The sequence below is a fragment of the Arenibacter amylolyticus genome (assembly GCF_002150785.1).
GTDB classification, from domain to species: Bacteria; Bacteroidota; Bacteroidia; order Flavobacteriales; family Flavobacteriaceae; genus Arenibacter; species Arenibacter amylolyticus.
The window spans coordinates 1-40836 of the sequence record NZ_MTAZ01000046.1 but is presented as its reverse complement, the minus strand read 5'-3'; the positions used below and the strand labels follow the sequence as shown (position 1 = coordinate 40836).

The following is a 40836-nucleotide window of genomic DNA, read 5'->3' as shown; positions in this document are numbered from 1 at the left end:
TAGTTTTAGAACTTCCTGAAATCGTTTAGGACAGTATTGTTTTTGCAACATAAAAAAATCTCTCGGCTATCCTTTGATTGTCGAGAGATTTTTTTCATTAATATAATAAGTAGAATGGTTTAGTCAATTGCCGTATTGGCCTGAATTTCTGATAGAGGTATAGGAAAATAACTATGTGTGGTAGCATCAAATCCACTTCTTCCAGCAGTATTCATAGCAGCATCCAACATTCCCCAACGACGTAAATCAAAGAAGCGGGTAGATTCCAAGGTCAGTTCCATGGTACGCTCATGGATTATTTGTGCCTTTACATCAGATTTTGAGGACACTGTAATTGGAGGCATATTTCCGTGCACCCTTCTTACCTCATTAATAAGACTGATGGCCAAAGGCGTATTATCGGTTTCGTTAAGCGCTTCCGCATACATCAACAAAACATCTGCATAACGCATCAACACCACATTTACGCCAACATAACTATTGTTCCAAACATAATTTGGCAACCACTTTCTAAAATAGGCTTTGTTATCACGGGTGTCGCCATAGGTTTCGTTCATTAGAACGTCCCAAGTGCTACCTTGCATTTCGTTGGTATTGGGGTCGTTATAAAATGGATCTTTAAAATAAAGGGTGCCATAAAGTCTGTTGTCGTACAGTCCGTTACTGGCTATCTGACCTTCTTTTTTCATGACATCTACCAATTGGGGGTTGGCTTCTATGCCTCCCCATCCGCCTATGGACCAATCGCCCACAAAGGCATGAAGTCTGGTGGCGTTCCATGAAGTAGCATCCCCCGATTTAAATTGAAGTTCGAAAATAGATTCTTGGTTATTTTCATTTTCGCCATTAAAAAGGCTAAGGAAATCTGGCTCCAAAGCATATACTTGACTATCTACGACCGCCTTAAATGCATCTGCGGCATTTTTGTAGTCCGTAGTTTCCGCAGAGCTGGCATCACCGGCCTTATGTAAATAGGCCTTTCCTAGATAGGCTAAGGCCGCTCCTTTGGTAGCTCTGCCCAAATCAGTATCCGCCACTGTGACCGGTAACATCTCGGATGCCGCCTTAAAGTCGGTAATTATAGCTTCCCAAGCCTCGGGACGGCTAGATAATGGCTTGTCTAATGTCTCTGGTGAGATGATTTCGTTTCGGATTATGATTTGTTCATAAAGGCTAAGCAATTTAAAATGATAGTAAGCCCTTAAAAAGGTAGCTTCTCCAATGATTTGTTTCTTTTCATCATCGGAAATCTGATCCGATGTCATTTCCCCTACTTTGGTAATCACCTGATTGGCAAAATTAAGCCCCTTGTAATTAGTGCCCCAGAGGACGTCCAAAAAGATGTGACCATTGGTATAGTTGAAATTAAAGATAGACATCCAATGAGCGTAATTGCTGGCATCGGGCCCCGGTAAGGCGTAATCAGATCTGAAATATTCCACTACTGGTCTACCTTCTTGCCAACCGTCCCAAAAATTACTTCTAGATTCAAGTTCAGAATAGGCTGCGGTTAGCCCAGATAGGGCATCCTCAGCATTTCTCCAAAAGTTTTCGGAAGTTAATTTGTCCGGTGAGGTCTCAACCAGAAACTCGTCGTCGTTACAGGATACCATGGCTACCAATAAAAAGGTTGCTATGAATATTTTATATAGATTTTTCATTGTATGAATATTTTTATTGATAATTAAAATTGAAGTTGTAGACCCAAAATGACTGATTTGTATTTTGGATACAAATTGATGTCGATACCCCTGGAAAGGATACTTCCACCTACCTCAGGATCCAAACCGTCATACTTGGTAAAAGTGAGCAGGTTCTGCCCAGTAGCATATAATCTTAACCTATTGATAAATGTATTATCTATTAGGGATTCTGGGAATGAATATCCCAATTGAATGGTTTTTAGACGCAGGTAATCTCCATCCTGTAAAAACCTGGTGGAGGCGCGGTTATTCTGATTGGGATCACCCAATACCGCCCTGGGCATATCGGTATTGGTATTGCTTGGGGTCCAAGAATTTAAGGTGGCGGTTCTAAAGTTTCTACCGGTATCCATACTTAATAATCTAAAATCGTTTCCGTTATAGATTTTATTTCCGCCAACCCCTTGGAAGAATACGTTAAAATCAAATCCTTTATAATTTGCTGATAAATTTAAACTGTACTCGTACTTGGGAATTGCTGTCCCCTGATAGGTTTCGTCCTCCGAATTGATAATGCCATCACCATTTTGATCGATAAATCTGATATCGCCGGGGGCAGCATCGGGCTGTATTAAATTGCCTGCTACACTATGGGCGTCCACTTCGGCCTGATTTTGAAAAATCCCATCCGCTACCGGTAAAAAGTAAGCCCCAGGTTCATGGTTGATCCTTGTTTGGTTTACAAAATGATCCGATCCAAATAAGAGGCCGGTACCGAATAATACCTGATTTTCATTACTCAATTTAGTTACCTCACTGTTGATTGTAGTGAAGGTAGAAAATAGGGAATATTGAAAGTCGTTGTCCTTATTGGTATAACCCAATTCAATCTCTATCCCTTTATTCTGAAACTCCCCTACGTTTACTACAGGGTTATTGATTCCGGCAGAAGGCGAAACCTCCTTGATAATCAATAAATCTTCTGTTGTACTATTATAGTAGTTGATAGCTCCAGTTAATTTATTGCCTAGGGCGGCAAAATCCAATCCGAAATTAGAGGAGGTATTGGTTTCCCATTGTAAGTTATCATTCTGCAACGATCTTGCAATACTACCTAGACTGGAGTTTTGGGGGTTGCCAAATACGTATCCTCCATCGTTTTGACTCTTACCCTGAGAGATTAAGGCAACATAGTCATAATACCCCAATGCACTGTCGTTACCTGCCTGTCCCCAACTATAGCGTAGCTTTAGAAAATTAAATAGCTCCTGATCTTTCATAAATTCCTCATCGGTGATTTTCCACCCTAGGGCATAGGAAGGGAACACTCCGTACTTATTGTTTTTTCCAAATTTAGAACTACCGTCCCTACGGACACTGGCCTGAAATAAATATTTATTATCGTAGGTGTAGTTCACTCGACCGAATTGGGAAACCAAAGCATATTTGGCGTTGGTGCCGTTCGCCGAATAGGTACCGTCGTTAAAAGCATTCAAGGTATTAAAGTTGGGGTCTAAAATAATAGCGGGAACTTTGTTGTTGTCCTCGTCCAATTTATAGCCTTCCCCTTGGGCATAGGTTTCTTTGAAAGGCTCCGAAATTCTTTGGTAACCCGCCAATAGCTGGAAGGTGTTTTTTCCGATTTCTCCCTCATAATTTAGGGTGTATTCTTGATTAAGCCTTCTAAATTCACTGTTGTACTCCGAAATAAAGGAAAATTCACGCTGCGGATCGTCTTGTACGTCCCTTACCCTAAAGGGTTGGTGAAAGTTATAGGTGTAATTTGCCAGGTTGGATAAGGAGAAATTGGAATTGAAATTTAAACCGTCTATAATTTCATAGCCAATGTTCACATTTCCTAAGAAATACTTCAGCTTTGTATATCCGTCAAAAAATTTTGCTTCTCCGACAGGGTTTCTGTGATCTGGAATATCTCCGGACCTAAAACCGTAGCCAGACTCCTTGCTACTGTCCAATACCGGTATCAATGGAGAAATAAAATAGGTTTCCCTTAGTGAAAATTTAAAGTCTTCCCTATAGGTTTCACTATAGGTTAAATTGGTTTTAATATTAAGACGCCCTTTTTTGGTGCCGATATTGGCACTGATGCCTTTTTTTGTGAATTCGGAACCCAGTAGAATGCCGGTTTCATCCGCAAAATTACCGCTTATGCTATAGTCCACAAATTCGGAGGCTCCGCTAACACGTACGTTTTGTAGGTGTAAAAGGCCATCCCTGTGGGTTTCATTAATCCAATCTGTATTGGTGGCCGGAGGATTGGTCAAGTATTGAGGTAAGGCTGCTCCCGCATTCTGGTACATTTGTGTATGGACATCAATATACCCTTGGGCGTCTAACAGGTTCATTTTTTTTCGCACAGTATTCATGCTTAGGGAAGAACCAATTTCTACTTTGGGCTTTCCGCTTTTTCCTTTTTTTGTGCTGATAATAACCACCCCGTTGGCGGCCCTAGTTCCGTAAATGGCACCGGAAGCCGCATCCTTTAAGATCTCTATTGAGGCGATGTTATTGGAATCTATAAAATAAGGATCGGCCTGAACTCCATCCACGATATATAAAGGTTGGTTATTCCCGAAACTTCCAATACCCCTAATCATGATATCCGAAGCAGATCCAGGACTTCCCGAAGATTGGGTAACGGTAACCCCGGAAACACGTCCTTGAAGGGCATCTACTGGGTTGGTGCTTACAACCTTAGTAAGTTCTTCACTTTTTACGGTACTAATGGCTCCGGTTACGTCGCTTTTCTTCTGGGTTCCGTACCCAACGACCACAATTTCATCCAAGCTCTGAGCATCCTCCTCCATGATGATGTTAATTTGGCTTTGGTTGCCTACAATCACCTCTTGGGTCATAAATCCAAGATATCTAATTACTAAAGTGGTCTGGGGATTGGGAACCTCAATACTAAAATTACCGTCAAAATCCGTCTGTACTCCAATGGTCGAATTTTCCTTAAGGGTAATAGAGGCGCCGGGTAAAGGATACCCATTACTATCCGTCACTGTTCCCGAGACAATTTGCTGTACCTCCACTTTCTTAGGAGTAAAGGGTTTCTTTTCTAAAAGGATTGCTCCATCCGAGGTGAAGTTGACATCGAAGTTTCCGAAGGACAGGCTCTTTTTCAACAAATCATTTGCCTTGATCTTCCCTTTTTTTAGAAAAATTTTAGGTGCTTGGTCAAATAAATCCGAGCGGTAGATAAAGGTGTGCTCGGTTTGGTTCTTGATGAGTTCAAAAACTTGTACAACAGATAGATGGGTGTCCGATTTGATAAGTATCTTTTCATTTTGCGCGAATGCTGTTTTAGGACCAAAACCAAAGGTAGCCATACAGCATAAGAAGATAAAAGTCTTCATAACGGTCATTAGAAGTTTTCCCTTGCCAAAAACAAGAGGTTGATTAAAATTAGTTTTCATAAATTTGATGGTTAGTTAGTTAAACATTTAATTAATTAATCCTAGGCGGATAGCGGAGTAAATTGTCCAGGTTTAAACGCTATCCCCTTTTTTAATCCCTACTGTAATACGATTGTTTTTCCTATTGTTTTAAATTTTGCTTCATTGGTGTTTTCTATAATTGTAAGTATGTTTTCTATCGCTTGCTTCTTGTTGAAGACCCCGTTGAACGGTACACCTGCAGCGTCCTTGTTTTCAATGACGAATTCTACATCGTACCAACGGGAGAGTACTTCTAAAATCTCGCTTAACGGCTTTTCCTTAAAGCTGAAGAAACCATTTTTCCATGAAATTTCGTTGTATATATCTACCTCCTTAAGGGAGATCTGATTCGTTGCACTATCTAAGTTTGCCTGCTGTCCTGGTAGTAGATTGGTAGATGCTGCACCAGTGTTTACCAAAACTTTACCTTCTACCAAGGTAGTCGCTATATTGGAGTCTTCTTTATAGGCTTTAATATTAAATTGGGTTCCTAGTACATCTACCTCTTGGTTTCCAGTGGCCACCATAAAATGCGACCCTCCATGGGCGGTACTCGGGGACACTTCAAAATAGGCTTCTCCATACAATAAGCTTACTTTTCTAGGGGAATTGGCCATGAAGTTTACGGGATACCTCAACTGTGAATCCGAATTAAGCCACACCTTGGTCCCGTCCGAAAGGACAATGAAAAATTGTCCGCCCCTTGGAATGGTCAGAACATTATAGGCTACTTTTGTATTTTCAACTTCAGATTGACCATTATAAATTAGCTGTTCCCCATTGCTATTTATGTGTGGGGCCTCATAGGTGGCTCCCTTTCCCAAGACTATTTGCTCGCCGTTATCCAACGTTAGGGTGGCTTTGTCACTTCCAATAACTATGGGGCTGATTTCGCTAGTTGTAGGGGCATCTGTTATGGGTTTTGACACTTCCTTGGTGAAAAACACGGTGGAAAGGATTAGAAGAACTACGGCCGCGGCGGCTGAATATTTCCAAAAAGCAATAGATACTCGTTTGGATTTGTTGGTAGAAGCGAGTCTATTCCAGCCTTTTTTTAAGTCTATAGTATCCGGGGATCGGACATAGTTTTCCTTGACCTTGGTAAAATAGTCCCTATGTTTTTCAGACTCCCCATACCATTCTTGGAAGCGCAGTTCTTCTTCCTTGGTCAGGGTGTTGTTTAGCTTTTTTACGATGAGCTTAAACTCCATTATTGATAATAATTTAAGAGGCGTTTTAATGATATGACAATTTAAAACGGCAAATGGGTGACAGGAAATAAAAAAAACTTTGCTTTTTTTACGGAGTAGACCTGATTCTTTTTGTCCCCCAGTTGATAGTATGTATGCGGTGCTTGCCCTGTTTTAGCACATTAGATGGTAATTGTAGATAGATTTCAGTGAGAAAAATATCTTTTAAGAACGAAAGATAAAAATCCATGAAATGATACTAAGTAATTCCCAAATCCTAATTTTTGCGCGTTTTAATTGGGTTTTTACAGTGTTGACGGATACGCCCATTTCTTCGGCGATCTCCAAATATTTATAATTGCTGATGAACCGTAATTTTACAATGGTTTGCATATTCGGGGGCAAGGATTCGATGATGCTGATAACCTTGTTGTAAATCTTAACCTTTTCTTCCTCTTCCAGTGCTTCCAAGTGGTATTCATGATCTATAACCGAGTGTAGTTCCAAAAGACCTTCTTGATCTGTAATTTTGATTGCTTTCAAATAATTTAGGCAACGATTGCGGACCATGGCGTACAAATACGAGTTTAAAGAAGATTTTAAAGCGATAGTATCCGCTTTTTCCCAGAGATAAATAAAGGTTTCTTGAACTACATCCTCACTGGCGTTTCGGTCATAAAGATATCCAAAGGCATAATGGACCAGACTTTCATATAGGTCTTCAAAAAGATTTTTATAAACAAATCTGTTCCGTTTCTGTATTTCCCTAAATATGGATATATCGTCCAATTTCTATAATGAATTTTGACAAAACTAATCAAAAGATATATACCATGATGTCCCTAGAATAAAAGGTGAAAAGAAGTTAAAAAAGTTGCAGATTCAATATTTTTTGTAATTTGGCGCTGTCCAAATAAATAGAGCAATTAAGATTACTTGGATTGCTTTCTCCTATTGTTTTAAGATAGAATTTGCATAAATTAAAAGCCTATAATTAAGATTATGGACCCTTAATGTATAATCTTATGGACACCCAGTATTCAGTATTTACTTTTTTTATTTTGACCTGGCTATTTGTTAGCTGTCAACAACATCCTACGTCAAATTGGGATCAGGGGGCAGATAATGGAAATCTTGCCTATTTTTCCAATATTTTGGATTTTAGAGGTACCCCTAAATCAAAGGATGATAGAAGCATGTTAATGTTTTCTGACCAGGGCGCTTGGTTTGCCTATAGTTTTCCGGATACCCTTGGGGCTTATGGCGGATTTTCCGGTCCCTTTCTTATGACCCAGCAAAATGGAAAGTGGATAAGCAGGTCTTTGGCCCAATTAGAAATTAGTAGAAATGATCCCGGTTCGGAATTATTGGAATTGGGAAATCATTTAAAGTCGCAAACTTCTTATGCCAGCCATCTGGAACAAGTATATGAAAATGATTCGCTAAGGATTCAGCAGGAATTGGTCTTTATGAGCGGACATACCGCTTTACAGCGTACCACAATATCCAATATCAGTAAGCATGGGCTCACCATTAATTCCCGATTTAAGGGAGGATTATTCAATTTGGGCATCACGGCAACCAAGAAAGAAAAGGGGGTGAAGCTTAGCAGTGTCCATAGTAAGGCCAATGGCTACTTACAGCTAATCAATCAAGAGGGAAATGTATTTGTACCCGATAGTATAAACTACGCTATTGGAAATGAAACGGTATACTTAAATCCGGGGGGAAGCAAACAGTTTCTTTTAGCGCAGACTTTTATTTTTCCCGAATATTCATGGAAGAAGGAAAAAGCGATTATAAGGAATATTAAGTTCGATTCGGTTTTGGAGGCAAGAAAAGCAGAAAAGGAAAACATGCTTACTGCCTTAATTCAGAAGAGCAGGGATAATTTTAAAGCGGATAAATATGCCGAGGTGTTGGCCAAAGCCCAAATGACACTTCAAAATAATTGGCGCATCCCGGCAGGGGAGTTAAAGCATCAAGGCTTGTTTCCAAGTTATCACTACGAATGGTTTCATGGCTTTTGGTCTTGGGACTCATGGAAACATGCGGTGGGACTTTCAGCTTACGATGGTAATTTGGCAAAGGATCAGATTAGGGCCATGTTCCATTTTCAAAGTGAAGACGGATTTATCGTAGATTGTGTTTATAGGGATACTACCATTGAGCCCCATAACTACAGGGATACCAAGCCCCCATTGGCAGCTTGGGCAGTTACCAAGGTATTGGAAAAAGACAAGGACCTGGCTTTTTTAAAGGAAATGTACCCCAAACTGCTAAAATACCACCAGTGGTGGTACGCCAAACGCGACCATGACCAGGACGGGCTATGTGAATATGGATCTACGGACGGGACCGTATTGGCCGCAAAATGGGAAAGTGGCATGGACAATGCAATCCGTTTTGATCATTCCAAAATCCTAAAAAATTCGGAAGGAGCCTATTCCTTAAACCAAGAAAGCGTAGATTTAAATGCCTATTTGTATGCCGAAAAATTATACTTGGCCAATATGGCAAAGACATTGGGAAAAAACGAAGATGTTGATCGGCTGACTATGGAGGCCGCCCTATTAAAAGAAAAAGTACAAACCCAATTCTTCGATAGAGAAGATGGATGGTTTTATGATACCAATTTAGAAGGTACTAGCTTTGTTAAAGGTGCAGGAAGTGAGGGTTGGACGGCCCTTTGGGCTAATGCGGCAACTCCTGAGCAGGCTGTTGCAATAAAGGATAAGATGATGGATCCCAACAAGTTTTTCACTAGGGTGCCCTTTCAGACCATGGCCAAGGACCATCCTAAGTTTGATCCTATGAACGGCTATTGGAGAGGACCAAATTGGTTGGATCAGGCCTATTTTGGAATTAAAGGGTTACGAAATTATGGGTTTAACAAAGAGGCTGATCTGGCTACGATACAACTTTTGGAGGGGGCGCTGGGTGTACTTGGAAAAGGAACTCCTATTCATGAGAATTACCACCCCCTTACAGGGGAAGGTCTATATGCTAAAAATTTTAGCTGGAGTGCTGCCCACCTTATCATGATGCTAACTAAGGAATAAGTCCATATAATGGATTACCTATAAAAAATGTGTTTAATGGATTACAATAACTTACACATCAGTACGGAAAAGGCAGAAAGAATAGCCCGGGATCTTTTTAAAATTGAAGGCAAGGCAAAACCCTTGCCCGGGGAAATCGATTTTAACTTTAAGATCGATGCCAAGAACGGGAAATCCTATATCCTAAAAGTATCCCGTCCTGGGGAAGATGAGGATTATCTGGATTTTCAACAGCATTTGTTGCAGTATGTGGAAGAAAATGGGAAGGAGTTGGTATCCCCTAAGGTCTTTCCCGATGTGGCTGGGAACCTTATTTCGGAAATAAAAGACGATTTTGGGCAGCTGCGGAAAGTGCGACTCCTGTCTTGGATTTCTGGACGGGTATGGAGCGGGGTAAATCCGCAATTGGACGAGCTACGGTTTGGTCTTGGGGTACATTGTGGGAAACTTACCCAAGCCTTGCAGGGGTTTAATCATTCCAAAGCCCATAGGGAATTTGAGTGGGACGTGGCCCAAGGCCAATGGACTACAGAGCATCAACACCTTTTTAAAGACCAAGAAAAGGAAATCGTCTCCTTTTACCAGCGGTTATTTCTACAGGAACAGCCAACTTACTCCAAGCTCAGAAAAAGCGTAGTGCACAACGATGCCAATGATAACAACGTAATAGTTTCCGAGGATTTGTTGAATCCTAAGGTGATTTCTGCCATCGATTTTGGGGATGCTGTTTACACACAAATCATTAACGATCTTGCCATTGCCTGTGCCTATGCTATTATGGGACATGAGGATCCCTTAGAGGCGGCCCTACCCATTGTAAAAGGCTATCACCAGACCTTTCCCCTGCAGCAAGAGGAACTCAAGCATTTATATATGGCCATTGGGATGCGACTGACGATATCGGTGACCAAAAGCGCCATCAATAAAATAGCGGAGCCAGATAATACCTACCTGCTAATCAGTGAGAAACCGGCTTGGGAAGTCCTTAAAAAATGGCGAGAAATAAATGCCGATTTTGCCCATTTTAGCTTTAGGGAGGTCTGTGGGTTTAGCGCGCATCCCAATGAAGAACCATTTGTAGCATGGTGTGAAAAAAATACTTTTTCTTTAAAAAATATGTTTCCCAACATCGGCAGGGATCAGGTTTTTGACCTAGATCTTAGCGTTTCTAGTAAGTGGTTGGGTCATGAGAAGGATTTTAACGACCTAGACTTCTTTCAGTATAAAATCAATAAATTACAAGGGGAACACCTTACTAAAATTTTAGCAGGGGGCTACCTAGAGCCGCGTCCCATTTACACTACTGCATCCTATGAGAAAAAAGGCAACAAGGGTCGTGAGAGTCGCTCTATACATTTAGGGGTAGATTTCTGGTTGCCTGCAGACACGCCGGTACATGCGTTATTGGATGGTGAGGTAGTGGTGGCGGTGAATGACGCCGGCGATAAGGAATACGGGGGATTGGTAATATTAAAACACCAGGTAGCGGGAATTGAGTTTTACTCCCTGTATGGGCATCTCTCCGTGGAAAGTGCCACTTCCCATAAAAAGGGGGAGTTTATTGCTGGCGGACAATTAATTGGTGTATTGGGTGAGGGGCAAGAAAACGGGAACTGGGTGCCCCACCTTCATTTTCAATTGATGCTTTCCCTCTTAGACTATACGGTAGATTTCCCTGGAGTAACCTATGTGAGTCAGCGTTCCGTATGGGCCAGTATTTGTCCAGATCCCAACCTATTATTCAAGTTGGATGCCTTGGAAGCAAGGAAAGAGCTTGCCAACGCAGATATCGTAGCCTATAGAAAGGAACATCTGGGGAAGAGTTTAAGCTTGCAATATAAAGAGCCAATTAAAATGGTACGTGGTGCGGGTCCTTATTTAATGGATCAGTATGGAAGAAAATATCTGGATACCGTAAACAATGTAGCCCATGTAGGGCACGAGCACCCAGCAGTAGTTACGGCAGGGCAAGAGCAGATGGCACTTATAAATACCAATAGTCGCTATTTACATGAAAATATCAATGCATTGGCCCAAGAGCTATTGAAAACTCTGCCGCCAGAATTAAGTGTCCTTCATTTTGTAAATTCGGGCAGTGAGGCTAATGAATTGGCTATCCGTATGGTGAAAGCCGCTACGGGACAACGGGATATTATAGCTTCCGAAGTGGGCTATCATGGTAACTCTAATATGTGTATCGATATCAGCTCCTATAAATTTGATGGAAAAGGGGGACAGGGAGCCCCAGAACATACCCATATTTTTCCCCTTCCCGATGCATTTAGAGGAAAATACCGAGGGAAGGACGCTGGTCCAAAATATGCCGAGGAAGTATGGAAACAACTTCAGAAAATTACTTCCAAAGGCCGGAAGGTGGGAGCTTTTATCGTAGAGCCGATTATAAGTTGTGGCGGACAGGTAGAATTACCGGCTGGATTTTTAAAAGAGGTTTACCAAATAGTGAGAGAAGCTGGCGGACTCTGTATTTCCGATGAGGTGCAAGTGGGCTGCGGTAGGGTGGGGAAAACTTTTTGGGGTTTTCAATTGCATGATGTTACGCCCGATATTGTGACCATTGGCAAGCCCTTGGGGAATGGTCATCCGCTTGCAGCGGTAGCCTGCACCCCAGAAGTGGCGGAGAAGTTTGCCAATGGGATGGAATACTTCAATACCTTTGGAGGTAATCCCGTATCCTGTGCCATTGGGGCTGAAGTACTAAGGGTAGTAGAACGCGAAAATCTTCAGGAACATGCCTATACTATTGGAGAGTTTTTAAAGGAAGAATTAAGAAAATTAGCGTCCGATTATCCCATCATCGGAGATGTAAGGGGACAAGGGCTCTTCTTGGGAATGGAATTGGTAAATGAACATAAAGAGCCATTAACAGAGCAGACCCAGTACCTGGCAGACAGAATGAAAGATCATGCGATCTTAATGAGTACGGATGGTCCCGATAACAATGTGCTCAAAATAAAACCCCCTTTAGTGTTTGCCAAAGAACATGCCGAGGAGCTGCTGTCCTATCTCCGTAAAATTATGGCTGAGGACTTTATGAAGGTATAAGCGTACGATGACGATGGCGTCAGACAGGAGTCTCGCTCGTCCCAAAAGCTAAGGCGAGAGCTAGTCGGTAGCAGTCGAAACCTAACAACCCCAGCGCGGATCAAGGTTTCAACCCAGTCATCCACCCTACCCATAGGTCGGTCCAACCAGCTAAATGAGGATTCTCTAATCCCAAGGCAAAGCCATGGCCGCCAGTGGGATAAATATGCATTTCTACGGCGACCATGTTTTTACGCAGCGCTTCATAGAAAAGGAGGCTATTTTCTACGGGTACTGCAGTGTCATCCGACGCGTGGACCAAAAATGTAGGAGGAGTGTCGGCCGTTACATGAAATTCGTTGGAAAAGTGATCTTTCAATTTTTGGGATGGATGCTCACCCAATAAATTCTTTCTAGATCCTCCATGGGTATTTAGGTCGCCCATACTTATCACTGGGTAGACAAGGGCCATAAAATTGGGTTGTGCACTTAGTTGGTCAATGGCATCCTGTTTCGCATAAACCACTTCATTATAATGGGTGCCCAGGGTAGAGGCCAAATGCCCACCGGCGGAAAATCCGATAATACCAATGTTTTCCGGATCAATATTCCATGCGGTTGCCTTGGAACGCACCAATCGCATAGCGCGTTGCGCATCTTGTAAGGGTACATTATGTTTATCGGTGGCCCATAGAGTGTTTGGAAGGCGATATTTTACTACTATACCAGCAATGCCTTTGGAATTTAAAAGCTTGGCAAAATCGGTTCCTTCCCAATCATAAGCCAAAATCCCATAACCTCCACCAGGGAATATAAGTACCGCCTGTCCTGTAGCAATTTTTTTTGCGGGGAGGTATACTTCTATGGTTGGCGTCTGTACTTTGGAGATTCTTATGATATCCTCCTTAATAATTTCTTCGGTAATATCAGTTGCTATGGCATTTGGAATAGTTTTCGGCCATAGCGGTAGAACGGTGTTTTGGGCAAAGTTGGTCATGGTACATAAATATGCTATAAAGAAAAATAATGCTTTCATTAGGTAACGTATAGGTTGGTAGTTTTAAAGATAGAAAATTAGGAGAAGGGAATACCTATGAATATAGGTTTAAATGATCATGGGTTTTGTGATTGGATCGTTGGGATAATAGAAATGTTATACAGGAGTTCATTATTTCTATCAATTATAAAAGTAAAATAATTGGATATGAAAATAGAACTTAAGACGCCACTTAATACTGCTATTCCATCTCAATAATTGCTAAGCTTAAGATTAAAAATTTCTGGACTAATCCAACTTGTTTGTGTAGTATCGTTTTGGAAGAAAAGGGTGATGAAAACGAATGATTTAAAAGTGAAAATGGCGAAATAAAAAGGTGAATTCCGCCATTTTCCTATCTAGTTTCTTGTTGTTAAACAAACTACTCAGTCGGAATTGTTGGCTAAGTGCCTCATTTTGAAGGACTGTTTGTTAAATAGTGATTTCGTTTTAGGACCTTATGGTCTAATCGCTATTTTTTGGCCAGGTTTCATTGAGAGGATCATAACATCGCCTTCCCATTGTATTTCCATCTTGGGTTCCGTAGTAATTTGTTGTGTGGAAAAAGGATTTTTTAACCGGAATACCCCTCCTTTTTCAGAAACAACGGACACCCATTTTACATTTCCAGATTTCAGTTTGGAGGATACCAAAAAGGCACCTTCCGCACGTAATTTGGAAAATTCCGCGTCCTTCCAATTTTTGGGAATGGCCGGGAAAATATGGACAGTTCCCGTATGGCTCTGTATCAACATTTCCTGTAATCCGGCAGCAAAAGCAAAGTTGCCTTCTAGGGTGAATGGTCGGTAGATTAAATTGGATTTACCGGTCCCGGATTGATCGCCGTTTACATGAAAACTATTGGGAAGGACAAAAGCAGTGGCAAAATCTCTCAAGGCCTTTGCCGCACCTTCTCCATCCAAGGCCCTAGCTTTTAAGTTGGCCAGCCAACTAAAAGAATATCCCACCCATTGACTTGTTCCTACTTGATCTAAATTTTCAATGGTCTTCCTTATTATTTCTTTATCCTCTTCTCCGTTGGAAACGTCTATAAGACCAAGGGGGTGAATCGCCATTAGATGCGATAAATGACGGTGCGATTCTTGGTAGGGCAAACTGGGCGCCACCATAAGGCCTTGCTCATTTACGGCAAAATCTGGCCACTCCTCTAGTGAGGCCTTCCATCGGTTGGCTTCCTCCGTTAATCCCAACTCTAGGGCCAATTCAGCGGCATGGGTATAGGTCCATCTCACTAGAGAAAGGTCAAAATTGGTGATGTCGTTAAACCAAGCCTCGCGGGTATTGTTTCGGATTTCTGGACTAGAACTCAAAGGAAGTTTTCTTTGGCCGGTTTCATCCAATTCGGATAATTCGTCAAAATGTATTGCAACGTCCCTGATCCAAGGATATGCTTCCTCTTTTAGGAAATCGCGGTCCATGGAATAACGCCAATGCAAATAAAAATGCTGCCCCAACCAGGCCCCTACGGTAGGTCCGAAGGAATACTGAATCCAACCTCCCATAGGTTCTCCCGTTAAGGTGGTTACCCCAGGTACGTTTAAGCCATTGGTGCCATAAAACTCTTTGGTGTATTTTTTGAATGTTGCCTTGTAGGTGGTCATCCAATCCAAAAATCCCTTTTGCAGGTCTAGTTGATTCCCAGTATAAGCAGGCCAATAACTTAATTGGGTATTTAGATCGTGATGGAAATCGCCCTTCCACGGGGGTAGCTTCCCATGGTCTGCCGTCCACACACTTTGTAGTGAAATAGGAGGCGCATCTTGCCTTGCCGCCGATCCAAATTTGTATAGCTCCATATACCATTGGTTCTGTAGGATGGGGTCTGGCACCTTGATAGCGGATTGTTTCCAGAAATTGTGCCACCATTTAGTGTGACTTGCCATAGCGGAGTCAATTCCTGTTGTAAGGCTGTTGGCGACTATTTGGGTTGCGGTTTCCGTAGTGTCCCCCTCATTTTGTTTGGTGCTCATGCTCCAGCTCCCCTTTAGATGGGTAGGACTCGGTTGCCATTGGGTGTGTACCTGAAACCTAAAGTCTTCCCAACCCTGCTGGTCATAAGTGATGGTATACTCTTTTTGTGTAACCCTGCCACCATCGTAATCTAACCTGCGTAAGTCTTGTCCCGTTACCGGATCCTCAGTTCCTGCCTGTTGTAAGGATACATAAGGTGGGGGAATAATGGTGGGGTCTAAATCACTATTGATGTTCTCAAATGAATACCAACCTACGGGTTCTGTAGCATGTACAAAAGTTTTTAGGACCGCTCCATTCTTCCATTTAACCTCACAGATGGCGGTAGCTAAGTTCAATTTTACATATGCTACCTCACCCAAGCCACTAATATCGAACTCTAGGGAACCCCCTGGAATTTTGGAGGGTGCCGGTAGTAGATCGTAAGGCTCGTCATAACGTTCTTGTACCTTGTGATAGGTATTGTTTTCCCACTGTTGTTTTACCCAATCGAAGCCATAATCCTTAAAGTTGAGATTTTCCATGGGACGCAAATCCCATAGGTCCGAACGGTCTAACGAAAAGCGAAGTTTTCCATTTTTTTCCCATATCAAAGCTCCTACGGTAGCATTTCCTAAGGGAATGGCCTCGTCCCAAGAAGTGGCTAATTGGTTAAACTTAAGTTCGTATTGTGGAATATGATCCAGTTTTATATGCTTTTCCTTCTTCTTGCAACTAACAAGTAAGCATAAGATAAGTAGGGAACATAGTATTTTGTGATTCATTGGGATTGGTTTGCAAACTGTGATTGCCCGGGTTATATAAGGTTTATAATTGAATTTTACAGCTTAACACTTTGATTATTAAAGCGCCCAAGATACCTAACCTGAAGGAAAAGAGCAACCCTCGGAAAAACTAAGTTTATTTTTTTTAAGGGGGAAGGAGATTTTTTATGGTAGTGGGGTGTTGCCAAGCTAATGGTGTGGGCAATAGGTAGGGAATTGAGAGGCTTTTGTAGGAGGGAAATAAAGAAATCCGGATGCCCCAATGGGGTTCCGGATTTCTTAAACTAACTCAATAAAATTATGGCACTTATGAGCAGGTGCCATTGTTTGTTCACAAAACTCAATTGTAAATTCTTAATTTAACCTTTATGCAATTTAGAACTAAAGAAAGGATTACACTACCACTATTGGGGCTTATTATGGTATTTTTTTGCATCAAACAATTGTTTTAGGCAAAATTGGTATATGCAAGGATGTTGCTGTGTTAGATCCTATAAATTTGCCTAATAGTTTTAAAGTGTTCAATACCTTTCAAATCCCTTCCATTTTACAATTAATCTCGTTTAATTCATCGGATTTAAATACTGATTCAAAATCACTGCTTTGTTTTTCTTTAACCGAATTTCTGTAGTTTGTCCTTGGTAAGTTACCTTTTTTGTTTGGTCTTGGGCTGACTGGATCCTCACTTGGGATAAGGTGCCATTCTTCCATACTAAATCAACTTGAATTCCGCCTCTTGCCTTTAAGCCAGTAATTTTTCCAGTAGGCCAAGCTTTTGGAAGCGCAGGCAATAGTTGAATTTCTCCGGAATGGGATTGCAAAAGCATCTCTGCCATTCCTGAGCTTGCTCCCATATTGCCGTCTAATTGAAAGGGTGGATGAGTGGATAGGAGATTGGTGTAGACTCCACCACCGTCCATCATATTCACCCCATCCTCATGGACCAATTGCATGCCTCTCCTCATGAGTTTATAGGCGCGGTCTCCGTCCAATAAACGGGCCCAAAAATTAATTTTCCATCCTATGGACCATCCGGTGCCATCATCGCCCCTAGCATTTAGGGAAACTCTGGCGGCATCCAATAATTTAGGGGTTTGTATAGAATTAATCTGGTCTCCAGGGTACAGCGCATATAAATGGGAAACATGACGATGTTTGTTATTAGGGTCGTCTACATCTTCCTTCCATTCCTGTAACTGCCCCCAATTTCCAATTCTTAGCGGTAATAGCTGCGCTTTTGCCTTGATCAATTTTTCACTAAATTCCTTGTCTTCCCCTAAAACCTCGGTGGCGCTAATGCAATTGGAGAAAATATCCCAAGCAATTTGAATATCCATATAGGCCCCTGTGGAAATACCTCCGTGTTCGGGAGAATAGGAAGGAGAGGATACCAAGTACCCCTCTTCGTCCTTGGTAAGGTAATCTAACCAGAATAGGGCAGCCTCTTTCATAATGGGATATCCTTTTTCCCTTAGGTAATCCACATCCCCTGAAAATTTATAATGGTCCCATACGTGCCTTCCGTACCATGCAGCTCCCCCTGGGAAAAAGCCCCAAGGAAAATCCCATCCCGGAGCGGTGAATCCAAAGGGGTTGTTCATAGTATTGACAATCCACCCCCGCGTATTGAAGAAATCCTTGGCCGACTTACGTCCTGGGGCTCTCAGCTTGTCTATATAATCTATTAGTGGCTCATGGGTTTCCGATAAGTTGGTGATTTCTGCTGGCCAGTAAATCATTTGAATGTTGATATTGGCATGGTAATCACTGGCCCAAGGCGGATTCGTCATATTATTCCACTTTCCTTGGAGATTGGCAGGCATGCTGCCAGGCCTGGAACTACTGATAAGCAGATAACGTCCGTATTGAAAATAAAGGGTTTCCAATTGTGGGTCCTCGTTTCCGGCAGCGTATGCTTGTAGCCTTTTGTCTGTTGGAATATGGGCTTGGTCCGCGGATTCCAATATAAAATGGACCCTAGAAAATAAGCGGGTGTAATCCGCAATGTGTTCGGATATAAGCTGGTTGTAGCTTTTTTGTTTTAAAGCATTGATTGTCTTTTTGTTTAAAGCCTTGTAATCCCGTCCCGTGTAATGAGGGTATTCGTTTTTATAATCCGTTGCTGCGGTTAGATAAAGGATCACTTCCTTGGCAGCGGTTATCAATAATTCCCCATCCTTAAAGGTAAGCTTGCCACCATCGGTATCTATTAACATCCTGCTTTCCATTTTCATCCCATTGTTTTCCAGGCTGCCAGACATGATTAGTTGGTTCCCTTGTAGTACGGTGGTAGTATTTTTATGGACGGTGGTTTTCTTAATAACGTAGTCAATTCCCTCCGGACTGTTATTTTCATATTTGAAAACGAGGGTCCTGCTGGGGTAATTGGCAAAGTAGGTACGCTTATGGGCGATACCATTTTCGGAATATTGAACGGTCGCAAGGGCTTTGGAAATATCTAGAGTTCTGGTATAATTGCTGGGTTGTCCTTTGTGCTCTGGCCTTACGAAGACATCCCCAAAGGGCTGGTAGGAGCCATAACCTATCCATCCTGTCTGTTCATTAGTCCCTTTAATGATGCCCGTTAGTTCTTTATTAGCTAATTGATGGGCTTCGTTATACTTGCCTTCCTGAAGTAATCTTCTAACCTCTGGCAGGTGTTTATGTGCGTTTTCGCGGTTTCCTCCGTTGTATTGTTCCCATTCTCCCTTACCGCCAGCCCATAGGGTTTCTTCATTAAATTGGATATGCTCCTCTTCCACCGCTCCAAAGATCATAGCGCCCATATAGGCGTTGCCAATAGGGAGTGCTTCGGTCATCCACTTTTTTGCTGGCTCTTGGTACCAAAGTTTTAATGCGGTTTCCTCCTGGCTATGGAGGTGAAAACTGGTGAAAAGGACAAGCGCGATTAAGGTGCTGAAATAGCCGTATTTTATAGTGTTCATTGGTCCAAATTTAAAGGAATCCAGGAATTTGGATAATTCCTGGATTCTTTTTGTTTTAAGGTGTTTGTATTTAAATGTTTTATGCCTAGTAGTCAGGATTCTGCACCAATACCCCTTGACTCTTATCTATTTCTGATTGGGGTAAAAGTTGGACTTACCCTTTTTCCTAACAAATGGCAACAATTGTTTATTTCGCAATGATTGGAGAGGCAAGATACAGGTTGAGCACATGCTTTGCTACAACTTCATGGTTTTAAATTGATAGGTATTTTGCCTCCAGCATGCTTATTTTAATAAAAACTAAAATTGGAGCACAGGACAAAGTAATATGCTTCCAGGCTTTGTTTTTGGTATAACTATAAATTGATCAAATAAAAATAAGGCATGGGAAGTAGCTCCCCATGCCTTATAAAATAGTATTGGGTATCTTACTAGATTAGTACCCTGTGTTTTGTGTTAAATTAGGGTTGTTCTGCATTTCCGAAGTAGGGATCGGAAACAATAATTCCCTTTCGGTTAGAGCTTTATTGGGCAAGTAAGAGAAAGTGTGTCCCACAAAATCCTCCAATTGATTGGTTTCTGGGTTGTAGGCCTTTCTCCACCGCACCATATCAAACCAAGTTTGGTTTTCAAAACTTAGCTCGTGTACCTGCTCAATTCTCACAGCAGTCCTGAAATCATCCTGTGAAAGTCCGGCCAAATCCGGGATTTCTGCACGCTCCCTAATTAGATTTACTGCAGCATATGCCTCTGCAGTGGGGCCGCCTTCAGCTTCATTTACGGCTTCGGCATACATTAGCAGTACATCGGCATACCTGTAGAGGGTCCAGTTTAGGTCAGACTGGGCACTCTCTTCATTAGCAGCAATATCAAAGAGCTTATAAATATAGGGTGCTCCTAAATTAATGCTGTCATTGCGATCTGCCTCCAAGGAATAGCTGGTAAAATAAAACTGCTTTTCTTCAGCACGTTTATCACCGTCCTCATAGGAGTTTGCAAACTCGTTGGTAGAAAAGATGCCCCCTGTTTGGGCAGAGTAAGCCGAGATTCCTAGGTTATAGGGCAATATAGCAGGCTGCCAATTCCCAGACTGAATGTTAGCTGCAAATTGGGTCATAAAGATATATTCCCCAGTGTTTTTGGTGGCAGGGTCGTGAAGCTCATCATAGGTGTCAAAAAGCCTGAACTCCCCGGAGTCAATAACTTCTTTAGCCTTGTTGGCTGCAAGCTGATAGTTTTCGGTTTTCTGTAATGGGTAGCCCGCCATGGTCAAATATACGTCTGCCAACAAGGTTTTTATCGCTCCCATGGATACCCGCCCCGATAGGTCCCTCCAAGGGAGTCCGGCGCTTTCTGCTTCTTTAAGGTCGCTTACTATTAAGTCGTAAACTGCCTCTGGGGAAGCTTGTTCGGGGTATAGCTGTTCAGAAGATAAATCTACGGTGTTGGTAATTAGCGGGATGTTTCCAAACATTCTTACTAAACCAAAGTAGTAGTAGGCCCTAAAGAATTTTGCTTCAGCCAAATACCGCTGCTTTTCGGCTTCGTCCATATTGATCTCAGGAATTTTTTCGATCGCTAAATTAGCTCTGGATATCCCGGTATAGTATTCGGTCCAGAAGGTATTACCATATCCATTGTCGGAATTATTGATCAAATCTTTTACTAGGTAAATATTGGTGGCCTGCCCCAAGGAGGTGTTGGCCAACCCAGTAGCAAATTCCAACATTAACCATGGCCCCCCTCCAAAACCACTATTGGTAATCGGTATTAAGGGTTCGTAAATCCCATTAACAGCGCTTTTGGCATGTTCGGCCGTTGTAAAGTAGGTGTCGGTTGTAAAGTTAGATGCATCCTCTTCGTCCAAAAAGTCACTACAAGCCGTAGTGCAGGATATTGCGGTTACGACGGCTATAGCTCGTATAAATTTTCTATAGATTTTCATTTTATTATCTTTTATATGGTTATAGTCCAACATTTAATCCTAGCATAAAGGTGCGGGGTCTTGGATAATCGTACAAAGAGAATCCTTGATCAAAGGCCCCACTTCCATTCGAGCTTTCTGGGTCATAGCCCGGAAATTTTGTGCTTACAAAGAAGTTCTGCACCGAAGTGTATACCCTAATACGGTTTAAGTGCAAACGCTTCACCAATTCTGGTTCAAACACATACGATAGCATTAAATTTCTTCCCCTTAGGAAGGCCGCATCCTTTAATTTTCCGGAGTCATTATTGGTGTCGTATCCAGCAGCAATAGGTCTAATCTGGGCAATATCCGTATCCTGATTCTCTGGAGTCCACGCATTTAGAACGGTCTTAAAACTATTGGCTATGGTTTGTCGATCCTCCGCAGAGTGTTCATCTCGATACATTACACTGTTGCCATATTGAAATTGAAGGTCTACCAATAACTCAAAGTTGCCATATCGGAACGTATTGGAAAAGGTTCCAAAACCATCGGGAATACCCTTTCCTATAATGGCACGGTCATCGCTATTTATTTTACCATCGTTATTAAGGTCCCTGTATTTGATGTCGCCCGGTAATCGGTCATAGATGGCTGCTTGCGCTGCCTCATCCGTATTCCAAGTTCCCTCATCAATATACCCGTAGAAGGTACCTACCGGTTCTCCTACTCTAATCAATGTGGACCCTAGGTAAATGTCGGAACCGCCGGAAAGCTCAACCACCTCATTTTTATTGATGGAAATATTGAAGTTGCTGTTCCATCCAAAAACCTCATTATCTACATTGGTGGTATGTAAATTAATTTCGATTCCTTTGTTTTCCATACTTCCCACATTTCTAAAGACATTGGTGAAACCGCTGGAAGACGGAACGGGGGCATTTAGAAGCATGTCTGTAGTCAATTTGCGATAAACATCAACTTCCAATCCTATGCGGTTGTTTAAAAGGCCTACTTCGAGGCCTACATCCACCTGATCTGTTTTCTCCCATTTTAAATCAGGATTAGCCATACGGCCTGGAACGGTATAGGCTGCACGGTCGCCATTAAAGATTACGGTTCCGTTGGTTAGTCCGGCCAGTGCTCTGTAAGCAGGAATCTCGGAGTTACCTGTAGAACCATAGCTGGCTCTCAATTTTAGGTTAGAAATGGTGGCATTACCTCGTAAAAAGTCTTCTTGGGATACCCTCCATGCCAAAGCTGCCGATGGGAAGAAAGCAAACTGATTTTCCGGTCCAAATTTGGAGGATCCGTCCGCTCTCCCGGTTAGGGTTAGTAAATATTTATTCTTGAGGTTGTAGTTAATACGCCCAAAGTAAGAATTTAGTCCGTAAGCGATTTTGCTAGATGAGGGTGCCTGTGGTTTAGAGCCGGCCCCAAGGTTATTGAAGCCGTAAAAGTCATCGGCAAATCCGCGGGTAGATGCCCTAGATCGAAACTCGTCTATATGCTGCCAAGAGAGTCCTAGCATGGCAGACAAGGAGTTGTCACTGTTGAAATCCTTGTTATAGGTTAAATAGTTTTCAAATTGCCATGAATTATAACGGGAATTATCTACGTAGGCCTCCCCATCGGGTCTGGCTATATATCTAAGGTCCTTCCCTCCGTAGTAATCATTTCTTTGATTGATGACATTGGCACCCAAGGTGGTACGCAATTGAAGATTGTCGGTGAATTTAATGGTGCTGTGGAAATTTCCCAAAACTGTTTGGGTCTTTAGAAAGTACCTGCGGTCATTGGCTACTGCTACGGGACTTCCGCCACCTTCCATCCCCGGATAGTCTATGTTGGATCCCCAACTCCCATCCTCATATCGTACGGGTATAATTGGTAGGGCTTCAAAAACCTGTCGCATCGTGGTAATTCCACCGCCACCAAGTTGGTCTACCTGCTTTTCGTTCTGGTCGTTATAGCTTAAACTACCCCCAATATTTAACCAGTCGTTTACATCAGTATCTAACGTAAATCTGCCCGAATAACGCTTTAGCCAAGACTCTATAATTAATCCCTCTTCATCGCGGAAGCCCATAAATAGACCAAAATTGGAGTTTTCATTACCTCCGGTGAAGGATACTTGATGATTTTGTGTGAAAGAATCCCTGATGGCTTCGTCCTGCCAATCCGTATCATGGAGCGGCTTGCCATCTGCATCAAAGAGCCTAGGGTCTGTCCTTTTTAATCTAGGATCCGTATAGCGACCACCGGCCCATCCATCGGGATCATACTTTTCAGCATTAGCATAGGCAATTTCCTCCACAAGCAAAAACTCTTCGGAATTCAATAGATCCAACTTTTTGGGTAGCGTTCCTAGGCTGAAGTCTACATCGTAATTAACATGGGTGCCACCGGAAGTAGTCCCTTTTTTAGTGGTTACTAATATCACCCCATTGGCACCTCTTGCACCATATATAGCGGTGGCAGAAGCGTCTTTCAATACTTCAATGGATTCAATGTCATTCGGATTCATGTAGTCTATTGGGGTGCTTCCATTCGGTAGACTGGCAGCACTAAGGATCACCCCGTCAATTACATAAAGCGGCGTATTGGCAATACTTACCGAGGTGTTTCCACGGATTCTTACAGCTGTCCTACCTCCTGGACGCCCAGAGCCTGTGGTAACATTAACCCCTGCAACCTTTCCAGCCATTGCTTGGTTTAAGGAGGCGGCAGGCCTTTCTGCCAATTCTTCTGCCTTAACGGAGCCTACTGCTCCGGTGAGGTCACTTTTCTTTTGGGTTCCGTATCCTATCAATACCACTTCATCCAAACCGGCGGCATCCTCCTCTAAGGCTACGGAAATGGTCGTTTGTCCCTCAATAGCAACCTCCCTAGTGGCAAATCCTATATAGGAAACCACCAAGGTGGCGTTTTCGTTGGCTACTGAAATATTGAAGTTTCCATCAAAATCAGCAGTTACTCCGTTGGTAGTGCCTTTCTCTACGATGTTGGCGCCTGGCAAGGGAGCACCGTTACTATCGGTAATCGTTCCACTTACGGAATGCTGCGGTATGGGGGCTTGTTTAAATTCTTTTGTGGATGTGGCAGCGGTAATTGCCTGTAGTTGAAATAGTGTAATCAGCATTAATAGGGCGGATAGTTTCTTCTTAGGACGAAACATGCTGGACCAGTTTATTTGCCGGCCCTCCGCTTGGCTAGTTAATCTCATATTTATTAAAAATTTGGTGGTTAATATTGTAGCGTGCACACTTTCTTATGTTAGTTGTATCTACAGTAGCTGTGGTTTTTAAGTGAAAGTGCTATGTTTTCGTTTTCTATCGGTTCATCTTCTTTAATATTTATTTAGGTTAGTCTTGGAGATTCTGGTAAAAGCCTTCAATTGCCCATCTTCTGGCAGTTTAGCAAATCGCTTTTCTTGATATATCGCTATCCTTTCGCGAAAGCAAAGGGTTTTTTGCTTAGCGATTGGTAAAACTATTTTAATCTAGTTTTACAGCTCGTGTTCATCGGTTTTCTTATTCTTCTCAGTTTTGGAAAAGAATATATCCGTAAAAGTATGGGTGCTAATGTATTCGGTATTATCATGCTTGTCCACCAAGCAAAGGTGAAATCACAATACTTTTTTTGCCTTAGGTGGAGTTTAGGCAGAATTGAAGTATATTTGTGGTATTAGATGGCGTTTTTTTAAGTTCTAAAGTTCACATATGGTATGAAGCTACATTTGCTTAATAGATCTAGTTTACAAAATAGTTCCTTCACGGTGGCCCATAATAGTTTTTCACATTTTTTAAAGGTGTGGCACTACCATCCGGAATTGGAGTTGGTCTATATTGTCAGAAGTACTGGCACGAGGTTTATTGGAGATGGGATTGAAAAGTTTGAGGAAGGGGAGTTGGTGCTCCTAGGGAAGAACCTGCCTCATATGTGGCTTAATGATGAGGTCTATTTTGAGGAAGATTCCAATTTGATGAGTGAAGCCATTGCGGTTCACTTTAGAGAAGATTTCTTGGGGATGGATTTTTTAAATGCTATGGAAATGAAGCCCATTGCCCAATTGATAAAAAGGGCAGACCAAGGTATAAAATTTGTAGGCGTGGAGGATACCGTGCTTTCCAAGGTAAAAGAACTAAGTGAGTTAGACCCTTTCCATAAAACCATTGGGCTGTTGGAAGTGCTCCATCATTTGGCCATTCATGAGGAGTATCAATTATTGTCTAGTCCCGGATTTTTAAATTCTTTTAATAAGACCGATAACAAGACCTTGGATGAAATCTATGAATTTATCTTTAAAAACTTCAATCATCCTATTGGCTCCAAGGATGTTGCCGAAGTGGCAAAAATGAATCCTTCCGCCTTTAGTAGGTTCTTTAAAAGGATTCATAGAAAGACCTTTACCCGATACCTGAATGAAATTAGAATAGGGTATGCCTGTAAATTATTGATAGAAAATAGGGACAACATAACCCCAGTCTGTTATGAGTCTGGATTTAATAATATTTCAAATTTTAATCGTCATTTTAAATCCATTGTGGGTATGTCGCCTTCTGAATATGTGAAGCTTCATACTCAAATTAAGGAATGATACCTGAAAAATGTCAAAAAAGTATCGACAATGAGGCTTTTGGTGGTGGAATTGTAAGGGATATAGGTTTAGATTTGTTTTTTTAATAAATGAAATAATGAGTAGTAAAACAATAATTACGGATGTTTTGGTAAAAGACGTCCGGTTTCCCACCAGTAGATCCTTAGATGGCTCAGATGCCATGAATCCAGATCCAGATTATTCAGCCGCTTATGTAGTGTTGAAAACCAACCATCCTGACGGATTGGAAGGGCATGGGCTTACCTTTACTATAGGTAGGGGTAATGAGCTTTGTGCAGCTGCAATACATTCCCTTGCTCCCTTGGTGAAGGGAAAATCCATGGAAAGTTTTATTGAAAATATGGGAGATTTCTGGAAGATGATCACTGGAGATAGTCAGCTTAGATGGTTGGGGCCAGAGAAAGGAGTAATCCATTTGGCGACCGGTGCCGTGGTTAATGCAGTTTGGGATCTCTATGCTAAGATGGAGAATAAGCCGCTATGGAAATTGCTGGCCGATATGTCTCCGGAAGAGCTCGTTTCCTGTATAGATTTCACCTACATTACCGATGCCGTTACCCCAGAGGAGGCCTTGCAGTTATTGAAGGAAAAGGAAGCTACCAAACAGGAAAGAATAGATTACTTGTTAGAAAACGGATACCCGGCATACACCACTTCTGCAGGATGGTTGGGCTACTCGGACGATAAGATGAGGCGTTTGTGTCGCGAGGCCAAGGAAGCTGGATTTAAGCATATGAAAATAAAGGTGGGGTCCGACCTTCAGGATGATATGAGGCGTGCAGCCATTATCCGAGAGGAGATTGGAACAGACTTAAGATTGATGATGGATGCCAACCAAAAATGGGATGTGGATGAAGCAATCACCAATATGGCATCGCTTGGGAAGTTTGAGCCTTGGTGGATAGAAGAGCCTACCAGTCCGGACGATATTCTGGGGCATGCTAAGATTGCCGAGGCCGTACACCCTATAAAAGTGGCTACAGGCGAGCATTGCCAGAATAGGGTGATCTTTAAGCAATTGATGCAGGCCGATGCTATGGGGATCTGTCAAATAGATAGCTGTAGGGTTGGGGGAGTAAACGAAATCCTAGCAATTCTTCTAATGGCCGCAAAATTTAATATTCCGGTCTGTCCACATGCTGGAGGTGTAGGTTTATGCGAATATGTACAGCACCTTTCCATGATCGATTTTATTGCGATAAGCGGTTCCATGGAAGATCGTATTATTGAGTATGTAGATCATTTACACGAACATTTCTACGATCCTGTGGTGATTAAGAACGGTGCCTATATGCCTCCTTCCATGCCAGGATATAGTATTACCATGAAAGAGCAGTCTTTGGAGGACTACAGTTTTCCTGATGGGATAATCTGGCAGGAAGACGCGGACCAAAAATCGCAGCAGTAAAAAAGAATTTATTAATAGAGGATAAATACGTGCAAGAAGATGACGCTATTTAGTTTAAAAAATAAAACAGCTATTATCACTGGCGGAGCTAGTGGTATTGGCGAGGCAATTTCCAAAAAGTTTGCGGCCCAAGGAGCCCATGTGCATATCTTGGAATATAATGCCGAAAACGGGGAGAAAATAGTAAAGGATATTTCCGCTTCTGGAGGTGTCGCTACGTTTCATGCCTGCGATGTTTCCAATACAGCGCAGGTATCCCAAGTGGTTAATGCCATTGCAAAGGAGCAATACATAGATATCTTGGTGAACAATGCCGGTATTGCCCACGTTGGGAACTTGGAAGGGACTACGGAAGATGATTTGGATAGAATCTACAATGTAAATGTGAAGGGTGTGTATAATTGTATGCATGCAGTGGTAGGTAAGATGAAGGAAAAGGGAGGGGTGATTGTAAATATGGCCTCCATTGCTTCCTCGGTTGGGATATCGGACCGTTTTGCCTACTCCATGTCCAAAGGAGCCGTGTTAACCATGACTCTTTCCGTGGCCAAGGATTATCTGGAGCAAGGGATACGCTGCAATAGCATTTCCCCTGCAAGGATCCATACCCCGTTTGTGGATGGGTTTATTGGAAAAAACTACCCTGGGAAAGAAGAGGAGATGTTCCAGAAACTTTCCAAGACCCAGCCTATCGGTAGAATGGGGAAACCGGAAGAGGTAGCTAATCTGGCGTTGTACCTATGTTCGGACGAAGCCTCCTTTATTACGGGAACCGATTTTCCTATAGATGGAGGGTTTATTAAATTGAATGGGTAGGATTAGTGAGTTAATGTACCAGTGTTTCAATGTACCAAAATAATAATGTACCAATATAACAATGTATCAATATAACAATGTGCCAGTGTATCAATGAGTCCATGTGTCAACTTGAGGATTTGTTAATGCGGCGATTGGTCAATTTAATAGCAAGGCCAGCGTGTATACTGGCAATAATATCAACCAACGAAAAGTGAAAAATAGTAAGATGAATAAGTTATTTCAATGTCTGGCCTTAGTGGTGTTTTTGACGGCCTGTTCCCAAAAACCAAAGTTTGATGCCTTGGTAATGCCCGTTTCCAGTACCATTCCCGTGAACGATACGGATAGTAAGGATTCCATTATATTAAAAGCAGCACATGTAGTTCCTACGCCTAACCAGTACGAGGCCTTAAAAAATGAATTTATCGCTTTCATCCATTTTGGGCCCAATACCTTTACTAGAATGGAATGGGGTAATGGAATGGAAGATCCAAAGGTATTTAATCTTAAAAACCTGGATACGGATCAATGGTGTAAGGCCATGAGCGACGCAGGGATGAAAAAGGTAATCCTAACCGTAAAACACCATGACGGATTTGTATTGTGGCAAAGTAGGTATACCGACCACGGAATAATGTCCACTCCTTTTCAAGATGGTAAGGGGGATGTGTTAAGGGAGCTTTCGGAATCATGTAAAAAGTACGGGCTTAAACTTGGGGTGTATTTGTCTCCGGCAGACTTGTTCCAGATAGAGAATGAGGAGGGACTTTATGGGAATTTAAGTGAGTATACAGAGCGTACCATTCCAAGACCGGTAGAAGGAAGGCCTTTCGAGAACAAGACTACTTTTACTTTTAAGGTGGACGATTATAACGAGTATTTCTTAAACCAGCTTTTTGAGTTGTTAACCGAATACGGTCCTATCCATGAGGTGTGGTTTGATGGGGCTCATCCGAAACGCAAAGGCGGACAGACCTATAATTATCTAGCTTGGAAGGAATTGATAAGAACATTGGCGCCAGAAACGGTAATCTTTGGGAAAGAGGACATCCGTTGGTGCGGTAATGAAGCAGGGGATACTAGGGATACGGAGTGGAACGTAATTCCGTACTTGGAGGATCCGGCGAACCTAAACAAATTTGAGGATATAACCGCAGAAGATATTGGAAGTAGGGAAAAGCTCTACAATGCCAAGTTTTTGCATTATCAACAAGCAGAAATAAACACCTCTATTAGAGAGGGATGGTTTTATAGGGACGATACCGATCAAAAGGTGCGCAGTACCGACGACGTTTTTGATATTTACGAAAGATCAGTAGGTGGTAACGCTACCTTTTTATTAAATATTCCTCCAAATAGGGAAGGGAAGTTTTCCCCGGAAGATGTTAGGGTATTGGAGGAAGTAGGGCAGCGTATTAGGGAAACCTATTCCAATAATTTATTAGCAGATGCCAAGGGGCCCAAAAACATCCTGGATGCCAATGATGCGCTTTTTGAGGTGTTGGACAAGGAGAATGCTGAGCTTGTCCTTAGCACCAAAGCACCTATTACCTTTAATAGATTGGTCTTGCAGGAAGCCATTGCAACCCATGGGGAAAGGGTAGAGCAACATGCTTTGGATGCTTGGATAAACAATGAGTGGCAAGAAATAGCGGTATCCACGAATATTGGGTATAAGCGAATATTGCGTTTCCCAGAGGTGACCACCAATAAGGTGAGGGTAAGATTCTTGCAGTCTAGGTGGTACCCCGCGATCTCCTTTGTAGGGGCTTATTACTACAACACTCGTCCACCACAACTTGCCATTGAAAGAGATGTGAACGGGATGGTGAGCATAGCCCCCAAGAAAGAGGACTTTGGTTGGAAGCCCCATGGACAGGATATCAGTGCAAATTTAAACGGGGACTATATTATTAGGTATACCACCGACGGTTCCATGCCTACGGCGAATTCTCCTATTTATGAGGATCCTTTTTCCTTGGCAGCAGGGGAAGTAAAGGCAGTGGCCCAAATTAACGATCAATTAGGGGCTGTGGTAGAAAGAGAGCTAGGAGTGATGAAAAAAGATTGGAAACTATTGCAGCAAAGTAGCGCACAGTCTGGTCGCGAAGGAGCAGCAGCTTTTGATGCCGATCCTACCACCTACTGGCAGTCTGCTTCCAATAATCAAAATCACTACCTATCCTTGGATCTAGGTGCGGAATATGCCCTAAAAGGATTTACCTATACGCCACAAAAAGCACATAGGGACGGAATGATAGAAAAAGGCGTGCTTAAAATTAGTGCCGATGGGAAGTCGTGGAAAACCTTGGAATCCTTCGAGTTTGGAAACCTTATTAACGATCCAACTACCCGGAAGCATGTATTTAAGTCGGTTGTAAATACCCGATATATTAGAATTGAATCCAGAGAAATTGCTGGCGGAGGGAAAGTTGCCACAATCGCTGAGGTCGATTTTTTGTTGGAGGAGAAATAGTACTGAGTATTGAGTACTGAGTACTGAGTACTGAGTACTGAGTAGTGAGAATTCAGAATTGTGGCTTCGACTCCGCCTGCCTTGGGCAGGTAAACTCCGCCACCGATTTGTAGGAGATTGAGCTTGCCTACCGGTAGGCAGGGGTATTCGAAATCGGTTACCAACTAGCGGATAGTATTTGAAACATTTAGAATAAAAATCAATTTAAAACAATAAGAAGATGAAATTAATTCGATTTGGAGAGGTAGGAAAGGAAAAGCCAGGAGTGCAGTTGGAAAATGGAAAGCGACTGGATGTTTCTGCATTTGGAAGGGATTTTGACGAGGATTTCTTTGGAACGGATGGTTTAGAGCAATTAGCAGCTTGGTTAAAGGATAATGAAGGAAGTTGTCCGGTAGTAGGCCAGGAAGTGCGATTGGGAGCGCCATTGGTTAGACCTTCAAAAATAGTGTGTGTTGGACTCAATTACGCTAAACACGCGGCCGAAAGTGGTATGGCGGTTCCTAAAGAGCCCGTACTTTTCTTCAAGGCAACTTCCGCCATTGTTGGTCCCAATGATGACGTAATTATTCCTAAAGGAAGTGAAAAAACAGACTGGGAAGTAGAATTGGCAGTGGTTATCGGGAAAAAAGCATCCTATGTTTCCAAGGAAGACGCCATGGATCACGTTGCAGGCTATGTTTTGCATAACGACTATAGCGAGCGAGAATTTCAAATAGAGCGCGAAGGTCAGTGGGTAAAGGGTAAGAGCTGTGATACCTTTGCTCCCCTAGGGCCATTTATCGCCACGAAAGATGAGATTAAAGACCCCAATAACCTACACCTGTGGTTAAAGCTAAACGGGGAAACCGTACAGGATAGCTCAACGTCCGACTTTATTTTTAACGTACAGGAAGTGGTAAGCTATATCAGTCAGTTTATGACCCTTCTACCAGGGGATATTATTTCTACCGGTACGCCCTTTGGAGTGGGATTAGGATTTAATCCCCCAAAGTACCTAAAACCAGGAGATGTGGTAGAGTTGGGTATTGAAGGATTGGGTACCTCTAAGCAGACCGCCAAAGCCTATCAAGGATAATAAATTAAAAATAAAATTGCCCTCTCCAGAAAATGTTGAGGGCCATTTTTCCTGCTTTAAAGAAAACGACAGTTTTCACTCATTTTTTTATGAGTTGAAGCCACTGTGAGCTTTAACAAAATTGGAAGATCTAAAAATGAATCAGATTAAAACGCTACTACTTACACTACTTGTATTCACTATCTACAGTTGCCAGACTCAGGAAAAGGAGACTGCCTCTAATGAAATATGGTACGCTCAACCCGCTTCCCAATGGATGGAAGCCCTGCCCGTTGGTAATGGTAGGTTGGGAGCTATGGTTTTTGGAGACCCCAATAACGAACGCATTCAGCTTAACGAGGACTCAATGTGGCCAGGTGGTCCGGATTGGGGCGACTCCAAAGGAACGCCAGAGGACCTAGCACATTTTAGAAAATTGTTAAGGGAGGGAAACCCACATGAAGTAGATGCTACCTATATGGATAAGTTTTCCTATAAAACGGTGGTGAGATCACACCAGACTATGGGCGATCTTTTTATCGATTTTAAAGGGGATAAGAAGGTAGAAAACTACAAAAGATCTTTAGATCTAAACAATGCCTTGGTAGAAGTGACGTATACCAGTAATGGAGCCGAATATTCTGAAAAAGTATTTTCTTCCCATGCAGATGACCTTATGGTAATTCATTTAAGTACCACCGCTGCTGAGGGAATGGATTTTGACCTGAGGCTGGATCGGCCCGAAGATCACGGACATAAAACCGTCACCACCTCCAATCCATCGGATTCCGAAATTAGTATGCTGGGAATGGTAACCCAGTACGGGGGGAAGCGCGAATCCCAACCATTTCCAATCGATTACGGGGTGAAATTTGAAACTCGACTAAAGGTGGAAAATACCACAGGGGAAGTAGTTGCCAATAATGGATCCTTATCCTTAAAAGGAGTGAAAGAAGCTACCATTTACCTTGTGGCCAACACTTCCTTTTATTCGGATGATTATAAAACCAAAAATATTGAAACCCTAAAAAGCGTAGCGGGGAAAACATTTTCAAGTCTATTGAACAGGCATATTGAAGACTATTCTTCCTTGTATAACCGAGTTGCTTTAGACTTGGGAGGTAAGGAATTAGATTCCCTTCCTACGGATGTTAGACTACAAAGAATTAAGGACGGTAAAGACGACCCGGATTTAGCGGCTAAATTATTTCAATTCGGTCGGTATTTGCTGATAGCATCCTCACGGCCAGGAACCAATCCGGCCAACTTACAAGGTATTTGGAACAACCACCTAGAGGCACCTTGGAATGCCGATTACCACCTGAACATTAACCTCCAAATGAATTATTGGCCGGCTGAGGTGACCAATCTTTCCGAATTGCATATGCCTTTGTTCGATTTTGGAGACCGCCTACTCGAAAGGGGGAAAATTACCGCTAAGGAGCAATACGGAATTGATAGGGGAGCGGTAATGCACCAAGCCACAGATTTGTGGGCAACGGCATGGATGCGTGCCGAAAGGACCTATTGGGGCGCATGGATCCACGGTGGTGGATGGTTGGCCCAACATTATTGGGAACATTATAAATTCACAGAAGATGAAGAATTTCTTCAAAATCGTGCTTATCCCTTCCTAAAGACAATTAGCGAGTTTTATTTGGATTGGTTGCAGAAGGATGAAAATAGTGAAAAGTGGATTTCCTATCCCGAAGCCTCCCCAGAGAATTCCTATTATGCAGCAGACGGGAAACCAGTTGCCATGGCCATGGGTTCGGCTATGGGGCATCAAATTATAGCGGAAGCTTTTGAGAATACCTTGGAAGCGGCGCAAGTGTTGGAGATAGAGGACGACTTTATTAAAGAGGTAAGGACTAAATTGGAAGATCTCTATCCTGGAGTTAAGATTGGAAAAGATGGTCGAATTTTAGAGTGGAACGAGGAATATGAAGAGCCGGAAAAAGGACATCGCCATATGTCGCACCTCTATGCACTTCACCCTGGTGTTGCTATTACCTCCAAGGATAAGGAAGCCTTTGCCGCAGCCCAAAAGACCATTGATTACCGCTTACAGCACGGTGGTGCTGGTACCGGGTGGAGTAGGGCCTGGATGATTAATTTCAATGCCCGATTGCTAGATGCTAAGTCGGCACAAGAGAATATCACAAAACTGATGCAGATATCTATAGCAGATAATTTGTTTGACGAGCATCCGCCCTTTCAGATCGATGGTAACTTTGGATACACGGCCGGAGTAGCAGAGTTGCTAATGCAATCCCATGAAGGATTTATTAGGTTGTTGCCTGCATTGCCCCCAAACTGGGAATCGGGATCCATAACCGGACTGGTAGCCCGCGGAAATGTTGAACTGGATTTGGAATGGAAAGACGGAAAATTGGTGAAAGTGGGGCTTTTGGCTAAGAGGAATACGGAGGTAGATTTGTTATATAACCAGGTTGAAACCACAGTTGCATTAAAAAAAGACCAGAAAATCTGGTTGAATTCAGCCTTGGAGAAAGTAAACTAAGGAAAATAATAGACTAAGGAGAATACATATATACACTAATGAGAAAACTGATTGCTTTTATTTTTTTATTCGCCCTCACTGCAAATCTTGCACAAGGACAAGAACCGGAAACTACCTCTCAAAATGAGGAGAAAATGGAGTGGTTTAAAGATGCCAAACTGGGGATATTCATTCACTGGGGACTCTATTCCGTGAATGGAATAGACGAGTCTTGGTCTTTTTTTAACGGGTACATTTCCCATAAGGATTACCTAAAACAGACCAAGGGATTCACTGCAAAGAACTATGATCCAACTGCCTGGGTAGATTTAATTAAAAAGAGCGGGGCCAAGTACTCGGTCATCACCTCCAAACACCACGACGGATTTGCACTCTGGGATTCCAAATTTGGCGATTTTAACTCGGTAAAGGGTGCAGCGTCCAAGAAAGATGTACTTAGCCCCTTTGTTTCCGAACTTCGGAAGAATAACCTAAAAGTGGGAATCTACTACTCATTGCCAGATTGGTCTTATGCCGATTACACCCATTTTACGCGCGATTCCATGCGTTATAAAATAGCGGATGAACCCAAAAGATGGGATAAATTCCTAAAATATTACCAAGGGCAACTAAAAGAACTGTCTGACACCTACAATCCGGATCTTTATTGGTTTGATGGGGACTGGGAGCACAGCTCCGAAGATTGGCAGGCACCAAAAGTGCGACAAATGCTGTTGGATAGGAACCCCAATACGATTTTAAATTCCCGACTTAAGGAGCATGGGGATTATGCCACCCCAGAACAAGGAATGCCCATTACAAGGCCTGAGAACAAGTTTTGGGAACTCTGCCTTACTATGAACGATTCTTGGGGATATCAAAAAAACGACCATAATTACAAAACCACCAATCAGATTATAGGGGTATTCGCCGATGTCATTAGTAATGGGGGTAACCTATTACTGGATATAGGTCCAAAAGGCGATGGTAGTATTCCAAAAGAGCAAGTAGCTATCTTGGAAGGCTTGGGGAGATGGACCAACAAGCATAAAGAAGCCATATACGGTACACGCTCGGGAATTCCGAAAGAGCATTTTTATGGACCTACCACCCTGTCCAAAGATCAGAACATCCTGTATTTATTCGTAAAAGGAAATCCTGGAGGGGAAGTGGTCTTACGCGGACTTAAGAATAATATTAACCGCATTTGGGTTGTGGGTGAAGGCACTAAACTATCGCATCAGGTGATAGGGAAGGTGTATTGGAGCCACTATCCAGGGATTAAATACATTAAGGTGCCAGAGCATGTGTTGGATGAGGATATGACCGTAATTGCCGTATTGTTAGATGGCAAGGTAGACCTGTACCGTGAAGATGGTGCGGTGATAGAGAGTAATTAAATATTAGATAGTTGAGGTGTAAAAAGTAGTGTTTATATTGCTTTAGGATATATGTGGTGGGATATAACCAATAAATACAGGGCCAATGCAAAAATATAGTTGCTTTAATATATTTAATATGGATAGTATGAAGTTTATACTAGCTCTTCTTGCATTGGCCTTCTTGGGAGGATGTAAGGATATGCAACCGAACCAAGTGGATAATAATGCTTCCCAGCCCAACATTGTGATGTTTTTGGTAGATGATATGGGGTGGCAGGATACTTCCGTGCCCTTCTGGACCCAAAGAACCCCCTTTAACGATTTGTACCAAACCCCTAATATGGAGCGTTTGGCAAAAGAGGGGATGAAATTCACCCAAGCCTATGCTACCGCTGTTTGCAGTCCCACACGAGTGAGTTTAATGACGGGGATGAATGCCGCAAGACACCGGGTATCCAATTGGACACTGCACAAGGATAAATTGCAGCCCATGGAAACCAATCATAAGTCGCTAAGCTTCCCAGAATGGAATGTAAATGGGATGACGCCCTCCCTGGAGGTGGATAAAGCAGTATATGCCACTCCGCTGCCACAGTTGTTGCAAGATGCAGGCTATTATACCATTCATTCGGGTAAGGCCCATTTAGGGGCCATAGGTACCCTAGGGGAAGATCCCTTAAATCTCGGTTTTGATGTGAATATTGCCGGACATGCAGCAGGAGCTCCAGGAAGTTTTCTGGGAACCGAGGATTATGGTAATGGAAATAAGGGTAGGGAAATATGGGCCGTGCCAGGTTTGGAGAAATACCATGGGGAAGAGGTCTTCCTAACGGAGGCTATTACCTTGGAAGCCTTGGAGGCAATGGACGTAGCCCAAGAGGAAAACAAACCCTTCTTTTTGCATATGTCCCATTATGCAGTGCATACCCCCATCATGGCAGATGCCCGTTTCGTACAAAAATACTATGACAAAGGGTTAGATTCCATCGAAGCAAAATATGCCTCTTTGGTAGAGGGGATGGATAAGAGCCTAGGAGATATCATGGATTATTTGGAGAAAAAGGAACTGGCCGAGAATACCATCATCCTTTTTATGTCGGACAACGGAGGGTTGAGTGTCTATGCTAGGGGAGGAGAAAGAAACACCCACAACAAACCTTTGAATAGCGGGAAGGGATCGGCCTACGAAGGGGGCATTCGAGTTCCCAGTTTAGTGAAATGGCCAGGGAAAACGCCGCCCAACTCGGTTACCGACCATAAGATCATTATAGAGGATTTTTATCCCACCATTTTGGAAATGGCAGGTGTGAAACAGTATAAAACGGTACAGCAGGTAGATGGATTTAGTTTTGTTCCCACCCTAAAGTCGGGCGAGGATCATTCCAAAGAGCGACCCTTATTCTGGCATTATCCCAATGAGTGGGGACCTTCCGGACCGGGAATTGGAGCCTCCAGTAGTACTAGGGTGGGGGATTATAAATTAATTTACTACCACCAAGACGGTAGGATGGAACTCTTTAATTTAAAGGAAGATATTGGGGAGACCAAGAATTTGGTAGCAGCACAACCAGAAAAAACAAAGGAGTTGGCAAAAATATTGTCCGATCATTTACGTGAGGTAGAAGCACAAATGCCTTCCCAGAAGGATACTGGGATGCAGATTCCCTACCCAGATGAGGTATTATAGCAGTAGTAATTTTTCATACTAAAAATTTTATGGATTTACATCTTAAGGATAAAGTGATTATAGTGACCGGAGGATCTAAAGGGATTGGTCACGGGATTAGTTTGGTGCTCGCCCAGGAAGGGGCCATCCCCGTTATTGTTGGTAGGGATAAGGCCAGTATGGAGCAGGTGGTGGCAGAAATTAAGGAAAGCGGCGGTAAGGCTTTTTATACTACTGCCGAGCTAACGGACCCGGAACAATGTAAATTGGCTGTGGAACGTACCCTAGCAGAATTCGGTAGGATAGACGGCTTGGTGAACAATGCCGGGATTAATGACGGGGTTGGACTGGAAAGCGGGAATTATGCCGATTTTCTACAATCCATTAATCGCAACCTTACCCATTACTACCTTATGGCCCATCATGCGCTACCAGAACTTAAAAAGACCGAAGGGGCCATCGTAAATATCGGTTCTAAAACATCGGTAACGGGTCAGGGAGGAACTTCGGGCTATGCAGCTGCCAATGGAGGGCGTAATGCGCTAACCCGGGAGTGGGCCGTAGAATTGCTTCCCTATAATGTGCGCGTTAATGCGGTAATTGTAGCGGAATGTTATACGCCATTATATGATCGTTGGATTAAAACCTTTGAGGATCCAGAAACCAAACTAAAGGGTATCACCGATAAGATTCCTTTGGGGAAAAGAATGACCACCGCAGCGGAAATTGCCGATACCGTAGCCTTTCTACTCTCTAAAAGATCCAGTCATACTACCGGACAATTACTCTATGTAGACGGGGGATATACCCACTTGGACCGCGCCATTTCCTAAAGGGTGTAAATTAAGTAACTAGTAACCATCCAATAAACTAAATAAAAACACCATTCAATGAATCAAAAAAGACCAGCAGTTGTATCTAAAAAGGTGCTTGTTCCCTTTATTTTAATCACCTCCTTATTTGCCCTGTGGGGATTTGCCAATGCAGTGACCGATCCCATGGTGCAGGCCTTTAAAAAAGTTTTGGAGCTTTCCAATTCCCAAGCGGCTTGGGTGCAAATGGCGTTTTATGGGGGGTATTTCTGTATGGCCTTGCCAGCGGCCCTCTTTGTTCGCAAGTATTCCTATAAGGTTGGGGTGTTAATTGGACTGGCCTTGTATGCGGCTGGCGCCTTGCTCTTTTACCCTGCGGCCATTACGGAGCAGTTCTGGTTCTTTTGTTTGGGGTTATATATTTTAACCTTCGGATTGGCATTCTTGGAAACTACTGCCAACCCCTATATATTGGCAATGGGAGCCCCGGAAACAGCTACCCAGCGCTTAATTTTGGCCCAGGCGTTTAATCCCGTTGGCTTGCTATTGGGGTTATTGGTAGCGCAGCAATTTGTACTTAAAAAAATACAATCGGTCAATTATGACGATTACTCCGCGCTTTCGGAGGCAAAGAAAGCGATGATTAGAACGTCGGACCTAATGGTGATACGAGATCCCTATGTGGTGCTGGGGTTGGTTATTTTGGCCATATTTTTCCTGATTCTAGTTAGTAAAATGCCGCAAGCCAAGGAAGAAGGCGGAATCCCCAGTTTAAAAGATACTTTTAACGGCTTGGCAAAGAATAATAAATATGTGTTAGGGGTAGTTGCCCAAATCTTTTATGTGGGAGCCCAGATTATGTGCTGGACCTATATCTACCAGTATGCAGAGGCTATTGGCATGGAGGGCGACACCGCTGCAAATTATCAAATACTGGCCTTTGTACTGTTCTTGGTAGGTCGCGCTGTAGGAACCTATGTGCTGAGATTTACAAGTCCTGGGAAATTACTGGCTTATTTTGCGATTTGTGCAGGTGCATGTACTCTAGGAGCTATCTATATTCAGGGAATGGTAGGCTTGTACAGCTTGGTGGCTATTACCTTTTTTATGTCCATTATGTTCCCTACCATTTACGGGGTAGCACTTACCGGACTTTCAGAAGAGAAGTCTAAGATTGGGGCGGCAGGCTTGGTTATGGCCATTGTGGGTGGCGCCTTAATGCCCAAACTGCAGGGAATGATCATTGATCTTGGCGGTAATGCGGTAGACGATATAAAAATCACCGGAGTTGCAGAGGTCAATTTTTCCTTTATCCTTCCACTGCTTTGTTTCATCTACATTGCATGGTACGGATTCCGAGTATTTAGAAAATATGAACTTAAATTAGCCTAACCCAATAATTATGGTTTATAGCCTTTAAAAATAAATCACATGAAAAGACATTGTTTGGCATTGGATCTAAAGGACGATGAAGCCTTGATCAAAAAATATGAAGAATACCATAAAGAGGTATGGCCCGAGATTATACAAAGCATCAAAGAATCTGGCATCATAAATATGGAGATCTATAGGGTAGGGAACCGTATGTTTATGATAATGGAAGTCGATGACGATTTTACTTTTGAAAAGAAAGCATTGATCGATGCTAAGTACCCGGAGAATGAAAAGTGGGAAGAACTAATGTGGCAGTACCAACAGGCACTTCCCATGGCCAAACCGGGAGAGAAATGGATGTTGATGGAAAAAGTCTTTCAGTTATAGGGGTACACCGCTCCATGACCAATTTAATAATTACCCTTTGTAAGCGTTATGCAAGAGAAAAAGAAAGAAATAAAAATAAATACCAAATACCCTTCCGTAGACGATCTAAGGAAAAGGGCCAAGCAACGGATTCCGAAATTTGCGTTCGAATATTTGGATGGGGGCTGTAATGAAGATGTAAACCTGTATAAGAACACTTCCGAAATTAGGGAAGTGGAGCTCTTGCCTTATTATTTAAGCAAGCATACGGGTTCTAGCATGAAAACGGAACTGTTTGGACATACCTACGACGCTCCTTTCGGTATTGCCCCCGTGGGATTACAAGGGCTTATGTGGCCAAACTCTCCAGAAATTCTGGCCAAGGCTGCCTTTGAGCACAATATCCCTTTTATCCTGAGTACGGTAAGTACCAGCAGTATCGAGCGGATTAGTGAAATTACCGAAGGCAAGGCATGGTTTCAACTCTACCATCCTACGGAAGATAGCGTAAGGGACGATATTATTAAAAGGGCCGAAGCAGCCGAATGTCCGGTGCTAGTGATCTTGGCAGATGTGCCTACTTTTGGATTTAGGCCCCGGGATATACGCAATGGCTTGGCCATGCCCCCAAAGATGTCTGTGAAGAATATCCTTCAGGTATTGGGGAAACCCAGTTGGGCAATGAACACCTTAAAACACGGGCAGCCTAATTTTGAGACCTTGCGACCCTATATGCCAAAGGGGCTAGATTTGGCTCAGTTGGGGAAATTTATGGACCAGACGTTTACAGGCCGATTAAACGAGGAGAAAATTAAACCGATCCGCGATATGTGGAAAGGTAAATTGGTGATAAAAGGCGTTGCCAACGAGGCCGATGCCGAGAAATGCATAAAGTTGGGCTTAGATGGGATTATTGTATCCAACCACGGAGGTAGGCAGTTAGATGCTGGTGAGTCTACCATCAAGCCACTGGTACGGATTGCCGAAAAATACGGCGATCAGATTAAGGTGATGATGGATAGCGGTTTAAGGGGTGGTCCGGATATTGCAAGAACCTTGGCTTCTGGGGCCGAGTTCACCTTCTTGGGGCGTTCTTTTATGTACGGAGTGGCGGCTTTGGGTGCACAAGGAGGCGATCATACCATTTCCCTTTTAAAAACAGAATTACAGCAGGTGATGGAGCAGATATGCTGTGAAGAGGTGAAAGATTTTCCAAATCACCTTTTATAATTAGGACGATTGTTTAGTGCTGAAAGGAATTATTAAAAATTTTAGCACTTTAAGTTTCTTTTCCTGTTTTCCTCAATGCAACACCCTAAAAATATTTGGCGA

Annotated in this window: 23 protein-coding genes; 14 read left to right on the top strand and 9 right to left on the bottom strand. The window is 42.7% G+C overall.

Annotated elements, in window-relative coordinates; genetic code table 11:
* Positions 1-119: 119 nt before the first annotated feature.
* The 4 genes from BV214_RS14195 to BV214_RS14180 form a co-directional block, all read right to left on the bottom strand.
* Positions 120-1661 carry a RagB/SusD family nutrient uptake outer membrane protein gene (locus BV214_RS14195; protein WP_086478171.1) on the bottom strand — a complete coding sequence of 514 codons (1542 nt, stop codon included), beginning with the start codon at positions 1659-1661 and terminating at the stop codon, positions 120-122.
* Between the two features lie 23 nt (positions 1662-1684).
* Positions 1685-5083 carry a SusC/RagA family TonB-linked outer membrane protein gene (locus BV214_RS14190; RefSeq protein ID WP_086478170.1) on the bottom strand — a complete coding sequence of 1133 codons (3399 nt, stop codon included), beginning with the start codon at positions 5081-5083 and terminating at the stop codon, positions 1685-1687.
* A gap of 98 nt (positions 5084-5181) precedes the next feature.
* A complete protein-coding gene (locus BV214_RS14185) occupies positions 5182-6315 on the bottom strand; it encodes a FecR family protein (RefSeq protein ID WP_086478169.1) in 1134 nt (377 codons plus the stop codon).
* A 204-nt stretch (positions 6316-6519) separates the two neighbouring features.
* Positions 6520-7083, bottom strand: coding sequence for an RNA polymerase sigma factor (locus BV214_RS14180; protein ID WP_086478168.1), 564 nt, complete (start codon positions 7081-7083; stop codon positions 6520-6522).
* Between the two features lie 236 nt (positions 7084-7319).
* Here BV214_RS14180 and BV214_RS14175 point away from each other — a divergent pair, with 236 nt between their 5' ends.
* Positions 7320-9356: an MGH1-like glycoside hydrolase domain-containing protein gene (locus BV214_RS14175; protein ID WP_086478174.1), complete on the top strand. Its 2037-nt coding sequence runs from the start codon at positions 7320-7322 to the stop codon at positions 9354-9356.
* Between the two features lie 36 nt (positions 9357-9392).
* Positions 9393-12419: an aminotransferase class III-fold pyridoxal phosphate-dependent enzyme gene (locus tag BV214_RS14170; RefSeq protein ID WP_086478167.1), complete on the top strand. Its 3027-nt coding sequence runs from the start codon at positions 9393-9395 to the stop codon at positions 12417-12419.
* 100 nt (positions 12420-12519) lie between these two features.
* Here BV214_RS14170 and BV214_RS14165 read toward each other — a convergent pair whose 3' ends face one another.
* The 5 genes from BV214_RS14165 to BV214_RS14145 form a co-directional block, all read right to left on the bottom strand.
* On the bottom strand, positions 12520-13434 hold the full coding sequence (locus BV214_RS14165) for an alpha/beta hydrolase (RefSeq protein WP_086478166.1): 915 nt from the start codon (positions 13432-13434) through the stop codon (positions 12520-12522).
* Positions 13435-13892: 458 nt separating this feature from the next.
* On the bottom strand, positions 13893-16190 hold the full coding sequence (locus BV214_RS14160; protein WP_086478165.1) for a glycosyl hydrolase family 95 catalytic domain-containing protein: 2298 nt from the start codon (positions 16188-16190) through the stop codon (positions 13893-13895).
* 563 nt (positions 16191-16753) lie between these two features.
* Entirely contained in the window at positions 16754-19135 is a 2382-nt protein-coding gene (locus BV214_RS14155; RefSeq protein ID WP_086478164.1) for a glycoside hydrolase family 95 protein, read from the bottom strand.
* A gap of 436 nt (positions 19136-19571) precedes the next feature.
* A complete protein-coding gene (locus BV214_RS14150; RefSeq protein WP_086478173.1) occupies positions 19572-21080 on the bottom strand; it encodes a RagB/SusD family nutrient uptake outer membrane protein in 1509 nt (502 codons plus the stop codon).
* 19 nt (positions 21081-21099) lie between these two features.
* Positions 21100-24267 carry a SusC/RagA family TonB-linked outer membrane protein gene (locus BV214_RS14145; protein ID WP_086478163.1) on the bottom strand — a complete coding sequence of 1056 codons (3168 nt, stop codon included), beginning with the start codon at positions 24265-24267 and terminating at the stop codon, positions 21100-21102.
* 501 nt (positions 24268-24768) lie between these two features.
* On the opposite strand from BV214_RS14145, the gene BV214_RS14140 reads away from it, so the two are divergent.
* The 12 genes from BV214_RS14140 to BV214_RS14085 all read left to right on the top strand — a co-directional run bounded on the left by BV214_RS14140 (position 24769) and on the right by BV214_RS14085 (position 40734).
* The gene (locus BV214_RS14140; protein WP_086478162.1) at positions 24769-25641 is read left to right on the top strand and encodes an AraC family transcriptional regulator; all 873 of its coding nucleotides are present in this window, start codon (positions 24769-24771) and stop codon (positions 25639-25641) included.
* Positions 25642-25738: 97 nt separating this feature from the next.
* Positions 25739-27070 carry an L-fuconate dehydratase gene (locus tag BV214_RS14135; RefSeq protein WP_086478161.1) on the top strand — a complete coding sequence of 444 codons (1332 nt, stop codon included), beginning with the start codon at positions 25739-25741 and terminating at the stop codon, positions 27068-27070.
* A gap of 39 nt (positions 27071-27109) precedes the next feature.
* Complete coding sequence (locus BV214_RS14130; protein ID WP_086478160.1) at positions 27110-27886, top strand: SDR family NAD(P)-dependent oxidoreductase; 777 nt, start codon at positions 27110-27112, stop codon at positions 27884-27886.
* Between the two features lie 208 nt (positions 27887-28094).
* Positions 28095-30344, top strand: a complete 2250-nt coding sequence (locus tag BV214_RS14125; protein ID WP_086478172.1) for an alpha-L-fucosidase — start codon at positions 28095-28097, stop codon at positions 30342-30344.
* 220 nt (positions 30345-30564) lie between these two features.
* Positions 30565-31422: a fumarylacetoacetate hydrolase family protein gene (locus BV214_RS14120; protein ID WP_086478159.1), complete on the top strand. Its 858-nt coding sequence runs from the start codon at positions 30565-30567 to the stop codon at positions 31420-31422.
* A 136-nt stretch (positions 31423-31558) separates the two neighbouring features.
* Positions 31559-33925: a glycoside hydrolase family 95 protein gene (locus tag BV214_RS14115; RefSeq protein ID WP_086478158.1), complete on the top strand. Its 2367-nt coding sequence runs from the start codon at positions 31559-31561 to the stop codon at positions 33923-33925.
* Between the two features lie 38 nt (positions 33926-33963).
* Complete coding sequence (locus tag BV214_RS14110) at positions 33964-35304, top strand: alpha-L-fucosidase (protein WP_086478157.1); 1341 nt, start codon at positions 33964-33966, stop codon at positions 35302-35304.
* Positions 35305-35431: 127 nt separating this feature from the next.
* Entirely contained in the window at positions 35432-36973 is a 1542-nt protein-coding gene (locus BV214_RS14105; RefSeq protein WP_217868785.1) for a sulfatase, read from the top strand.
* A 29-nt stretch (positions 36974-37002) separates the two neighbouring features.
* Positions 37003-37785: an L-fucose dehydrogenase gene (locus tag BV214_RS14100; RefSeq protein WP_086478155.1), complete on the top strand. Its 783-nt coding sequence runs from the start codon at positions 37003-37005 to the stop codon at positions 37783-37785.
* A gap of 57 nt (positions 37786-37842) precedes the next feature.
* Entirely contained in the window at positions 37843-39156 is a 1314-nt protein-coding gene (gene fucP, locus BV214_RS14095; RefSeq protein WP_086478154.1) for an L-fucose:H+ symporter permease, read from the top strand.
* A 39-nt stretch (positions 39157-39195) separates the two neighbouring features.
* Complete coding sequence (locus BV214_RS14090) at positions 39196-39525, top strand: L-rhamnose mutarotase (RefSeq protein WP_086478153.1); 330 nt, start codon at positions 39196-39198, stop codon at positions 39523-39525.
* 48 nt (positions 39526-39573) lie between these two features.
* Positions 39574-40734 carry an alpha-hydroxy acid oxidase gene (locus BV214_RS14085; protein WP_086478152.1) on the top strand — a complete coding sequence of 387 codons (1161 nt, stop codon included), beginning with the start codon at positions 39574-39576 and terminating at the stop codon, positions 40732-40734.
* Positions 40735-40836 lie beyond the last annotated feature (102 nt).

Bases quoted from the DNA above. Each gene is read 5' to 3' on its own strand.
- BV214_RS14115 (WP_086478158.1), top strand. From the start codon at position 31,559: ATGAATCAGATTAAAACGCTACTACTTACACTACTTGTATTCACTATC.
- BV214_RS14150 (WP_086478173.1), bottom strand. From the start codon at position 21,080: ATGAAAATCTATAGAAAATTTATACGAGCTATAGCCGTCGTAACCGCA.
- fucP (WP_086478154.1), top strand. From the start codon at position 37,843: ATGAATCAAAAAAGACCAGCAGTTGTATCTAAAAAGGTGCTTGTTCCC.
- BV214_RS14085 (WP_086478152.1), top strand. From the start codon at position 39,574: ATGCAAGAGAAAAAGAAAGAAATAAAAATAAATACCAAATACCCTTCC.
- BV214_RS14195 (WP_086478171.1), bottom strand. From the start codon at position 1,661: ATGAAAAATCTATATAAAATATTCATAGCAACCTTTTTATTGGTAGCC.
- BV214_RS14140 (WP_086478162.1), top strand. From the start codon at position 24,769: ATGAAGCTACATTTGCTTAATAGATCTAGTTTACAAAATAGTTCCTTC.
- BV214_RS14145 (WP_086478163.1), bottom strand. From the start codon at position 24,267: ATGAGATTAACTAGCCAAGCGGAGGGCCGGCAAATAAACTGGTCCAGC.
- BV214_RS14185 (WP_086478169.1), bottom strand. From the start codon at position 6,315: ATGGAGTTTAAGCTCATCGTAAAAAAGCTAAACAACACCCTGACCAAG.
- BV214_RS14130 (WP_086478160.1), top strand. From the start codon at position 27,110: ATGACGCTATTTAGTTTAAAAAATAAAACAGCTATTATCACTGGCGGA.
- BV214_RS14125 (WP_086478172.1), top strand. From the start codon at position 28,095: ATGAATAAGTTATTTCAATGTCTGGCCTTAGTGGTGTTTTTGACGGCC.
- BV214_RS14105 (WP_217868785.1), top strand. From the start codon at position 35,432: ATGAAGTTTATACTAGCTCTTCTTGCATTGGCCTTCTTGGGAGGATGT.
- BV214_RS14155 (WP_086478164.1), bottom strand. From the start codon at position 19,135: ATGAACACTATAAAATACGGCTATTTCAGCACCTTAATCGCGCTTGTC.
- BV214_RS14165 (WP_086478166.1), bottom strand. From the start codon at position 13,434: ATGAAAGCATTATTTTTCTTTATAGCATATTTATGTACCATGACCAAC.
- BV214_RS14090 (WP_086478153.1), top strand. From the start codon at position 39,196: ATGAAAAGACATTGTTTGGCATTGGATCTAAAGGACGATGAAGCCTTG.
- BV214_RS14175 (WP_086478174.1), top strand. From the start codon at position 7,320: ATGGACACCCAGTATTCAGTATTTACTTTTTTTATTTTGACCTGGCTA.
- BV214_RS14170 (WP_086478167.1), top strand. From the start codon at position 9,393: ATGGATTACAATAACTTACACATCAGTACGGAAAAGGCAGAAAGAATA.
- BV214_RS14190 (WP_086478170.1), bottom strand. From the start codon at position 5,083: ATGAAAACTAATTTTAATCAACCTCTTGTTTTTGGCAAGGGAAAACTT.
- BV214_RS14135 (WP_086478161.1), top strand. From the start codon at position 25,739: ATGAGTAGTAAAACAATAATTACGGATGTTTTGGTAAAAGACGTCCGG.
- BV214_RS14120 (WP_086478159.1), top strand. From the start codon at position 30,565: ATGAAATTAATTCGATTTGGAGAGGTAGGAAAGGAAAAGCCAGGAGTG.
- BV214_RS14160 (WP_086478165.1), bottom strand. From the start codon at position 16,190: ATGAATCACAAAATACTATGTTCCCTACTTATCTTATGCTTACTTGTT.
- BV214_RS14100 (WP_086478155.1), top strand. From the start codon at position 37,003: ATGGATTTACATCTTAAGGATAAAGTGATTATAGTGACCGGAGGATCT.
- BV214_RS14110 (WP_086478157.1), top strand. From the start codon at position 33,964: ATGAGAAAACTGATTGCTTTTATTTTTTTATTCGCCCTCACTGCAAAT.